The sequence below is a fragment of the Enterococcus sp. HY326 genome (assembly GCF_026157065.1).
Taxonomy (GTDB): Bacteria; Bacillota; Bacilli; order Lactobacillales; family Enterococcaceae; genus HY326.
Map to the genome: position 1 here is coordinate 1 of NZ_JANLGQ010000007.1, position 57,671 is coordinate 57,671.

Annotated in this window: 47 protein-coding genes and 1 pseudogene (1 of these 48 running past the window's edge); 17 read left to right on the plus strand and 31 right to left on the minus strand. The window is 42.1% G+C overall.

The window, feature by feature from the left end:
- Positions 1–154 precede the first annotated feature (154 nt).
- Together ORH16_RS15940 and ORH16_RS15945 are read left to right on the plus strand one after the other, a co-directional pair.
- A complete protein-coding gene (locus ORH16_RS15940) occupies positions 155–724 on the plus strand; it encodes a hypothetical protein (RefSeq protein WP_265459867.1) in 570 nt (189 codons plus the stop codon).
- A gap of 258 nt (positions 725–982) precedes the next feature.
- The gene (locus tag ORH16_RS15945; RefSeq protein ID WP_265459868.1) at positions 983–3,337 is read left to right on the plus strand and encodes an HAD-IC family P-type ATPase; all 2,355 of its coding nucleotides are present in this window, start codon (positions 983–985) and stop codon (positions 3,335–3,337) included.
- Positions 3,338–3,497: 160 nt separating this feature from the next.
- Here ORH16_RS15945 and ORH16_RS15950 read toward each other — a convergent pair whose 3' ends face one another.
- Together ORH16_RS15950 and ORH16_RS15955 are read right to left on the minus strand one after the other, a co-directional pair.
- Complete coding sequence (locus ORH16_RS15950; protein ID WP_265459869.1) at positions 3,498–3,962, minus strand: DUF1307 domain-containing protein; 465 nt, start codon at positions 3,960–3,962, stop codon at positions 3,498–3,500.
- Positions 3,963–4,461: 499 nt separating this feature from the next.
- Positions 4,462–5,400, minus strand: a complete 939-nt coding sequence (locus tag ORH16_RS15955) for an NADP-dependent oxidoreductase (RefSeq protein ID WP_265459870.1) — start codon at positions 5,398–5,400, stop codon at positions 4,462–4,464.
- 150 nt (positions 5,401–5,550) lie between these two features.
- On the opposite strand from ORH16_RS15955, the gene ORH16_RS15960 reads away from it, so the two are divergent.
- The 7 genes from ORH16_RS15960 to ORH16_RS15990 all read left to right on the plus strand — a co-directional run bounded on the left by ORH16_RS15960 (position 5,551) and on the right by ORH16_RS15990 (position 12,963).
- Complete coding sequence (locus tag ORH16_RS15960) at positions 5,551–6,153, plus strand: hypothetical protein (protein ID WP_265459871.1); 603 nt, start codon at positions 5,551–5,553, stop codon at positions 6,151–6,153.
- Positions 6,154–6,600: 447 nt separating this feature from the next.
- On the plus strand, positions 6,601–7,662 hold the full coding sequence (gene vanC, locus ORH16_RS15965) for a D-alanine--D-serine ligase (protein ID WP_265459872.1): 1,062 nt from the start codon (positions 6,601–6,603) through the stop codon (positions 7,660–7,662).
- Positions 7,634–8,209 (plus strand): D,D-carboxypeptidase/D,D-dipeptidase VanXY, encoded by a 576-nt coding sequence (gene vanXY, locus ORH16_RS15970; protein ID WP_265459873.1) that lies wholly within the window; start codon positions 7,634–7,636, stop codon positions 8,207–8,209. The genes vanC and vanXY overlap by 29 nt, the downstream gene beginning before the upstream one ends.
- Complete coding sequence (vanT, locus tag ORH16_RS15975) at positions 8,206–10,308, plus strand: membrane-bound serine racemase VanT (protein WP_265459874.1); 2,103 nt, start codon at positions 8,206–8,208, stop codon at positions 10,306–10,308. The genes vanXY and vanT overlap by 4 nt, the downstream gene beginning before the upstream one ends.
- Positions 10,309–10,369: 61 nt before the next feature.
- On the plus strand, positions 10,370–11,065 hold the full coding sequence (gene vanR, locus ORH16_RS15980) for a VanR-ABDEGLN family response regulator transcription factor (protein ID WP_265459875.1): 696 nt from the start codon (positions 10,370–10,372) through the stop codon (positions 11,063–11,065).
- The gene (vanS, locus tag ORH16_RS15985; protein WP_265459876.1) at positions 11,055–12,140 is read left to right on the plus strand and encodes a vancomycin resistance histidine kinase VanS; all 1,086 of its coding nucleotides are present in this window, start codon (positions 11,055–11,057) and stop codon (positions 12,138–12,140) included. Before vanR ends, vanS begins: the two co-directional genes overlap by 11 nt.
- Positions 12,141–12,399: 259 nt before the next feature.
- Positions 12,400–12,963 (plus strand): sugar O-acetyltransferase, encoded by a 564-nt coding sequence (locus ORH16_RS15990; protein ID WP_265459877.1) that lies wholly within the window; start codon positions 12,400–12,402, stop codon positions 12,961–12,963.
- Between the two features lie 285 nt (positions 12,964–13,248).
- On the opposite strand, the gene ORH16_RS15995 is transcribed toward ORH16_RS15990, so the two are convergent.
- The 3 genes from ORH16_RS15995 to ORH16_RS16005 are packed head-to-tail and all read right to left on the minus strand — an operon-like array spanning position 13,249 to position 15,753.
- On the minus strand, positions 13,249–14,196 hold the full coding sequence (locus ORH16_RS15995) for a metal ABC transporter substrate-binding protein (protein ID WP_265459878.1): 948 nt from the start codon (positions 14,194–14,196) through the stop codon (positions 13,249–13,251).
- A complete protein-coding gene (locus ORH16_RS16000) occupies positions 14,183–15,034 on the minus strand; it encodes a metal ABC transporter permease (RefSeq protein ID WP_265459879.1) in 852 nt (283 codons plus the stop codon). Before ORH16_RS16000 ends, ORH16_RS15995 begins: the two co-directional genes overlap by 14 nt.
- Positions 15,031–15,753 carry a metal ABC transporter ATP-binding protein gene (locus ORH16_RS16005; protein WP_265459880.1) on the minus strand — a complete coding sequence of 241 codons (723 nt, stop codon included), beginning with the start codon at positions 15,751–15,753 and terminating at the stop codon, positions 15,031–15,033. The genes ORH16_RS16000 and ORH16_RS16005 overlap by 4 nt, the downstream gene beginning before the upstream one ends.
- A gap of 241 nt (positions 15,754–15,994) precedes the next feature.
- On the opposite strand from ORH16_RS16005, the gene ORH16_RS16010 reads away from it, so the two are divergent.
- Entirely contained in the window at positions 15,995–16,534 is a 540-nt protein-coding gene (locus ORH16_RS16010; protein WP_265459881.1) for a biotin transporter BioY, read from the plus strand.
- 83 nt (positions 16,535–16,617) lie between these two features.
- Here the strand turns inward: ORH16_RS16010 and ORH16_RS16015 are convergent, their stop codons facing one another.
- Positions 16,618–16,785, minus strand: a complete 168-nt coding sequence (locus ORH16_RS16015) for a hypothetical protein (protein WP_265459882.1) — start codon at positions 16,783–16,785, stop codon at positions 16,618–16,620.
- Between the two features lie 696 nt (positions 16,786–17,481).
- Here ORH16_RS16015 and ORH16_RS16020 point away from each other — a divergent pair.
- Positions 17,482–19,392, plus strand: coding sequence for a collagen-binding domain-containing protein (locus tag ORH16_RS16020; protein ID WP_265459883.1), 1,911 nt, complete (start codon positions 17,482–17,484; stop codon positions 19,390–19,392).
- A gap of 99 nt (positions 19,393–19,491) precedes the next feature.
- Here the strand turns inward: ORH16_RS16020 and ORH16_RS16025 are convergent, their stop codons facing one another.
- The 11 genes from ORH16_RS16025 to ORH16_RS16075 form a co-directional block, all read right to left on the minus strand.
- Positions 19,492–19,893 (minus strand): amino acid decarboxylase, encoded by a 402-nt coding sequence (locus ORH16_RS16025; protein WP_265459884.1) that lies wholly within the window; start codon positions 19,891–19,893, stop codon positions 19,492–19,494.
- 2 nt (positions 19,894–19,895) lie between these two features.
- Complete coding sequence (locus ORH16_RS16030) at positions 19,896–20,456, minus strand: UbiX family flavin prenyltransferase (RefSeq protein ID WP_265459885.1); 561 nt, start codon at positions 20,454–20,456, stop codon at positions 19,896–19,898.
- Positions 20,457–20,495: 39 nt separating this feature from the next.
- The gene (locus tag ORH16_RS16035; protein WP_265459886.1) at positions 20,496–21,968 is read right to left on the minus strand and encodes a UbiD family decarboxylase; all 1,473 of its coding nucleotides are present in this window, start codon (positions 21,966–21,968) and stop codon (positions 20,496–20,498) included.
- A gap of 248 nt (positions 21,969–22,216) precedes the next feature.
- A complete protein-coding gene (locus tag ORH16_RS16040) occupies positions 22,217–22,846 on the minus strand; it encodes a DUF2922 domain-containing protein (protein WP_265459887.1) in 630 nt (209 codons plus the stop codon).
- Positions 22,847–22,995: 149 nt separating this feature from the next.
- Positions 22,996–23,886 (minus strand): LysR family transcriptional regulator, encoded by an 891-nt coding sequence (locus tag ORH16_RS16045; protein WP_265459888.1) that lies wholly within the window; start codon positions 23,884–23,886, stop codon positions 22,996–22,998.
- 79 nt (positions 23,887–23,965) lie between these two features.
- Positions 23,966–24,544 carry a histidine phosphatase family protein gene (locus ORH16_RS16050; protein WP_265459889.1) on the minus strand — a complete coding sequence of 193 codons (579 nt, stop codon included), beginning with the start codon at positions 24,542–24,544 and terminating at the stop codon, positions 23,966–23,968.
- A gap of 305 nt (positions 24,545–24,849) precedes the next feature.
- Positions 24,850–25,236: a YbgA family protein gene (locus tag ORH16_RS16055; RefSeq protein ID WP_265459890.1), complete on the minus strand. Its 387-nt coding sequence runs from the start codon at positions 25,234–25,236 to the stop codon at positions 24,850–24,852.
- Positions 25,229–26,668: a cryptochrome/photolyase family protein gene (locus tag ORH16_RS16060; protein ID WP_265459891.1), complete on the minus strand. Its 1,440-nt coding sequence runs from the start codon at positions 26,666–26,668 to the stop codon at positions 25,229–25,231. Before ORH16_RS16060 ends, ORH16_RS16055 begins: the two co-directional genes overlap by 8 nt.
- Positions 26,669–26,868: 200 nt before the next feature.
- Entirely contained in the window at positions 26,869–27,408 is a 540-nt protein-coding gene (locus ORH16_RS16065; protein WP_265459892.1) for a DUF1697 domain-containing protein, read from the minus strand.
- 95 nt (positions 27,409–27,503) lie between these two features.
- A complete protein-coding gene (locus tag ORH16_RS16070) occupies positions 27,504–28,238 on the minus strand; it encodes an ABC transporter permease (RefSeq protein ID WP_265459894.1) in 735 nt (244 codons plus the stop codon).
- Complete coding sequence (locus ORH16_RS16075; RefSeq protein WP_265459895.1) at positions 28,231–28,953, minus strand: ABC transporter ATP-binding protein; 723 nt, start codon at positions 28,951–28,953, stop codon at positions 28,231–28,233. The genes ORH16_RS16070 and ORH16_RS16075 overlap by 8 nt, the downstream gene beginning before the upstream one ends.
- A gap of 93 nt (positions 28,954–29,046) precedes the next feature.
- Here ORH16_RS16075 and ORH16_RS16080 point away from each other — a divergent pair, with 93 nt between their 5' ends.
- From ORH16_RS16080 to ORH16_RS16090, 3 genes are all read left to right on the plus strand, one after another.
- A complete protein-coding gene (locus ORH16_RS16080; RefSeq protein WP_265459896.1) occupies positions 29,047–29,802 on the plus strand; it encodes a polysaccharide deacetylase family protein in 756 nt (251 codons plus the stop codon).
- A 58-nt stretch (positions 29,803–29,860) separates the two neighbouring features.
- Positions 29,861–30,841: an ABC transporter substrate-binding protein gene (locus tag ORH16_RS16085; RefSeq protein ID WP_265459897.1), complete on the plus strand. Its 981-nt coding sequence runs from the start codon at positions 29,861–29,863 to the stop codon at positions 30,839–30,841.
- Positions 30,842–31,124: 283 nt separating this feature from the next.
- Positions 31,125–33,656, plus strand: a complete 2,532-nt coding sequence (locus tag ORH16_RS16090; protein WP_265459898.1) for a LuxR C-terminal-related transcriptional regulator — start codon at positions 31,125–31,127, stop codon at positions 33,654–33,656.
- Between the two features lie 188 nt (positions 33,657–33,844).
- Here ORH16_RS16090 and ORH16_RS16095 read toward each other — a convergent pair whose 3' ends face one another.
- Both ORH16_RS16095 and ORH16_RS16100 read right to left on the minus strand, forming a co-directional pair.
- Positions 33,845–35,407: a chitinase gene (locus ORH16_RS16095; protein WP_265459899.1), complete on the minus strand. Its 1,563-nt coding sequence runs from the start codon at positions 35,405–35,407 to the stop codon at positions 33,845–33,847.
- Between the two features lie 8 nt (positions 35,408–35,415).
- Positions 35,416–37,695, minus strand: a complete 2,280-nt coding sequence (locus ORH16_RS16100; protein WP_265459900.1) for a glycosyltransferase family 2 protein — start codon at positions 37,693–37,695, stop codon at positions 35,416–35,418.
- 440 nt (positions 37,696–38,135) lie between these two features.
- On the opposite strand from ORH16_RS16100, the gene ORH16_RS16105 reads away from it, so the two are divergent.
- Complete coding sequence (locus ORH16_RS16105) at positions 38,136–40,682, plus strand: helix-turn-helix transcriptional regulator (RefSeq protein ID WP_265459901.1); 2,547 nt, start codon at positions 38,136–38,138, stop codon at positions 40,680–40,682.
- A gap of 181 nt (positions 40,683–40,863) precedes the next feature.
- Here ORH16_RS16105 and buk read toward each other — a convergent pair whose 3' ends face one another.
- The 12 genes and pseudogenes from buk to ORH16_RS16165 all read right to left on the minus strand — a co-directional run bounded on the left by buk (position 40,864) and on the right by ORH16_RS16165 (position 53,732).
- Entirely contained in the window at positions 40,864–41,931 is a 1,068-nt protein-coding gene (gene buk, locus ORH16_RS16110; protein WP_265459902.1) for a butyrate kinase, read from the minus strand.
- A 1-nt stretch (position 41,932) separates the two neighbouring features.
- Positions 41,933–42,757, minus strand: a complete 825-nt coding sequence (locus tag ORH16_RS16115; RefSeq protein ID WP_265459903.1) for a phosphate acyltransferase — start codon at positions 42,755–42,757, stop codon at positions 41,933–41,935.
- Between the two features lie 141 nt (positions 42,758–42,898).
- Complete coding sequence (locus ORH16_RS16120) at positions 42,899–43,732, minus strand: 3-hydroxyacyl-CoA dehydrogenase NAD-binding domain-containing protein (RefSeq protein WP_265459904.1); 834 nt, start codon at positions 43,730–43,732, stop codon at positions 42,899–42,901.
- Positions 43,733–43,836: 104 nt separating this feature from the next.
- On the minus strand, positions 43,837–44,622 hold the full coding sequence (locus ORH16_RS16125) for an enoyl-CoA hydratase/isomerase family protein (RefSeq protein WP_265459905.1): 786 nt from the start codon (positions 44,620–44,622) through the stop codon (positions 43,837–43,839).
- A 3-nt stretch (positions 44,623–44,625) separates the two neighbouring features.
- Complete coding sequence (locus ORH16_RS16130; protein ID WP_265459906.1) at positions 44,626–45,810, minus strand: acetyl-CoA C-acetyltransferase; 1,185 nt, start codon at positions 45,808–45,810, stop codon at positions 44,626–44,628.
- Between the two features lie 119 nt (positions 45,811–45,929).
- Entirely contained in the window at positions 45,930–47,210 is a 1,281-nt protein-coding gene (locus ORH16_RS16135) for an acetyl-CoA hydrolase/transferase family protein (protein WP_265459907.1), read from the minus strand.
- Positions 47,211–47,410: 200 nt separating this feature from the next.
- Complete coding sequence (locus tag ORH16_RS16140) at positions 47,411–48,616, minus strand: FprA family A-type flavoprotein (protein ID WP_265459908.1); 1,206 nt, start codon at positions 48,614–48,616, stop codon at positions 47,411–47,413.
- Positions 48,617–48,663: 47 nt separating this feature from the next.
- Positions 48,664–49,368, minus strand: a complete 705-nt coding sequence (locus ORH16_RS18970; protein WP_265459988.1) for an FAD-binding protein — start codon at positions 49,366–49,368, stop codon at positions 48,664–48,666.
- Positions 49,369–49,437: 69 nt separating this feature from the next.
- Positions 49,438–50,568 (minus strand): annotated as a pseudogene (locus tag ORH16_RS18975) (acyl-CoA dehydrogenase); the annotation flags it as partial.
- A gap of 135 nt (positions 50,569–50,703) precedes the next feature.
- Positions 50,704–51,639 carry a nitronate monooxygenase gene (locus ORH16_RS16155; protein ID WP_265459909.1) on the minus strand — a complete coding sequence of 312 codons (936 nt, stop codon included), beginning with the start codon at positions 51,637–51,639 and terminating at the stop codon, positions 50,704–50,706.
- Positions 51,640–52,794 (minus strand): acyl-CoA dehydrogenase family protein, encoded by a 1,155-nt coding sequence (locus tag ORH16_RS16160; protein ID WP_265459910.1) that lies wholly within the window; start codon positions 52,792–52,794, stop codon positions 51,640–51,642. It abuts the gene before it with no gap.
- A gap of 35 nt (positions 52,795–52,829) precedes the next feature.
- Positions 52,830–53,732, minus strand: a complete 903-nt coding sequence (locus tag ORH16_RS16165; RefSeq protein ID WP_265459911.1) for a LysR family transcriptional regulator — start codon at positions 53,730–53,732, stop codon at positions 52,830–52,832.
- 1,432 nt (positions 53,733–55,164) lie between these two features.
- Here ORH16_RS16165 and ORH16_RS16170 point away from each other — a divergent pair.
- Entirely contained in the window at positions 55,165–56,370 is a 1,206-nt protein-coding gene (locus tag ORH16_RS16170) for an OFA family MFS transporter (protein ID WP_265459912.1), read from the plus strand.
- A 349-nt stretch (positions 56,371–56,719) separates the two neighbouring features.
- A protein-coding gene (locus ORH16_RS16175) for a 2-methylaconitate cis-trans isomerase PrpF family protein (protein ID WP_265459913.1) crosses the window boundary here: on the plus strand, positions 56,720–57,671 show its 5' portion. 182 nt of this gene lie beyond the right edge of the window; 952 of the gene's 1,134 nt are visible here — the first part of the coding sequence; the start codon lies at positions 56,720–56,722; its stop codon lies beyond the right edge, outside the window.

The window sequence follows — 57,671 nt, forward strand, 5'->3', positions numbered from 1 at the left end:
TGAGAATGCGGACGTCGAAGAAATCAGAAAGATGTTGATATCATGCATTAGCAGAATTGAGTTAGACGGTGCGAAAGCGACTGTTTATTTTTATGATTAATTTTGTGAGTATATCACCAATCACTTGCATAATAGCCAAGTCAATAAGGGCTACGTGTTAGATAATGCCGACGAGGTAAAGAAACTTTTTACTGAATACCAAGTTCCCATCGTCTTTTCGGGTCATATCCATGCCCAAGATATTCTCGGCGGAACAACTGGCGATCCTCAAGAAGTTGTCACCAGCTCCTTTGCGATGACAGATCAGGCCTATGGGGTTATTACACTTAACGAGCAGGAAATCACTTACCAGCGGGAAAATTTATCCGTCGATGAGTGGGCGCAGGCGCAAGGCTTGAGCAATCCCGATTTGCTTAACTATCGGGATTATTTGCAGGATTTATTTTTAAAGGATAGTCAAGCGATGACCTATTCCAGCGCCTATCGTACCGGCGATTTTGCCGGTACAGAATTAACCGCAGCCGCTGATTTGGTGGCTGAGTTAAATTGGAATTTTTTCACCGGCCATGATTTATACACGGCTGACGAAAAAGCCGCCATTCAAAATTCAGCAGAATATCAATTTCTCAGCAGCCGTTCTGATTTTCTACCCAGCTATTTAGACAGCTTGATGACCGATACAACTAGCGACTTGGAGATTAGCATTCCCCTCTCTAAAAAATAAAAGAGAGAATAGCTTGATATCCGCTGTTTTCCACTTACAAAAATCTTTTTTCAATAAGTAAAAGCAAAGCATTGTCTTTAACAGAAATTTGAAATTTCTGTTATCCAAGTGCTTTGCTTTTTTATTTTATCAGAGCATAGCCAAGTAAAATTTATTCGTTTAATTTCAGCTAACAAAACTGTTATCCAAAACGCCGTTCTGATATTAGCCAAGAATTTTTTCTTCCTGTAAGATAGAATAAAAAGGAGGCGGTTAACAATGGCAAAAATTCCGGATGTCCTGCCGGCTGAGATTACAGGTCTCATCTTGGAAGAAATCAGTCAGGCTCAAAAAAGCGGCCATGTAAATCAGAGTGCCTCAACGACGTTAAAAAGTACCAAAGATATTCTGCGAGAAAATATTTTCACCTTATTTAATCTGTTAAATGTTGTCTTAGCCGCACTGGTTGTCTGGGTTGGTTCTCCGCAAAATGCTTTATTTTTAATGGTGATGGTTATCAATAGCGGCATCGGTATCTTCCAAGAGCTGCGGTCAAAAAAGACGATTGATTCCTTGGCAATTCTAGCAAAGGTTCCGGTTGTCGCTGTCAGAAATGCTCAGTTTACCAGTCTTTCTGAAGAGGAAATTCTGTTAGGCGACACCTTATTTTTACAAGCGGGGGATCAAATCCCCGCAGACGGTATTGTAATCAGCCAGCCGGCTTTTTTAGTGGATGAATCTTTATTAACCGGTGAGTCTAATAAAATTACTAAAGGCTGCGGCGATCAGCTTTTAAGCGGTAGTTTTGTGACTGCCGGTGACGTGTATTATCAAGTAACGGCCGTTGGTGCCGATAATTATGCAACAAAATTACTGAATGATGCCCGCTTTAAAAAGCGGCCGCAGTCTGAACTTTTGCTGATGCTGCGGAAGCTGACGCGGGTCTTGACGCTGGTGATTATTCCTTTTGGGATTTTGATGATTTATCAGCAGCTGCAAAATGCAGAATCCTTTCAACAGGCCATCTTGGGCAGCGTAGCAGCAGTCGTGAGTATTATCCCCGAAGGCCTAGTCCTGTTAACAGGTGTCGCCTTTGCCGTTGGTGCCGCCAATCTAGCCAAACAAAAAGTTTTAGTCCAATCTTTGCCTAGCATTGAAACTTTGGCCCGGGTCAACACCCTGTGTTTAGATAAAACCGGCACCATCACCGATGGCACCTTAACCGTTGAAAAAATTGTACCGCTGCAGGACTTATCTGAGGTCCAGCTTGGCCAGAAAATTGCGAGTTTATTAGCTTCTTCAGCTGATCAAAACGCAACCGCTCAAGCTCTTAGGGAAAAATTTCCCGCTAATCAGCCGATTGTCCCAGAAGAGGTCATTCCATTTTCCTCCGATTACAAATGGAGCGGCGCCAAATTTGCTGCAGGCTTTTTAGCGATGGGGGCCGCTGAATATATTTTTGCCGAGGTTCCCAATGAGGTTGCTAAACAAAGCCAAGCCTTTATGGCAGAAGGCTATCGCGTGTTGGTCATCGTTTCGGCGGCGCAAGTATCAGCCAATTATCGGCTTGTGGAACCTCAAGCGCTGGGGTTGATTGTCTTGGGTGACAGTCTGCGGGAGAATGCGACAGCAATTTTCCAATTACTGATAAAACAAGGCGTCTCTTTAAAAATTATCTCCGGCGATCATCCGCTGACTGTTTCAAAAATTGCTGAAAAAGCTGGTATTCCTGAGACCAGTCATTTTGTCGATATGTCGAACATTCCTGATGACACTGATTTTGCTCAGCTCGTTGAAAATAATACTGTCTTTGGTCGGGTTTCACCCTATCAAAAGCAAAAGCTCTTGCAGGGCTTGAAACAAAATCACCAGGTCACCGGGATGGTTGGCGACGGTGTCAATGATATTTTAGCTTTGCGAGAGGCAGACATCGGCATTGCGATGGCGCATGGCAGCCAAGCGGCTCGAGCAGTCGCCGATGTGGTCTTACTGACGGGGGATTTTTCAGTTATGGAAAGCATCATCAAAGAAGGCCGCCGCGTAATTAATAATCTGCAGCGAGTCTCCTCCATGTACTTAGTCAAAACTATTTATGCAATTTTACTGGCGCTGATTTTTATTTTATTGGCTACAGCTTATCCCTTTGCACCTTTACAATTAACGCCGATTAATGCCTTAACCGTCGGCATTCCTAGCTTCTTTTTAGCCTTGCAGCCTAGCTATGAACGCCCCCGCGGCAATGTTTTAGACAATGTCTTGCGGATTTCTGTCCCCGCAGCTTTAAACGTTGTCATCAGTGTGCTGGGAATTAAATTTATCGGTGATATCTGGCAGCTTGATTCCGCCGTCACCTCCACCTTAAGCGTCTTTTTAGTCGGCGTGGTGGGCTTAAAAGTTCTACTGCGAGTCTCTTCGCCCCTGAATTCAAAAAAAATCTGGCTTCTCTTGGCGATGACCGCCAGTCTGATTTTCTGCTTTTTATTCTTAGGAAAAATTTTTATGTATGACAATGTCTTCGATGCCGATTTATTGATTTTAATTCCTTTCATCCTCTTTATCCACTTTTTCTTCGACTGGACCTCCCGGTTGATGAACCAAGTGATTTACTGGAAAAACCTGCGCAAAAAAGAATAGCAAAACCGCCGCCAGTCTCTTGAGGAGTGGCGGCGGTTTTTGGCTCATTATCAAGCTAAGAAGAAAAATGCAAATCCTTCAGACATTGAGACATCCTATTGATTTTTCTGAGATTCTAAAGTCATTCACATACTTATAAAGCAATCATTTCTTCTTAAAATTATTCTTCGCTCAATCCTAAATCTTCCAACTGAGCTGCTAATTCATCATAGGCAACCTCACCGGAATCGGCTGTTGTCCCAGTTAAATCGTTGAAAACTGTTGGGTCGACATTTTCCAAATTCAAAGTGATTGTGACGCTGAAAACATTGTCGGTAAAATCATTTTCAATTGTTACACCTTCACTGCCATCATACTCCTCATACTGGGCGGCCAATTCATCCTCAATGGCTGCCTGTTGACTTTCATCTAAATCAGCTGTATCCATACCCAACGTTGTCAAATCAAAGCTCGACACTATTTCAACTTGATTAACGGTTTGATCTTCGTGGGTGACTTTGACCGTCATATCTGCTCCTGAGTAAGAACCGGAAAAAGTATTTTCCTCTGTCTTACTACCTCCACATGCCCCTAAAAAGACTAATCCCACTGCCAACATTCCCAAAATTTTTCCAATACGTTTCATTTTTTACTCCCCTATCCACTTTTTTTTGCTGCCTTTTTTAGCAAAGTGATGAATGTCACAACTTTCTCACTTTAGCGAAAAAACCAATTTGAATTGGTTACGCTTTCTTAATAGTAATATAGGAATTTTGGGAATGCAATCTCATTTTTATTGAACCCGCTACTTTTAAGTCAATCTGTTCCATAAAAATTGATATTTCCTCCAGATTTAGTTAAAAGCAAGCAACCCAGCTAAAGTCAGCGAGCTATAATTTCTATCGGAAACTACAGATGGCTCTCCAAGCTCATTGCAAATAAAACTTTACCTGATATGCGAGTTTTCAAGTCATAGCCTTCAGCTAAAAATTAAATTTTATTGGATAGATAAAGAAAATCAACAATAGTTAAAAATGAATTTTTCAAAAAAATACCGCAAGCAAGGTCTGCAGCAGACGACCTAACTTGCGGTGATGATTTTTTCTTATATCAACAATAGTAGGGCTTGAAAAGGTTTAAACCTTTTACTGATTACTAATCACAATCTTTCCGCTGGCATGATGAGTAGCACTTAAATCATGGGCGGCTTTTATGCCGTCTGCAGTCAAAGGATAGGTGGCACCAATCACGCTTCTAATTTTTCCAGTAGCCATCAAGTCGGCAATTTCTTGCAAATGCTTGCCGCTAGGTTGTAGCCAAATGCTTTTAGCTAATTGAACTTTGGCAGCTTGGTCGGCTGCGGGCTCACCGACAATTGAAATTAAGCGGCCTTCTGGATGCAAAACATCAAAGCTTTTAGCCTGAACTTCGCCCCCCATTGTATCAAATACTAAATCAACCTTGTCGATGACTTCGGTAAAATCAACTTTTCGATAGTCAATGACTTCGTCAGTGCCTAAGCTTTTTAATAATTCGTGGTTTTGCTCGCTAGCGGTGGTAATTACCTTGGCGCCAGCATTTTTAGCTAACTGAATGGCGTAGATACCTACACCACCGGCTCCAGCATGAATCAAAACTGTTTCGCCAGCTGAGAGTTTTCCGTGGGTAAATAAAGCTTGATAAGCCGTTTCACCGGCTAACGGCACTGCCGCAGCTTCAGCAAAACTAATATTTTCTGGCTTTTTAGCCAAGAGATGGTCATCAACAATCGTTAAGTCGGCGTAGGTTCCAAAGCGGGTTGTTTCCGGCCGAGCAAAAACCAAATCTCCTACTTGCCATTGGTTGACCTGACTGCCGATGGCAACAATTTCACCAGCAACATCCCAGCCTAAAATAATCGGAAAATCCCAAGTCATCATTTGCGATAAATAGCCTTCCCGTAATTTCCAATCGATTGGATTGACCGAGGTCGCAGCTACCTTAACCAAAACTTGACGTTCGCCGAGTTCTGGCAGGGTTACTTGAGCCTCTTTTAAACGACTGCTGTCGCCGTATTCTTCAATGACAATTGCTCTTGTGTTCATAATAAAATCTCCTTTAGTGTTGCGCTGAATATGATTCATTATAAATCTTTAGTGAAAAAGTTGATAACCTTCTGCTTAACGGGTGGGCTGCCCCACCAAGTCAATGGCTTATGCTATACTTTATTTAATATTTAGGAGTGGAGGGTTAAAATGGGTTGGTTTTTTAATCGCGAAAAGCAAGAAGAAAAGGATCGGCAAGACGCCAGTCAATTCCGGAAGGTGATGCAGACTTATCAGAAATACGCAGAATTTCCTTATATTAATCCAGACGAGTCGCTGTTAAACGAGCGTATTCAACAGCTAGCTACCGGGGCAATCCCTTTTGTTGAACCGGCTGTGATGGAGCGCAATCAAGATGGTTATTTATTAGGCGAGCTGATTTTATTGGATTGGCTGCAGGGGAAAAGCTCAGAGATTAATGATTTCCCAGATTATTTTGAACTTAAATTGGGGATTAATGCTGCTGAAACTGTTATGCCGCTGTTAGATGATGACTGTCTAGATATCTTAGAGGATGAAGGTGCCTTGTATTTTCGGCCTTTAGAGGAATTGAATGATTTGGCTGAAGAATATGGCTTAGAAAGAAAAGCCACTTATGATGAGCTGATTGCTAGTTTTAAAGCGGACTTCACCTCCGATTTTTTAGCGGATTTGATTGGCCGTGGCGTTTACGTACCGATGGAATATGGTCAGCAACTATTAACTAAATATCAGGCAGACATCGAAGCGTTTCAAATAAAACATCAGCTATAAACAATTGCCCCTTTAGCAAAATTTGTGAATTTTTGCTAAAGGGGCTTTTTTGTTTCTAAAGTTTTGTCGGTTACAAAAGGTAGCTTGTTTGATTTGCAGCGGCTTAACTAAGTGCCGCTGATTTCCTCCTGCGCTGTGAAGAAAACCAGCCGCAAAGATTAACGGCAAAATCGCCAAGCAAAATATTAACAGTTTCAATCCTTGCCAACACTTTTTTTTGCAAAACCAGCCAAGACTCACCACTTTAAAATTTTTCCTTTTAAAAAGGCTAACTACACAAACTCTTCCACGACCTCCATTCTAAAATCCCAAAACCAAATATCAGCAAATGTCATAAATTTGTCAGGATTTCCAGAGAAAAACTGTAGAAACCCAAGACGGAAAGCGCAAATATTAGTTTTGCCTCCCTGTTAGACTGACTTTAAAGAAAAAGTTAGGAGTGGGAAGATGAAAAAAATTGCATTAATTTTTGGCGGAACTTCTTCAGAGTATGAAGTGTCTTTGGCGTCAGCAGCGGGAGTTTTAGCGGCTTTACAGGAGTTGGACTATCAAGTGTTTCCAATTGGCATCACGAGAGGTGGTGACTGGCTTTTAACTGACGCTGATGTTGAGCAGCTGCAGCAGGACACTTGGCAAACCTCCTCATTATGTCAATCAGCTACGCCGCAGTTTAAGGGCCAAGGTTTTTGGCTCAGCAAAGACCAAAAATTTTTAAAGCCGGATGTTTTATTGCCGATTTTACATGGTGGCAATGGCGAAGACGGCAGTTTGCAGGGACTTTTTGAAATGATGGCCCTGCCTTATGCCGGCTGTGGTGTGGCGGCTTCGGCCCTGTGTATGAATAAATTTCTATTGCACCAATTTGCGGACACCCTTGGTATTCAAAGCGCCGCCACTGTTTTGTTGAATACTATCACCGATCAGCAAACGGTTGAACAATTTATAAAAAATGTTGGCTTGCCGATTTTCGTTAAACCTAATGAAGCCGGTTCTTCTAAGGGCATCAGCAAGGTGACTGAACTAGAACAGCTGCCCCAAGCTTTAGCAGAGGCCTTCAGGTACAGCCGGCAGGTGATTTTGCAAAAGGCTGTCAGTGGAATCGAAATCGGTTGTGGTATTTTAGGCAATCATGACCTGCAGATAGGGGCCTGCGATGAAATTTCTTTAGCCGGTCAATTTTTTGACTACGTGGAAAAATATCAGTTGTTAACCGCCAAAATTACCGTGCCAGCCCAAATATCAGCTGAAATCAGCAAAAAAATTCAAGACCAAGCACAGCGTCTCTATCAGCATTTAGGCTGTCGCGGCCTAGCACGAATTGATTTCTTTTTGACGGCTGATGACACTATTTTATTGAATGAAGTCAACACCTTACCGGGCTTCACACCCCACTCCCGCTTTCCGGCGATGATGGCAGCGGCCGGTATCAGCTACAACCAAGTGCTGGAAAAATTGATTGCTTTAGCAGAGGAGGCCCATCATGAAAAACATTTACTTGCAATTAGTTAACCGCCATCATCCCCTCCTTAAAAGTAATGAGCCACAGCATTTGGTTTTAGCTCCCTTTAGCGAAAAAGATATTTATCTGCAGCCGGAAGTTGCCAAGCAGTTGCAAAAATTATTAACCGATTGGCAGCTGGCAGAAGATATCGTTCTGTTAGACGGCTACCGGACTGAACAAGAACAGCGAAAATTATGGGAATTTTCGCTGGCAGAACACGGACCTAAATACACAGCTGAATTTGTCGCCTATCCCGGTTGCAGTGAACATCAAACAGGACTCGCTGTCGATTTAGGTTTACGGGGAGCTGATAATGATTTAATTGCGCCCAGTTTTCAAACTGGGCCAACTGTAACAAAATTTTTAGCTGAGATGGCCAACTACGGCTTTATTCTCCGTTATCCGCCCCATAAACAAGAAATCACTGGCATCGGCTATGAACCGTGGCATTTTCGGTATGTCGGTGTACCCCACAGTCATATTATCAGCGGACAAGATTGGACTTTGGAAGAGTATCTGCAATTTTTACAAGATACTAGCAGGTCAATCGCATGAACAAACAAAATGCCAGTATCAATAATTTTCGTCTGTTCGCTGCTGTCATGGTAGTGGCGATTCACTACTATCCTTTTCAAAGTTTCGCACCAGAGCTGGACACCCTCATCACCTTAACTTTATTTCGAGTGGCCGTCCCGTTTTTCTTAATGGTCACGGGCTATTACTTAATTGGCCCGCTGGCGGAAAAAAAGCAATTCCCGCAACGTTTGAGGGTCAAAAAATTCCTAAAAAAACAGCTTTACCTTTATTTAGCGGCGAATTTACTCTATTTGCCGCTAGCGCTTTACAGCGGCGAAATTTCTTTGCAGATGTCGTTAGCTAAATTTTTACAGGTGTTAATTTTTGAAGGCTTTCTTTATCATCTATGGTATTTTCCGGCGTTGATTTTAGGTGTTTTCCTTGTCAGTCTACTGTTGAAAAAATTCTCCTTGAAACCGGTACTCGCCATTGCCATTGGTCTGTATCTGATTGGTTTAGGCGGCGATAGCTGGTGGGGAATTACCCGTCAGCTGCCGTTTTTAAAAATTTTTTACAATGGTCTCTTTCACTTCTTCGGCCTAACTCGCAACGGCCTCTTTCTAGTGCCGCTATTTTTAGTCTTGGGAGCCCTTATTTATCAAAAACGGAGCTTTCAAGCTCAGCGCAATTCGCTGTTCTTAATCGTTTCAGCAATCGGTCTTTTAGCAGAAAGTTTTGCCCTGCACCACTGGTCTCAGCCCCGCCACGATAGCATGTATCTCCTGTTGCCATTGGTCATGTATTTTCTATTTCAGGAGGTGCTCCATTGGCAGTCGCAAAAGACTTTGGGAAATGCCAGCAGACTTGCATTAGGAATTTATCTTATTCATCCTTATCTGATTGCCGTTTGGCATTTTTTCGCAAACAAAGTGCCGCTTTTAAAAAATAGCTTAATAAATTTTTTAGTCGTTCTACTGTCGACCTTTTTAATCTGTTGGCTGGCCTTCAAGCTACTGGCGAAGCTGACCAAAAAAAATTCAAAAGGACCAGCGAGAGCCTCAAAGCAGCTGTCAACTAAAGCTCTAACGGCTAACTTAGCTGAGATTAACCGCATTATTCCTGAAAAAACCAAAGTGATGGCGGTGGTGAAAGCCAACGCCTACGGGACCGATGCGAATATTTTTGCCAAAACCTTGGCGCAAAACGGTGTCGATTTTTTTGCCGTGGCTACCTTAGAGGAGGGAATCACCCTGCGGGAAGCCGGAATTGCCGAGCAAATTTTAATTCTCGGCTATACTTCTGCCCGCCGCATAAAAGAGATTAAAGCCTATGACTTAGTTCAAACGATTGTCAGCGAAGCCCATGCCACCGCTTTAAATCAACAAGGAATAGCGATTGATTGTCATTTAAAGGTCGATACCGGCATGCATCGCCTGGGCGTAACAGCTGATGATCAAAAAATAAAAGCTCTCTATCAATTGCCCTATTTAAAAATTAAGGGGATATACTCCCATCTAGGTTCTGCTGATGAACAGTCAGCGGCGGCCAAAGAGCGGACCGAAAAACAAATTGCCGTTTTCAATCATTTGTTAGCGCAATTAAAAGCCCAGCAAATTCCCCTTGGCGTGACTCATCTGCAAAGCAGTTACGGTATTTTAAATTATCCAGACTTAACCTATGATTATGTCCGTCTCGGCATTCTTTTATATGGCTTTCTCAGTAGTCAACGGGATGTGCCTAAAAAAAAAATTACCCTCACGCCGGTCGTTGAAGTGCAGGCCCAATTGATTTCTAAAAAATGGGTGGCTGCTCAGGAATATTTGGGCTATAGCCTAGCCACGCAACTATCAGAAAGCCGTTTAATCGGTGTAGTCAGCATTGGCTATGCTGACGGCATCCCCCGCAATTTAAGCCAGACCGACTGGCAGCTGACTTATCAAGATCACCAGCTGCCACAAATTGGTCGAATTTGTATGGACATGCTGCTGATTGATTTAACGGCTTGCCCTGAAATCCCTTTGGAGGCTCAGCTGAATGTGCTGCCGGATATTTTAGCTGCGGCCACAGAAACAGCGACCTTGACCAATGAAATTCTTAGTCGCTTAGGCGGTCGTTTAACCGTCGAGGTCTCCAGTTAAGCAGTAAATTATGCTACACTGAAAAAGAGATGTCTTAAAAATCAGAGCTGGAGTGAAGGAAATGACAGATACAATTGTCGTGGTGGATGATGAAAAGGAAATTGCCAATCTGATGGCAACATTTTTAAAAAATGAAGGCTTTCAAGTGGCAGCCTTTTATAACGGCAGCGAGGCTTTGGCCTTCATTGACCAAAATGCTGTTTCGTTGGCAGTACTGGACGTGATGCTGCCGGATATCGACGGCTTTCAATTATTGCAAAACATTCGGGAAAATTATTTTTTTCCGGTGCTGATGCTAACCGCAAAAGGCGAGGACTTGGATAAAATTACGGGACTGACTTTGGGAGCAGATGATTATATCACCAAGCCCTTTAATCCATTAGAGGTTGTGGCCCGGGTCAAAACACAATTGCGCCGCAGTCAGCGCTATAATCAGCCATCAGCCCCGCAAGCAGATACAGAATTTGCCAAAGACGGGCTGATTCTTCAAAAAAACAGCCACAAAGTCTTACTCTTTGAGCGGGAAATCATGATTACCCCGATTGAATTTAAAATTTTGCTGTATTTATTTGAACATCAAGGGACCGTCGTTTCCTCCGAGGAATTGTTTGAGGCCGTCTGGCAGGAAAAATATTTAGACAATAACAACACGGTGATGGCCCACATCGCACGGCTGCGGGAAAAGCTCAAGGAGCAGCCCCGCAAACCAAAATTTATTAAAACTGTCTGGGGGGTTGGCTATATCATTGAAAAATAACTTGAAAAATCCGTTAATCAGAAGAATTCTTTTCCGCTATGTGGCGACAATCGTGATTGCCTTTGCCATTTTGACGCTGATTCCTTTTACGATTTTAATCGTCATGAATTTTTGGACCTGGTATGGTGATGAGTTTATTTATCGGCTGGTTCATTTTTTCTATAATAATCTGATTGCGACCTTTTTAATCAGCGGCATTGCTCTTTGGCTAGCTATCACCTTTTATTTCTTTAGTAAAATTGCCAGCTATTTGAATGAAACCATTCATGGCACTAGCCAACTGTTGGCAAATCCCGAGCAGCGGATTAAATTATCGCCAGATTTGGTGGCGGTTCAAGACGAAATGAATGAACTACGGGAAAATAATAACCGCACGCAGCGGGCCGCCAAAGAAGCCGAACAGCGGAAAAATGATTTAATCGTTTATTTGGCCCATGATTTGCGGACTCCTTTGACCAGCGTCATCGGCTATTTGACCCTCTTAAAGGAAGAGCCCCAGCTATCTTTAGACATGCGGGCCCGCTACACTGATATTGCCTTAGACAAGGCGGAACGTTTGGAACAACTAATCAATGAATTCTTTGAAATCACCCGTTTTAATTTGACTAGCCTGACATTAAATAAACAAGTGATTGATTTGAGCGTTATGCTAGAACAGATTAGCTATGAGTTTCTGCCAATTTTAGAAGAAAAAAATCTCCAGTGGCAATTGGAGATTGAAAAGGAAGTATTGGCAACCGTCGATGCAGAAAAGATGGAGCGAGTCTTCGATAATCTGATTCGCAATGCGATTAATTACAGCTTTGCTGATTCAGTCATTACCTTGAAACTAGCCAAAAAAGAGCAAATTGAAATTACGTTTAGCAATAGCGGCTACACGATTCCCCCGGAGAAATTGGCCCGAATTTTCGAGCCCTTTTACCGGATGGACAGCTCCCGGGCCAGCGCCACCGGTGGCACCGGATTAGGCCTGCCGATTGCAAAAGATATTGTCGAGGCTTTAGGTGGCAGGGTGACTGCCGCCAGTCATGATAACCAGATTATTTTTACCATCAGCTTGCCCTTGAGTAATTAATTTTTGTAATCGTCATGAGGCTGTGACATTAGTTAGAACAAAGCCGGATTTTACGAAGGACAGCTAGTGAAAACGACTAGCTAGTGTTAATTTGCGATTCGGCCCTACTGGACCGCAGGAGCAAATATCATATAGTTCGGAATCTCAGCTGTTAAAAAACTAATGTCACAGACTCATTTTTTTCTGATTTAAACTGCCCAACGCCTGCAAAATACGGTAAACTAGTGAGTAAATAAATGCAAAAAGGAGATTTATACCCATGTTGCCAAAAAAAATTTTTGATACGTTAAACTCTGGTGAACTCTACTTTGAAACCAAGGAAATGAATCAGCTGCAGGCTCATTATCGGGACTTGTTATTTGAGTTCAATCAGCTGCCCCCCAACGAACCTCAGCGCTTAGCGGCGATTGCAGCTGAATTATTTGGGGATTTTGCTGAGGGGGCTTACATTGAGCGGCCCGTTAAAGCCAATTGGGGCATCAATACTTATTTTGGAAAAAATGTTTATGCCAATTTTGGCTTGACCCTCGTCGATGATGCTAAGATTGATTTAAAAGACGATGTTATGATTGGACCAAACGTGACGATTATCACCGGCACCCATCCTTTAAAGGCTGCCGAACGAAAAGAGCGGGGGCAGTACAATCTACCCGTCACGATTGAAAAAAATGTCTGGCTAGGCGCGGGTGCAATTATTTTTCCCGGCGTGACCATCGGTGAAAATACCGTGATTGGCGCCGGCAGTTTGGTGACCAAATCTATTCCGGCAAATGTTGTCGCTTATGGCCAGCCATGTAAAGTAATCAAAGAGTTAGAAAAATAAAAAGCATGGCTGTAACCTTAGTCTTGTTAACAGATTGAATCCCAAACTATATTATATTTGGCGGTGTTTGTCAGATATTGTTTGGAAAATCAGTTCTGTTTTAACTAAGGCCACAGCCTTACTACCTAAAATCAAAAAATAACCGCAACCTGCAAGAGCACCAAAGCCAGCTAGTGAAACTGGCTTTCGGCGAAATGCTTGGGTTGCGGTTTTTTTGAAGCTACGAACTTTTTGTGTTTACTGCTTTTCACTCAATACTTGATTAAAACCGCACTCTGATATTTTTTACTGGGCCAAGCCTGCAGCAATCTGTTCAAAATTCCAGGCCATCATACTGTAATAGCTGTCGCCTTCCTCGCCGGGCTCAGCTACCGAATCTGTAAATAACTTAGCTTCACTGATGGGAATGCCGGTATCCTTGGCGACTGTCTGCATCGACCGTGCGTCAACACTGCTTTCGACAAACAGTGTTGGAACTGAAGAGGCCCGCAGCTGTTCAATCAAACTTTGAATTTGCTCAGGAGTGCCTTCCTCTTCGGTATTTATTTCCCAAATATAGGCCGCCGGAATTCCGTAAGCCGCTGAAAAATATTTCATACAGCCTTCACTGGTCACCAAAAGCTTTTGCTCATCCGGCAGAGCCGCAAATTTTTCTTTGGCGGAAGCGTCTAATTCCCGCAACTGACCGAGATAACTGTCTAGATTAGCTTCATAATAATCCGCATTTTCCGGATCTTTAAGGCTGAGCTGCTTTGCAATATTTTCTGCGTAAATCATTCCATTTGCCAAATTCAGCCAAGCGTGGGGATCTTCTTTCCCCTGTTCCTCGGTCCCCTCCAGATAAATCACCTCAACACCGTCACTGACCGCAAAATAATCTTGATCTTTGACTTTGCCGGCATTCTCCATCAGCGTCGTAAACCAGCCGTTGCCGCCAGTCTCCAGATTGATGCCGTTATAAAAAATCACGTCCGCTTCAGAGGTCTTTTGGACATCCGCCGGTAAAAACTCATATTCATGGGGATCACGCCCAACTGGGACAATGCTGTACAAATCAATTTTATCCCCGCCGATATTTTTAGCGATATCGGCGATAATCGAATTGGTGGCGACAACCTCCACTAAATCAGCATTTCCCTGCTGATTTTCTCCTTGACCAGCTGTCCCGCTACAACCTGTCAAAACTAACAAACTCCCAAATAAGGTAGCCAAAACTAGATTAATTTTTTTCATTTTCCAGAATCCTCCTTGTAAAAAATTTTTGCTTCGGCGATAAAAAGAAACCGACGACAAAGAATGCGGCGGCGGTTAAGACAATCGTCGAACCCACCGCTAAATTGAAGCTGTAACCGATAAAAAGTCCTAATAGCGAAGCTAAACCACCGAGGCTTGCCGATAGTAAAATCATCGACCGCAAGCGATTGGTAAAGAGATAAGCTGTGGCGGCGGGCGTAATTAAGAGGGCGACGATTAAAATCGTGCCGACGCTTTGCATAGCGGCCACGGCAACTAATGTCAATAAAATCATCAGCAGATAATGGTAAAACTGAACCTTCATGCCCACGGCTTTAGCCAACAGTGGGTCAAAGGAGGTCAGCAGTAGTTCTTTGAAAAACAAGCCAATTATCACGAGCACAAATAGCGACACGCCAATGGTTAAATACATATCGGTAGTCTGCACTGCCAAGACATTGCCAAATAAAATATGGAATAAATCCGTCGAGCTGTTGGCAACGCCGATTAGAATCACCCCTAAAGCTAAAAAGGAGCTGAAGGTGATTCCAATCGCTGTGTCCCCTTTGATTAAGCTATTACTTTTGATAAAAGTAATCAGCAGGGAGGCCAGCATGCCAAAGAAAATCGCGCCGACGAAAAAATTAATTCCTAAAATATAGGAGAGAGCGACCCCCGGTAAAACTGCATGGGAAATCGCATCCCCCATTAGAGACATCCCCCGCAAGATAATAAAACAACCAATCGCACCGGCCACAATACCAATCGTCACCGAAGTAATCAAGGCATTCCTTAAAAATTGAAACTCTGTTAACCCGTAGATGAAATTTTCAATCATGCAACATCCCCTCCAAAATAAAGCTGCCCGTTAAAGGCTTGCCCCAAATAATTTTTATTAAAAACTGTCGCCGTCTCGCCATATGCAATCACTTCTTTATCGAGAATCAAGAGCTGATCAAAATAGTTTTGCACCTTTGCTAAGTCATGGTGCACCACAAAAATAGTTTTTCCGGCCTGTTGCAACTCCCGCAAAATCTCAAAAATAATTTCTTCGCTGACGGCATCAATCCCGACAAATGGTTCATCTAAAAAAATATATTGGGCTTCCTGCACCAAACATCTAGCAATTAAAATCCGTTGGAACTGTCCGCCAGAAAGCTCACTGATTTGGCGGCTGCCCAAAGCCGCCAAGCCGACTTGTTCCAAAGCGGCGGCCACCTGCTGCCAATTTTTTTTCGTCAAGCGCCGCAAAATGCCCACTTCTCGATACAAGCCTAAAGAAACAAACTCAGCCACGGTGATTGGAAAAGTAAAATCCAAATTGCTTTTTTGTTCGACATAAGCCACCTGCTGTCGCTGTTCTTTGATTGGCTTGCCGTCAATGGTGATATTGCCGGCAAAGGAAATAATTCCTAAAATCGCTTTAATCAAGGTCGATTTACCGGCACCATTCGGCCCGATAATGCCAGTGATGGCATGATCTTCTAAACGCAAATTTATATTCTTTAATGCTAGCTGCTGCTGATATGCTACAGACACATTTTGACAGATAATCATTTTTATTCTCCTTTACATTTTTAGGCAAGCCTAACTTTTTTATATTTTTAGGCTAACCTAAAAATTATTCGCTGTCAATAATTTTAAAAAAATTTCATCTACATCGATTTTTTTAAAAAAAGTCTTAAAATCGCTGTATAGTTTTTTTAGTGTTTTTTTCGGTAGCCAGCTTTACTTTTAAAAAAAACTAAGGTAAAATTTCGTTAACCAAAAAAAATAAAGGTTAACGAAAGGAAAATCAATGAAATCTATTAGCTTACGAGAATTAATTTTAGCTGCCATTTTTTCAGCCGTTATCGTGGTCTTATCGCAAATTACAATTCCCGCCGGTTTAGTTCCCTTCACCATGCAAACTTTTGCAGTTGGTTTAGTGGCAACTATTTTAGGCAAAAAAATCGGCACTATTTCCGTCTTCATCTACTTATTGCTAGGCCTTATCGGACTTCCGGTTTTTGCCGGCTTTAGCTCCGGCTTTGCCGTTTTATTTGGCCCAACTGGTGGCTTTTTAGTCGGCTTTCTAGCAAATGCCTTTGTCACAGGCTGGTTGTGTGAATTAAAGGAAAATAATTTAACGATGGCGATCATTGCCAATCTGGTCGGCGCTTTGCTGACTTTAGTCTTTGGTACTTTCTGGCTACAACTTGCTGCCAGCATGAGCTTTGGCGCAGCAGCAGCGGCAGCCTTCACACCGTTTATCATTCCGGGCATTGTCAAAGCTGTAGCAGCAGCCTTCGTCGGAATCTTAGTGACTCGCCGTCTACCAGTAGCGGCCCGCAGCTAAACTTGACTTATTTATTCGAACACAAAAAGCGCCGAATCCTGATTGGATATCGGCGCTTTTTTACATATACAACTTTCCTACACTTAAATAACTTTACGTTGTTTTTCTTTAATCTGCAACTTTTTGTGGCGGTTCTTTAGCATTTTACTAGCTAAAAGAGTTCCGCAAATAATTGTTACTCCAGCTAACACTTGCTGTCCGTCAAATTCCAAGTCATAAGAAAATCCCTCGGCTTTAATACTTAGTTTCATTTTCCAACACCTGCTCTTTCGTCAATTTCATTCAGTCTATTTCAGCTTACCCGAAATAGTGGAAATTACCAACTCCAAAGGAAGCAAATCTTCAAAAAAATCAGGATAAAAACTTTTCTTAGACCGAATCTTTAAGAAATGTTTAAGCACCTTCACAGAAAGGGCATGATTTTAAGATTTTTTAGTTCATTTTTTCGAAATTTTTAACATAATAACAAAAAAATAGTTACTACTTTTTAACAGCCACACAATTAGCTACCTGTTTAGATTTTTCGTAGCCGGCATTTTTTTTCATCATTGATAACATTTTGAAATCCAAGTAAAAATTAGTCTCTGTTTTACTTTTCTATAAAACCGCTTTTAAAATTTTTTTATTAAAATAAAATTTTCTTTATTCAAAGATAATTCTGCCTATTTTTTATAAAAAACGCTTCCTACACTTTTTTTTGGCTAAATTAAAATAACAACATGAAAAAGCTGTTTTCATTTTTATCAGAAGATATAAATAACGTTTACCAAGATTAAGCTTGCTTTTACAAGGATTGCATTTAGCTTGCAAAATTGTTTAGTAAACAGTTATGTTTCCCCATGAAAATAAAAATACATGGTAATGTCTTTTTCCATAAGAAGTGAATACAAATTTTCAATTTATTCTCAAAATTGTTGGTTAAGAGTTACAGAAGGAAGGTTTTATCTATGAAAAAAATAAAAAAAGGGATTGTCTTATTGGTTGTTTTAGTGGCCGTTTTTGTGCCACTTTATCAAGTTTTTGCTGCAACAACCGAAAGTGGTTCAGTGTCTGAGGATTTAATTGATACTAGCGATAATTTACTGGGGATTGCCTCCCAATTTCACATATTTGCAGAAACTGCAACTTTAAATGCCCATACTGAAGGAAATTTAGCCGTTGATGATTTAACCGGCAACTCTAATTTCGGAACTAACGGTATCGCAAACAGCACCCAAAAAGATTTATATTATATTAAAACTATTTCCACCATTAATGGCGGTTCATTTGTGTCTGGAAATAATACAAAAGCTGTGCTTGGTAGTAGCATCACTGTTACTAATAATGCAAATCAAGTCTTTGCAAATGGCGCAATTCTTGGCAATATTCCTTTAGCTGATGTCTATACGGATACAGTAGATACTTACTTAAATATCGATAATACTTTAGCAGACTTGGCGACTACTTCAGCTTCTTTGGCAACTGTCGCTACCTCTGATGGCGTCGTAGAAAACTTTACGGATATGAATAAGCGAACCATTGATTTAAGTAATGCCATTGCAACCAATGGAGTGATTACTATCAACTTGACCGCTGACGAATTGGCTCAGTCAACTCCCATTTATTTCACTGTCATTCGCTCAACTGCTGGCTACACTGTGGTCATTAATGCCACAGATACAACTACTGTCAACAGTCATATTTATATGGAAATTGATGGTCAAAATGTTAGCAATGGCGAGGTCTCTGATTATAGTAATAATGTTGTCCTGTGGAATTTTGGAACAACCTCTAATACTATTAACATTAATGCTGTTTTTGTTGGCAGTTTATTGGCGCCAAATGCCAATCTTTCTATCGGTCAAAACCTAAATGGAAATATCGTAGCTAAAAATGTGGTCATCAATGCTGAGAGTCATCGTTGGGATTTACAACCAACGACTATGCAGATCACGCCGCCAACTGAAAATTCTAGTACCGAAAATAGTTCAACTAGCAGCTCATCGACAAGTGCAAGCAGTTCGACGAGTGACAGTTCTTCGTCTACTTCGGATTCAACGACTAGCAGTTCGACTACCGATAGTTCTTCGTCTACTTCGGATTCAACGATGAGCAGTTCGACTACTGATAGTTCTTCGTCTACTTCGGATTCAACGACTGGCTCTTCGACCAATGATAGTTCTTCGTCCACTTCGGATTCAACGACTAGCAGTTCGACCGCTGACAGTTCGTCTTCTACTTCGGATTCAACGACTAGCAGTTCGACGGCTGACAGTTCGTCTTCTACTACTGACTCGACGACTAGCAGTTCGACTACCGATAGTTCTTCGTCCACTACCGATTCGACGACGAGCAGTTCAACTACCGATAGTTCTTCGTCCACTACCGATTCGACGACGAGCAGTTCAACTACTGATAGTTCGGCTACTACCGATTCAACGACTAGCAGCACAACGCCTAACTCTGGCACATTGGGTAGCTCTTCTACTACTGATAGTACTTCGTCCACTACGGATTCAACGACGAGCAGTTCGACGACTGACAGTTCGTCTTCTACTACTGGTTCAACGACTAGCAGCACAACGCCTAACTCTGGCACATTGGGTAGCTCTTCTACTACTGATGGTTCTTCGTCTACTACTAACTCAACGACGAGTGATTCTTCCACTAGCGGAAGTTCAACGACGGACTCTACGACAAATAGCAGTATGAATTCAACCAACTCAAGCACTTCGACGTCCAACACTCCGACAGAAACGAGTTCTGCAAATACTAGCAGCGGCTTACCACAATTAAGTGATGTCTCAAGCTGGAGTTTAATTGCGTTGGGTGGGGCGTTGATTGGCGCCGCCATCTATCTCTTCAAACTTAAAAAGTAGTTAGTATTTTGTGAATTCAAAGGAAAATTATCCTCCTTTGAAATAGAAAAACGAGTTCCGCAAAAATCATAGCAGAACTCGTTTTTTCGTTTTTAAAGCCTATTGATAATAGATTGGCTCGGGTGTTGTAAAATCAAATTTTGTTATCCAGTTGGCAATCTCTTCTGCCAGCTGCTGCGTTATTTTTGAAGCAGCCACAATCTGGTCTGAGGTAATCTTATTGACATGGACACCAGCTGTAATCACACAGGTGCCAGGCAATAACGGTTGAATTTTTTTCGCGACTATCAACGCTAAGACATCGTCTTTATGCAGGCGACCATCATGGCTGGGAAAACAGCGGGTCTCGATGGCCGCCGTTTTACTTAAGGTGGTGACTGTCCCGATATGAGGCGTGTCACCGCCGCTAATTTTGATTAATAAATCTTTACCGATAATCGTAACTTCAGCCGAAATGGTCAATCCCAATTCACTTGTTGAAAAATTTTTTAGCTCTGTCATCCTTAGCCCTCCCAGCGTTGACTTAATTGATTGCGAATGCCTAAGGCGTCCAAAATCTTCATCGTGTGATGGTCAATTAAATCCTGAATTGTTTGCGGTTGATTGTAAAAACCGGGAATCGGTGGAATAATTTGCACGCCGAGTTTTGCCAGCTTCGTTAGATTTTCCAAATGAATCACACTCAAAGGCGTTTCTCTAGGCACAATAATCAACTTCCGTTGTTCCTTTAAGGTGACATCTGCGGCCCGGCCGATTAAATTATCGCTGAAACCACAGGCGATACCGGCGACTGTCTTCATGCTGGCGGGCAAGATGACCATGCCGTCCACCAAAAAGGAGCCGCTGGCAATTTTTGCGCCAAGGTCACGGTTTTTATAGGTGAAGTCGGCTAATTCCGCCACGTCATGGAAGGAATAGTCGGTTTCAATTTTCAAATTTTCTTTGGCCCAATCGCTGAAAACTGCATGGACCTCGACTTCAGGATTATTTTGTAGCTGTTGCAATAAATTGATAGCATAAATTGTACCTGAAGCTCCTGTGACACCGACGACGATTCGTTTCATTTTCGATTCCTCCATGATTTTTTATTTCACCTGTAAAGGTTATTGCAAATATTTTTGCCAATCCGTGACTTCTTTGAATTGGGCCCGCTGAAATTCTCCCTTCAAATCAAAGGGCACTGTGCCATCCAAAACTAATTTTGACGACATACCTTTAAAGCGGATGATGCCCGGCGAATATTCCGGCCGTTCCGATGGGTCCAGCGGATGATTGCGCATCCCTTCTAAGACCATGATGTCTTGATGAGCTTGAAAACGGGTATTGATAGTCCAGATAACATCGTTCATATCAAAAATATCAACGTCATCATCCACTAAAATGACAGTTTTCAGCTCTTTAAAAGCTGAAAAAGCTAGCAAGGCTGCTTGCCGTTGAATCCCTTCATCAGCGGCATTTTCCTTATGAATCTGCATGATGGTCATAAATTTGCCACCGCCGGCTGACGGATTGTAGACATTGACAACTTTTCCAGGAATGGCCTTGTCCACCAAATTTAAAATGCTGGCTTCAGTCGGAATGCCCGCCATCGAGACATGTTCTTCACTAGGGCCGATGGTCGTTTGCATAATCGGGCGGTCTTTGCGGTGAGTGACCGCCTTGACTTTGATGACATTGACCGCCGGATTAGCCTCGCCGTTATAGCCGGGAAACTCCGGCATCGCATAACCAGTGTTGGTATTCATATCTTCGCGGATTGTTTCGTGGGGTAAAATTTCCCCTTCAATAATAAATTCCGCTCGCGCTAAACCAACTTCGTCGACAGCAACTCCGTCAACTAATTGGACAGGTTCATTTCTCAAGGAACCCGCCACCCATAATTCGTTGTAGCCTAATGGTGTGGTGGGCGGTTCAAAGGTGGTGCCGATGCTAATTGCTGGGTCCAAGCCAATACTAATCGTAATCGGCATTGGTTTGTCGAGGGCTTGATATTCTTCAAGAAAATGCCCGATATGCCGACCGCCGGGCATGATATAAATCCCCAATGTATCTCTATCCTCCAACACCATCCGATGAATCGTGACATCGCTGATTTTTTTATCAGGACTGGAGCCGTAGACGACACCCATCGTGATATACGGTCCTGCATCATATTCTGTATTGGTAGGAGCGGCCACCAGCTTACGAATATCAAAATCCGCATCGCTGGCTAAATGAACAACCTCTTGAGCAGGTGCCTGCTCCCGCGACACTTTAATCGGTTTTACCGGATTACTGACAGCTTGGTTTAATAATTGCCCCAAAGTGCGGTAGTCGTGTTTTAAAATTTGACCGACCCGTTGACGGCTGGCCATAATGCCCGTCAGCACCCGAGTTCCCGGAAAGCCTTTAACATTGTTAAACATCATCGTCGGTCCGATTTGCGTCGGACGCATCACGGTTCCACCAGCACCAATGTAACGATAAACGCCCGCCAATTCGGCATGGGGATCAATTTCGACATCTGTTTCATGATACTGACCAGGCATTTCCTTCAGCTCTGCTAATACTTTTCTTAAATCATATGGTTCTGTCATCGCTCATACTCCCTTTCGTTTCTCCTCCTTTAGTTTAAGGAGAAATCCGAGGAAGAACAATTCAGATTTATTGACAAACTATTCCAAGTTGGAATAGTTTGTAGTTGCTTCTTCTGAGCTGAATTGCTAGGCGAAAAAAATATTAGTTCTTAAAGGAGAATCAGAAAAGCTGCCCGCAGTTTTTTGAGAAAACTATTGTCAATCAAGTGAAATGAGTGCAATACAAAAAGGCTGCCACTTTCTAAGTTTTAAGGACCAGACATTTGAGTTATCCAGATTGAGAAGTGACTGCTTACTATTGGAGTTATCCAACTTGAGAAGCGTCTGCTTATTACAGGAAACTCCCTCTTGAGAAAATTTGGGAACTTGTCGCTAGATTGTCTCAAGAGACGGCTAAGTCTTTTTGAAAAGCATAGCAATGCTTTTCTTGGATGCGAGGTGTTTATAAGAAAATTTTCGGTATCTGCCAGCAATAGCTTTGTTTTTTGATTATTGTCTTTTGTGTCAGGTTTGGCTGCTAATTTTGCTTGTTCTCCAATTTCTGTATTGAGCGCAGCAGATAATTTCCCCTCGCCTTTTTCTGTCACAGGCATTTCCTCTAATTCCGCAGCAATCAACTTTTGTTGAGAAGTCGCCCCGTTCCTTCTTTTCAAAAATTGCAGCCGATCAAAAAGCGGCGTTACTTTTTTCTCGACATACTTTGCTCCGATGATTTCTGTGCAGAGTTGGACGCCGTTACGCTGAAATAATTTCAACGCAATCAACTCCTCCATCATAGTTTTCACAAATTCCGGGGCTAAATCTTGCCGACAAAGGTGAATAATCAGTGTCTTTTTGCTACCGTCGGCATTTTTAAACATTAAATGTAATTTTCGCATCATAGTCCCTCCAAAAAATTTACTTAGTTACTATAAACACAACTTTAGCTAAGGAAAAATCAACACCCTGAGTAAATTTTTTCCAAAAAAAAGCAGATAACTTTTTCCGTCATCTGCTTTGAATTTATTTTTTTTGTTTAAAAATGCTGCTAATCAATATTTTTTGGAAGATGTTCGTGCAAATACTGCCAAAATAAGTCGCTGCTTTTGGAGCCACGATTCTTTTTCCGCATAAAGCCAACTTCGCTGTACTCTTTTGAATCCAGCGGCACAACCGCCACTATATTTTTATCAAAAGATGCCGCTGCTCGCTCCATCATAATCGAAATGCCCATCTCATTGGCCACCACGTTTAAAATAACTTCAACCCGCCGTCCATAATAACCAATTTTCGGCGTGAAGCCCGCCTTTTGACAAAGTGCCATCACCGCTTCATAAATATTCGTGCTCTTACCTAAAAGAAAAAATTCTTCCCCCTTCAACACCTTCAACGAAATCTGCTTTTCCTGAGCCAGCGGATGATTTTTCGGCAGCACCGCCACAAAGTGTTCCTTAGCCAAAGGCACTTCCTCCCAATCCGGCTCCAAAGCCTTAAACCTGCGGGCCACAATCACATCACATTGGTCTGTTTTCAATTGTTCAAACAGCTGATAGCTTTCAGCTTCCGCCAAATGGAGCTGAATCTCAGGCTCCTGCTTATGAAACTGACCAATGATTTCCATCGCATGATAGGTCGCCATCGTGGGAATCCCATGAATCGCCAACTTGCTGCCGGCAGCTTCTTTAAAAGCGGCGGCCGAATCAAGAAAAGTCCGATAATTTTGCAAAATCAAGTCGGCCTGAGGCAATAATTCTTTGCCAGCTGCCGTCAATGCAACTTGCCGGTGCTCTCGTTTAAACAGTGCCAGCTCCAATTCCTTTTCCAAAGCCATGATTTGTTTGGAGACATTGCCTTGAGTGGTAAAAAGGCGTTCGGCGGCTTCGCTATAATTTAGCGTCTGGGCCAGCATCACAAAATATTCCAATTTTTGAATTGTCATCCTTTGAACTCCTCATAGTTTTTGGAAAAAAACGAGTGACTAGCCAAACTGAACTCTCTTCGAAAACATCTCAACACTTCTACATTTCAGAAGGGTCGATAATTTCTACAACCGTAAATTTTCCGTCCGCAAAGGTCAATTGGATAATCCCAGCATTAGGAATGCTGGTGGTTCTTGACACAGCATAATCTCCAGAAATATAGCTTAAAAAGCTGTAGATGGCACCACTGTGGGAAACCGCCAACACTGATTGATGATCCGCCATTTCCATCAAAGATGTCAATGTTTCGCTGACCCTAGTTCGCAATTCTTGAATCGTTTCGCCGCCAAATTGCTGATAATAATCGCTATATTTTTCATGGGGCATCGGCTGTAAAAGCTGGCGCTCGCCTTCATAGGCGCCAAAACTCATTTCTTTGATGCCCTTCAACCGTTGATAACTTTGATCTGTGACAATTTCCAAGGTGTCAGAAGCCCGCTCCTGCGTCGAACAATAGGCGTGATCAAAAACAATTCCCTGCTGAGAAAAATAACGAGCCGCTGCTTGAGCTTGACTGATTCCTTTTTCAGTCAGCGGAGAATCACAGCTCCCTTGAATCTTATTTAGTACATTGAACAACGTTTCCCCGTGGTGCATCAAATAAAGTGTTTTCGTCAAAAATTTCTCCTCCTAATTCTGTTACTTCCGTTAACTAAAGAGTAATATACTTTGCCGTTGCAAACAATCTAAAAAAGCAAAAACTGATTATTCATCGGCGAAAACCAACGGAAAACAAAAAAATCAGCCAGTAATGACTGATTTTTTGAGATGATTTATATGTCTTACATGATTTTTTGTGAAAAGGTAGTGGTCTTTAAAAGCTTGATTGTAGACACATAGCTTTTTGTTGAGCAATAACTCTATAAGCTTATTCTTATGAACCAGCGAAGAAATTCAACTTCTTTTGCGGGGAAACTAGCCCACTACTCCCCCGGCCACCGCATCTCCAGCAAATACTCAACCTGATACTTCTCAGCCAAGCTTTTCAAAAAGCTTGGCAATTGGTCGTCAGCGGGGTCACTCGCCAAGAGCGCCATCAATTGCTGATAAGTTTCCCGCTCTGCTTGATTGGCTGACTTTTTGAAATAGCCCCAAATATGCTGATATGCGACTGTCAACGTCTTGACAGTCGGCTCTTTTCCCTCTAATTCCGCAAGAATTTCTTTGTAGCGGGCATCTTTAGCCAGACTCCATTCATTATTTTTGGCTAATAAACGAATTTCATTATAAGCCTGCTGACTGCGGGACATGACCCAGTATTTATTTTGGCTCCAAGAGTGCTGGAAATTTTTTAATAAAGCTTTAGTCATCTTTTTGTTTTCCTTCGCTGGTCTCTCTGGCAAATTCTTTACTGGCTTCATACATGGAAATCGCTTGTTTCCGGCGCTCTTTGTGGTCAACGATCGGCTTGGGGTAGTCCTCGCCTAAAATTACTCCGTACTCCTCCTGTTCTTCTTTACTTAAGGATTCCGGTTGATGAATAAATTTATTCGGCACGTTGGCCAGCTCTGTGACATATTCTCTAATAAATTCGCCTTTTTGATCAAAGCGTTCTGATTGTGTCGTCGGATTAAAAATTCGGAAATACGGCACCGCATCTGTTCCGGTGGAGGCGGCCCACTGCCAGCCGCCGATATTGCTGGCGGGGTCGTAATCAATCAGCATTTTCTGAAAATACTGCTCGCCCCAGCGCCAGTCAATGAGTAAATCCTTGGTCAAAAAAGAAGCCACAATCATCCGCAGACGGTTGTGCATCCAGCCGGTCGTTTGCAATTGGCGCATCGCTGCATCGACAATCGGAAAACCGGTCTGCCCCTCTTTCCAGCAGTCAAACAAAGCGACATCGTTCTCCCACTTAATATGCTGAAATTGGTCCTGTAGTGGCTGATTTTTCTGCTTAGGGGCAAAGCTGTAAATCATATTATAAAAATCCCGCCAGCAAAGCTCCTGTTGGAAAACTTTGCGGCCTTCGGAAGAAGTGGCCGCCTCCACTAGTTGCCAAACAGTCCGAATCGAAATTTCGCCAGTGCGCAAAAACCGCGACAAATGGCTTGTCTGATCGAGGCTCGGAATATCTCGAGATTTCTGATAATCTTTGACTGAATTTTTAATAAATTTCTCCAAGCGCTTTTTAGCGGCAGCTTCCCCTAAAGGTCGCTGGTTTTCCGGTAATTTTTCAAGCAATTTTTTAAACTGCTCTTCATCTTTAGGAAATAAGACCTTTTGCTGAACTGCTTGCGGCTGAAAATCCACCTTCAACGGCGTCTCCTTCGTCTGCTCGGCCCATTTTTTATGGTACGGGGTGAACACTTTATAATGCTCCCCCTGCTGATTTTTGATTTCATCAGCGCCGTGAAGATAAGCATCTTGATAGGCGTGGCTCGTAATCTCATTTTCCTTGAAAAATTCCTCGGCAGCCTGATCCCGCTCAGCTCCAAAGCCGCTAGTATCCTCATTATAATAAATCCGTTGCCAGTCGGGCAGTTGCTTCTTTAATTTCTTAAACAGCTCCACAGGCTCGCCCACCATCACCTGCAGTTGAGCCTGCTCGTCAATTTTTTCTTTAAAATAACCAACACTGGCAAAAAAAGCCTGATGATTGGGACTGTCTTCAATAAACTGCTCAGGATTAGCCTGAAACAGTAGAATCAGCTCGTCTTGACCCAAATCACGGCAGGCGTGGTATAAAGCCTTATTATCTTGAATTCTTAAATCACGGCGAAACCATACAACTGTCTGCATTTTACTACACCTCAAAATTTTTCGATTTAACGTTCCTGTTACTTTTCAACGTAGCATAAATGGCTTGAAAGTGCATTTGATACGCTAAATAGTCTGCTGGATTTAATCTAGCAGCAACTCGAAAATTTTTAATAATGCCTCCGGTATGCACCAATGCTCATGATATTCTCCTAGGAAAATTTTAAACTATTTGCCCATAGCTATTCTGCCAGCTCCAACATCTTTAACACAGTGCGGGAATTTCGAATAGTCACCCGCCGATTCACGGCTGAGCTGGCAATTTTCGACCAACGTGATTTATTGAAGGTCTTCAAGGGCGTTGACCAAAAGATAACATTTTGATAAACCGAAAGCTGTTCATACTGCGGGTCAATCTCGCCGACAGCTGCCACCACTTCCGCCACATTTAATGGCGGCAGCAGAAAAATGGCGTAGGTCACGATTTCTTTATCTGTGGTCCACCAGTCAGGCGCATGAGCGACCACTTCCTGTAATTCCTCCACAGAAATAATGGCAACGGGAATCGCCAAGTCAAATTCTACCAAAATAATTTGCTGGCACAGCTCAACTAAAACGGCCGGCTCTTGTTGTGGGGTGCTGAACAAAATATTTCCGCTATTGATATAAGTTTTAACGTTCTCAAAGCCGGCTGCCGCAAAAGCCTCCCGCAAAATCGGCATACTAATTTTATTTTTCCCACTGACGTTGATGCCTCGTAAAAAGGCGATATATTGTTTCATACTGGCTCCTTGTCCTCTATTATTTTAAATCAAGTGATCATTGCTTACTCCAACTTTTTAATATTACTAAAGTCAAAATTATTACTCGGTTTTCCTCATCGATAACGGCAAGTGCGTCGCTCGATAGCATCTAAGCCGCTGAAAATCAAAAAGCCCAGCAGACCGATAGCTAAAATACCGGCAAACATTTCCGGATAATCCATTTTGGTCCAGGCGCTCAAAATCAAATAACCTAAGCCGTAGCGGGTATTATAATTCTCCGCAAAAAACAGTGAAGCTAATGAAATGCCCACACTGACCCGCAGACTTGCTAATAAATTAGGCAGCAGCGCTGGTAAAATCAGTAGGCGGATTTTTTGCCAGTGGCTGCTGTTGTAGTTGTCCATCACTTGATTGTAGCCTGCGGGAATATTTTTAACGCTGTCCCGCACAGAAACAATCACTTGGATGGAAACAATCGCAAAAATTAGCAAAATTTTCGATAGATTTCCTAGACCAAAGAAAATCATAAAGACTGGCAAAAAAGCAACTTTCGGCAATGGATAAAGAAAATAAATAAGCGGGCCTAAAAAACGATCCACCAGCCGATTACGCCCCATAAAAATGCCAAAGGGCAGTCCGATGGCTACCGCTATTGTTAAAGCGGCTAGAATTCGTAGGAGACTGGCGCCGGCATGAAGTAGGAGCGGGCCCTTTATTTCCCAAGCTTTCACAATGGTGGTCAGGGGACTTGGCAGCGACTGATTATTGGTCAGCAGACATAAAAGCTGCCATAAAAGCAGCGTTGATAATACGCCAAACACCAAGACGTTTATTTTTGATTTATTCATGGCGGGCCCCCTTCAGCAAAGCTCTTAAGTGAATGCAAAATTCATAAAAAGCCAAATCTTCCCGACGATTTTCCAGTTGGAAGACTGGACTTTCAACAACTTGCAGCTGACCAGCCGCCATAATTAAAATGATTTCTCCTAGATAAGCAGCCTCTTCAATATCATGGGTCACCGTAATTAGGGTATTTTTCCGTTTTTGCTGCTCCCGCAAAATTAATTCTTGAGCCATTTCCTTCGTCTCCTGATCTAAGGAAGAAGTCGGTTCATCTAAAAGCAGATAATCGGGATTGGTCACCAATCCACGAGCCATCGCAACTCTTTGTTTTTGACCGCCGCTCAAAGCTGCCGGATACTGCTCCTTGAACTCAGCTAAGCCTAATTCTGCCAGCAGGCTGTTCACCTTTTCACGTCTTTTATCCTTAGGCAGCCGCTGAATTTTCAACGGCAGCTCGACCCCTTGAAAAACTGTCTGCCAAGGAAATAAAAATAATTCTTGAAAGACAATTTCTACCGCTTCAGGCGTTGTCTTCTGATAAATAATTTCACCGGTTGCCGGCTTTTCAAAGCCCTTCAGCAAAGACAGTAAAGTACTTTTGCCAATCCCTGAGCGCCCTAAAAGAACATAGCTCCGTCCTTCTTCAAAATTGAAGGACAGCTCCTTTAAAATATTTTTTTCGCCATATTGAAAGGAAACCTTGTTTAATTCTATTGCCATTTTCAAACTCCTCGTGAATAAAACTACAAAAATCAGCTTGATTCTATGCTATACTGTTATCCGAAATGAATCTAAGAAAGTCAGGTGAAATGCGTGTTTAGAACTCTAGTCTTCCACGAAATTCGGCCGCAAAATGAACTGAACGGCCAGCAGCGCCCCATCATTGTCCACGATGGCTACCAAGATGCGCTGCCGCTGCCTCTTTTTGATAGTTTACCGCTTTTTGAAGAACGAATAAACTATCTCGTGGAAAAAAACTATCATCTCTTAACTCTTGCTGAGCTGAAAGCTTTTTATCAACAACAGACTCCACTGCCGGAAAAATCGGTCCTGTTAACCTTTGATGATTGCTTCCAATCTTTAAAGGAATATGCTTATCCGGTTTTGAAAGCCGCCGGAGTCAAAGCCAGCGTCTTTGTAGCCACTGGCTGGCTTTTTCCAAAGCCAGCTGCTTATCAAGCGGATGTCTTAAAAGTCTTGAGCTCCGAAGACTTAACAGCGATGGCGGATGTCTTTGAATACGCCAATCACACGGCCCATTTCCATCAGCGTCGAGGAACGACAGCGGCCAAATCAATGTGGGAAACACCGACGGATTTTAAAGCGGATGTTGCTTTGGCTAATCAAGCTGAGATTATTCAGCATAAAGATGTTTTCGCCTATCCCTTTGGCCTATACGATCAGCAAACCGTCACTTCTTTAAAAGAAATGTCCTTTAAATTAGCCTTTACCACTAAGCCCGGCTTTAACACAGCGGCAACAAATCCATTAGAGCTGCGGCGGGATGTTATTCCGGCAGCGATGTCGTTAGCAGCCTTCAAGGAATTAATGACAGCTACAGCCGACTGATTGCAAAAAAAATTCTAAATAAACGACCTAGACATGGGAAAGGAATGAATCAAGAAAAATGAAAAAATTTTGGGGTACTTTGGGGATTATGTTATTGGGAATCGGTGTGTTAAGCGCCTGTGGTTCCGACACTGCCGATAGCACCGACACAACTGACAGCAGTACGGTTACCAGTGAAGCGGCGGTCACCGACCAAACTTTAAATGTCGGAATTTTGCCATCTGAATCAGCAATTCCGATTATCTTGGCCAAGGAGGAAGGCTATTTTTCTGACTTAGGTTTAGATGTAGAAATCAAATCCTTCTCTTCGCCAAATGACCGCAATGTTGCCATTCAAGCGCAGGAAATTGATGGCACGATCAGCGATGTTATGACAGAAGCTACCTTTAAAAAGAATGGCATCGATTTAACAATTACCTCTGATATTTTAGAAGATTTCAAAGTCTTGGCTTCACCAGACTCTGGCATCACGGAGATGAGCGGCTTAGCGAATAAAACGGTTACCTTAGTGCCGAATTTTATTTTGGAATACATCATGGATGAATTTGCAGCGGAAAATGATTTCACCTATGAAATTGTTGACATCCCTTCTTTTTCTGCCCGTTCGGAAGCCCTCTTAAATAACCAAGTTGACGGCGCCGTTTACACCGAACCGCAGGCCAGCATGCTAGCCGCTCAAGGAGCCATTGTCTTAGGCAGCTCCAAAGAACAAGGCATCAAAGGTGGCACGATTCAATTTATGGACGCTGTCTTAGATGAACGTCCACAGGATATTCAGGCCTTTTACACTGCATATAATCAAGCAATTGATTATATGAATGAACACGTAGCCTCAGAGTATGCGGATATTTTGGCCAATTATCAATTTCCTGACGCCATGAGCCAATACTTGGACAGCCAAGAGGAGGACTATCCTTATGCCCAAGCTGTGCCCCAGGACCAATTTGAAAAAATTATCACCTGGACCAAGGATAAAGGTCAGATTGACGAAGAGTATACCTATGAGCAATTAACCGATTTTAGTTATTTAAGTGAATAAAAAATAAGAAAACGAGACTGTGACATTAGTCTTTTTAACAGATGAAATCCAAACTAGATTGTATTTGTCCATGTGGTCCAATAGGTCCTCGCTCCACATTGACAATTTTTAGTACTTCCCGCTAGTTTAGTTCGTGAAATTCGAATCTGTTTCAACTAATGTCTCAGCCTCTTTTTTTATTCAAGATGGCTGCTTTTTTGTCATGAATCTCTCGAATATACTCTTTTCTAATCAAAAAATCGTGGTATAGTAAAAGTGAGAAACTGAGCAAGGAGACAACCAAATGGCTGAATTTACTTATAAACATCAATTCCCTTCGCTGCCGAAAATTTGGGTGCCCCGTACCACATTGTACAATCGGCTGACAAAAGTTCAACAGCAGATCCTTGTGCTAGAAGCGCCTGTCGGCTATGGCAAACAAACAACTGCTTATCACTGGCTTAAAGAAACTGGCCATAAGCATGCTTGGTTACACCTGACGGAAGCAGACAATCAGGTGGCAGACTTTTTCAATTTAATGGCCACAGCGTTGATTAATTTGCAACCGACAAACGTCACGCTAAAAGCCTGCTTAGACACAGCTGACTTCCACAAAAATCCAATTGAAACCACTATTGAAATGTTGACCCTCTTTAAACCAGAGGAACAAGCATCTGCTTTGGTGCTAAGCCATTTGGAAAAAATTACCCAACCAGAAATTCTTCGAAGCCTCCAATTTATTTTCAAACGGCTCCCAGCAAATCTGTCACTGATACTTTTAACGACAAACAACCGGCGCATGGCCGACCTGTTGCCTACTTATATTGAAGCTGCCCAAAATTTATTTACCGCAGAGGACCTCGCTTTTTCTAAAGCGGAGCTGCAGCTTTTTTTCAACCTGATGCAACGACCAATCACCGAAGAGTTAGCCACCACTATCTGTCAAATGAGTGACGCTGTCCCAGCCGCCGCCATCACTGCAATTGCCGCAGAAAATGACAAAATTACGTTGACCGATGAGGAGCTTTTAGGTTGTTATTTCGCCAAGCAAGTCTGGCCAAGTTTAACCAAAAATTCTCAAAATTTACTACTTCAAACAAGCCTATTGTCAACGCTAACTGTGCCTGCTGTGACTGAAATCACCCAAAGTGCTTGCAGCAGTGAAATGCTGCGGCAGTTAAGCCAAGAAGTATTTGGAGTCACTCAGGTAGCAGATGATACCTACTGTTATCAAGAATTTTTGACTGGCTTTTTACAAGAACAGCTGAGACTCTTCCCAAATGAAGAGACGCTGGCACTCTTTAGACGGACCGTTGACTATTATTTGCAGCAACACAATATTTTTTTGGCCCGCAGTGTGTCTTTAAAAAGCGGCAACAGTCAATTAATCAGATATGCCAACCAACAGATTCATCAAGCAAGTGACAAAACCTTCAATGATCTATCGATGACGGAATTTTTAGATAACTTTGCGGCTTTCCCCAATCTCAACAGCTTAAATTTATCAAAATTCCCTTATCCATTTCTTTTATCCCAGTATGCCGGTTTTTATTATGTCACGGGCCGAGCTAAAATGGTGCGGCGGATTATTGATGATATCAATCAAAAGTTACCGGAAATCGCCCAACACTATCCTGATTTCTATGCTGATTCAGTGTTAATCAGCTTTGTTGATCCCCGCAAAAACTGCCTGCAGGTGCTAAATGATTTTCGCCGTCATAATATCCTCAAGCTGATGCGAGGTCGTTTAGAGTGGAGCAGTGTGACGATGCAGCTACCTTTTTTTCACCGGTCTGGTCGCAACTACTCCGAATTTGCCAATTTAGCCCGTTTAAAATGGCCTAACACAATTGCTAAGTCCCTTCTAGGAGCTGAAGCGCAAACTATTTTATCTTTGCTGCAGGCTGGTCTTCTCTACGAAAAAAACCAGCTGCCAGCTGCAAAAAAAATTCTCACTCAGCTCACGCTACCAGCAAATGGCAAAAATGAATTCACTTTTTGCTACTACATGCAAAAGTTAGTGCTCCATGAGGACTTAACTGACGCCGATTTCAGACAGACTCTCGACCAGCTGACAAAATTAACGGAAAGCTGGCAGGACTCGACTTATCAGATTAATTTAGCGGCCCTTTTGACTAATCTGAGCAATCAGAAGGCCAGCCGCAAAGCTGCTAAAAGCTGGTTAGATACTTATGCTATCACTAGCCCTTCTCAAATTGAACTGTATAATCTTTATCGCTATTTCACCACGGTACGAGCACTCATCACGATAAATGATGCAAAAACGGCCCTTGATTTACTCGATAAAATGGAGCAGGTGACGACGGCTTTTAATCGGAAAATCGATACAGCAGAGGTCCATCTACTTCAAGGAATGATGGCGTGGAAATTGAAAAATAAGGACCAAGCCATCGACTTACTTGCTACCGTCCTATTAGATTTTCAAAAACTGGGCTTTTCTCGAATGATTGCTGATGAAGGGGCGGCTGTGCTGCCGATTTTAAAGGAATTGGCTTGGCGCTTAAAGGAACAAAATCTGCCTTACGCCATTCAGCCGAAGTTTTTAGAAAAGGTGCTACAGGAAACTGAGAAGCAGGCTGCACGGGGTCATAATCTCACCAAAAATTTACGGCAGGAGTCTAACCGCCTAACGCGCCAGCAAAAAAATATGCTGCGCTACCTGCGGCTGGGCTATTCCAATCAGGAACTCTCTGAAATTACCGGACTGAGTATTCACACAATTAAATTTCATCTAAGCGGCGCCTATAAAAAACTAGGCGTTAAAAATAAACAAGAAGCCTTGCAGCAATGTCAGCAACTTGGTTTACTCGATTAGCATCACGTAAAAAAAGAGCTCTACTATCAGCAGTTTACAAATAAATTTTTGAAATTCCCAGCTAATTTCTTCAAGTGCCAGTCTGATAAGACGGCTGAAGGAGCAACGCTAGGTTTTCAGATTTTATCTGTTCATTTCTAATAGTAGGACTCTTTTTATGCAACCAACACCCTGTCAGGCCACAGTAGCTACTTATCTAAAATTTCTTGAATCTCTTCTTGTGTCAAAAGCTTCCACGGAGAATCATCCGGTGAGGTTGTCGCCTTTTCCGGAGTGTCCGCTTGATTCCACCATTTGGCAACATAAGCATTGTCATCTAGCATCACATAATCGCCAGCAGTGTATACTGCTTCACTATCCCATTCAGGATAAGTACCGCTTGGTAATTTAATTTCCTCAACAGGTGTTTCTCCGTCTAAAACGGGGCCAATCAGCTGCCATGGATTGGAGCTGTTATTATCCAGAGGAACTGCTGGTTCATCCCCTTGTGTCCACCACTGAGCTTGATAAACGCTGTGCTGCCAAACAACTTTTGTGCCGACTAGATAAGTGGTGTCCTCCGACCAAATTTGATATGGCGAAGTTTCCGGATCATCCGTCTTTAAGGCTTCACTTTCTTCAGCCGTCATCTCAGAGCTGGTTTTAGTTTGAGCGCTGGTGGAAATTGTGCCTTCAAGACCTGCTTTTAAACTATTTGAAAAAGCTTGGGCTGTTTGCTCCACACCACTGTAATGGTTAGACACGACTCCTGTATTAATGGAACTTTGCGTCGATTCACGATCTCGATTTGCCGACCACATGGACAAGCGGCCGAGACCTTTTTCTTGAGCAAATTGATTGAGTTCAGCAGCATCATCTAAGGTAAAAACTTCATCAGACACATCATTTTGGCCAATCATTGGCGTTGCACCTAATTTTGACCATAGCGTAGCATCACTTAAATATGTTCCTTGACCTTGATAAATTTGTGACAGCTGATTGTGGGTAGCCACCAATGCGTCAATGCAATTTTGTCCCATCGATTCATCGTCATCGTAAGTTTCACCGAAGTTCATGGTCATAAGATTAACGCCGGCCAAGTCAACTCCAGCTTCTAACATTGTTTCAATTGCTTGAACGCCATCTTCAGTTAAGCCGGTAGTAATCACTGGCAGTGTCAACCAAACTGCTAAATCCTCACCGGACTGACTGCGTTCTTCCTGCAGCTTGGCAATCGCTTTTGCCCGCAGCTGACCTTGATCAGAGTCTGTCAGCCCTTCATTTTCCAAATCCAAATCAATTGTCGACAGCTCATACCGTTCCACAACAGAGAGATAGGCAGCCATTAAATCATCGGCATCTTCTGCATTTAAGGCTAGCTCATCATTTGCTAATCCCCCAAAAGAAACAATCACATCATAGCCATTTTGTCTTACGCGAGCAATCCGCCGGTCTAATTCTAGTGAGCTGGCAGCTTCTTCTAAAGAATATGCCGCACCCCAGCTCGGCTCACCATTCTCAGAGTCTGCTACAATAAACGAAAGAACAACATTTTGGCTTAATTGTTCAAAATCAAGCTGTGGTGTCAAAGTGGCATCCACATAGGCGGCAAACCAAGTCGCATTTTTCTTTTCGCTATGGGATTCAGCAGTTGCTTTATGAATCACCTCTGGGCCATTTAAATAGCAAAAGGCAACGATGCCCGCTATAGCTAAGCTTAGTAAGAGGAGCCTTGGTATCGACAATCTTTTTTTATTTTTTTTATTCTCCATTACGCCCCTTACCTTCCTTTTCTCACGTTGGTCCTTTGATCTTCAGCAGCCATTGTATTTAAGGTTAATCCTAATGGAACTTTTTCATCGGTACTGCCAAAATACAGTACGGATTGCCAATCGATGCCAGCTTGACTTTCTTCTTCCTTTTGACATTTGGATTTTTTCTCAACAAACAACCAACTAATTAAATTATGTGCCAAGTCAACGAGCATATTACCAATCCCAATGTAGGAAATAGTCGCCCAAGTCGCTGTGATTGCATTAAATCCAGCAAACAAGGCATTTGGATAATTTCCAGCCTGATAGGACTGATAGCAGGTGAAAATCGAAAAGCCGATTATTGCTAACGGTGCGATAATATAGAGACTTGGCGATGCGGTACGATCATTAACCTTCGGCGTCCGGGCAAAAGGAATTTTTTCACTAGTTAACGCCTGTTGAACCGATTTGATAACTCCAGCTAAATTGACTGCCAACAACAATAAATTAAACCCGTAAACTCTAAAAATATCCGTCCGTTTGTAACGCAACAGTTTTAAGTCACTAGACATGGCAACAAAATATGAAATTGCAGAAAAGAAAATAAAGACACTAAGCAACGCCGAATCAAAGGGATAAACCAATAGAAAAATCAAACCAAAGCTTGCCCAACACACTGAAGCCATATAATTCATCCGAATGCATAACTCCATCAGCTTCATCGGATTGCCATCTTGTTTACGCTGTTTCTTTGCGGCAAACAGCTTTGGCAAAATCAGCAGACCGCCATTTGCCCAGCGTCGCCTTTGAATAATTAACGAACCGAAATCAGGAGGTGTCGCACTATAACTTAAGCGTTCAGGATAATTAATCAGCGACCAGCCTTTTCGTCCCAAGTCCACACTGGATTCGGTATCTTCAATAACTGTGCGGTCTTGAATAAAGCGGCGCACAGTAAAGCCGTGGACCATCTCTGTCTCTGCAATATCCTCTAGAGCCCGCTTGCGAATCACTGCATTGGCTCCCACCCAAAATGTCGCATTGTAATAGGTACTGCCCTGATGCAAAATATGCTGAATATCTGTCGTTGCGCCAGCAATTCGCTCAATGCGCGTCGGAGTCCCTCTAAAGGAAGAATACGGCGTTTGAGCAACAGCAATCCGTTCATTGCCTGGTTGATTTAACAAATAGACCAGACGCAGACAATATTCCCTTAATAAAATCGAATCCGCATCTAAGGTCAATAAATACTCACTATCTGGTATAATCAAATCAGCAGCTTTGCGATTTTCCGTTGGCTTCAGCACCTCGCCAATCGGTGTTTGAATAATCTGATAATTTCCGCCCATCAAATCGATATAAGAATTCAAATTCATGGCCTTATTGGCTTCGTGGGATAAAGAAACATATTTTTTTCGTTGGAAATAGCTGATATTAACAGTAAAAATCCACGCCAGCCGTTTGAATAATTGCTGACCTCTTTTATAGGTAATCGCCGCTTCCTGCTCAACAGCGGTACTGATTGCTTCACTGGTCATCATCAATTCTTTAGCCAAGTCTCTTAGTACCTGATCTGCAAAAAAGACATCCACATGATCCTCAATCGCTTCGCTGTCAGCCAACTGATTCAACCAGTTGGCGGCCCACTCATATTGCTCGCCTAATTTTTTTAAGACGTGACACTTCACTACCTTAGACTTTTTATGTTCTTTTTCAAACTCTTTAACGGCCTGCTTAAAGCGCTTAGCCGGTTCGCTCAATAACTTATTTAAATCAGCAGCGATTGCCTTTGTGGCCTCCAATTTTTCAATCGCTTCAGGTGAATCAGGGTGAACTTTATCATCAATTAGTAGGACAACATCAATTTCCGGATACTCCTGCAGGGCTGCAGATAGGATGGTTTTTTTTATCACAGAGACTTCTTCATCGTATGAGGGGACTAAAACGGTAATTTTGGATTGGTTATCAGAAAAGTAATCATCCAGCTTTTCCCTTGGCGTTCGGGTGTGCTCATTAAATCGTTTTAATGCGCCTTCCCTTGAAAAGAGATAAATCACAGCCGAAAAATTCAATAGTGTGACAATCACCATGTACAAGATGGCTTCCAACACTGACTGTAAACTTCGCAAGTCGTTGTAGATAAATTGATTGAAAATAGTTGAGGTGATATAAATAATCCAAAAAAGAATAGTAATAATTATGTAAATTCGATTCATGGTTAATTTTGCTGTGGATGCATGTTTATGTTTGCACGAGAGAGGGGTCATATCTCGTTCTGTACCTATTTGTCGTTTCATTTTTTTCATATTTCTTCACTCCTATTTTCTTCTTGCTCCTTATTACTCACAGCAAAACAGTTGCCTAGCTACCAATTACGCTGCAAAATTCCCGCTAAAGCTCCCTCCCGATTATTTTCTCTACCAAAATTTATCAATATTACTTTATTAATGGTGAAAAGCTGTTATTATGATGAATGAATAGCGTTTTCTTGCCACAATTAACATAAAAAAACAATTGTATTTTGGTAATTTGTAATTTAACATATTTTTATGGGTAAAGCTTCACAAAGTATAGTTTTATTTTCGCTATCTTTATTTTCTCAAATAAAAAAGTATAGCTTTTCTGTAATATTAAGAAAAATAACCATAAAAAAAACAGCTGGAAATCAACACATTAGTCTTTTCATCACTAGATTCATCCCTCCTAGCAAAAAATAACATTTATTCTCACAATAAGGAGTCTTCTTATGGCAACACAGAAAAATAATCAGTCTGCAAATCAATCCAATCAGGAACTCTTGCGACCGCAATTAATGTATCTTTTTGATCAAGCAGTAAAAAAACAGGTGATTTTCGTTTCAGCACCTGCTGGTTTTGGGAAGACCACAGCTTGTAAACAATGGATTCAGCAAAAAGCTGTCAAGGTCAGCTGGATTGAGCTGGACCAATATGACAATAATCCCGCTATCTTTTTCCGCCAATTTTGTCTAAGTCTTTTGTCTTCACAAGCTTCCGACACTCTTTCCAATTCAATTTTATTTTCAGAAGCCTTCAACGACACTCCAGCTGCCCATACTATCCAACTGTTGACCGCTCTTGCACGCACCCAAGAGCAACACTTTATTATCCTTGACAACTTGGATTTAATTGCCAATGAAATTATCCGTGATGGTCTGCTGGCTATTCAAGAACAGCTCCCTAAAAATTTTTCATCCATCCTAATTACTCGGAAAAACCTGGACCAGACCTGTTTTTCCAGACTGAGCAGTCTTGGTCTCTGCTCCGCCATCACTGAAAAAGATTTAGCTTTTTCCACAGAAGAAATCAAGCAATATTTTGCAGACAAGGGGCACTGCATTTCTACAACAGAAGCCACTGCCATTAAAAATATCACAGAAGGCTGGCCCAGCGGCATCCTTCCGTTAGCCGAATATGATTGTTTGGATTTACTGACTGCGGATGATCCTAAAAATGAAATTTTCATTCACTACATCCAGTCGCAAATTTGGAGCCACTTGACACCTGTCGAAAAAAAAATCCTATTGGATACCTCCATCGTCCTTAAATTAACCGAAGAATTGGCACTGCGGTTAACTCAAGAGGAGCAAGCTGTCACAATTTTGACCGCCTTAGCTGCTCGCTTTGACTTTGTTCAAAAGGATGAGAAAAATTGCTTTTCCTACTATCCAGCTTTTAGAACCTTTTTACAGAGGGAGCAACGTAAAACTGAATCTGCCAGACTGAATTACCTGCATAAAACCGCCGCTCATTACTTTTTAGAATCTGGCGATGTCCTTTTATCCAGAGGGCATGCTTTAAAAAGCAATGATACTGACTTGATTAACATTACTAATATCGCCATTAATAATTTGCAGATAACTGCGGTATCTACGAGGGACTACATCAAGGATTTTGCCACTTTTCAAAAAATTGAGATGGATAAACTAGCAGAATTTCCTTACCCTTATCTGCTTTCTCAGTATGTCTGTTTTTACTATTACACAGGCGATGTGAAAGCTACTAAATTTTATTTAGATTATCTCTATGAAAATCTGCCGCTGATTGCTGAAAAGTATCCTACCTTTTTGTCAGACTCCGTTTTAATCAGCTTTCTCGACTTTCGCAAAAACCTGTTTCAGCTGTTGACCGAAATTAAAAACTACCCCAGCCTTGATATTTTGAAAGAACGGCTGAATTGGATTACAATCACCTTCCAGCTGCCCTTTTTTCATCGTTCTGGACGAAATTATTGTGAGCTAGCTACACAGCCAGCTCACCTGTGGCCGACAGACCTTTTGGCGAACCTTTTTGAAAATGAATGCGATGTTTTAGTCGCTTTAACTCATGCTGGCCTGCTCTATGAACAAAACCAGCTGCTACAGGCGGAACAGCTGCTGACAAAATTATTTTCGACTATCAATTCATCCGTGCGGAGTGATTTTATCTTTTGTGCCCACATGCAGCTCAGCGCTATCTACCGGGCCTTAGAGCAAAAAGAAGCCTTTGAGCAATCTTTGTTAGCTACTCAAAAATTTTTAAAGCAGGGGAATCATTCGATTTATTCCCTCAATTTTACAGCGTATCTGACACAGGTTCGTTTGTCTGAGAATAAAAATTTAACTGCTAAATCTTGGCTAAAAAATCATCCCCACGAAACTATTGAGCAGGTGGAACTTTATAAAATATTCCAGCATTTTACAACAGCCCGCTGTTTAATTGCTTCCAATCAAACGGATGAGGCTGAAATATTACTAAAAAAAATCCGCAGTGTCGCCAGCGATTTTCAACGCTGTTTAGATTTTGCGGAGGCACAAGTTTTGCTGGCAGCCTTAGATTGGGCCTTAAATCGACAAGGAAAAGCACTTCAAGAAATTGAATCTGCCATACTCTCTGTTCAAGAATCTGGCTTTCTTCGGGTTTTTGCCGATGAAGGGGCGGCCATTTTGCCGGTCCTAAACCGCCTAAAGGACGTCTTAAAAAGACGAAAGGATACTGTGATTCGTCTGGATTATCTCAACCAAGTCATCCAAGCAACCAAAGTCACCGCCAAAAACCATCCTAGCCTGACACAAAAACTAAGGCGGCCTAGTGGCAAACTCTCCAGTCAGCAGCTGAAAATTTTATCTCTGCTGGCTCAAGGCAATAAAAATAGTGAAATTGCCCAACAGACTGGCCTAACTGTTTCGACTGTAAAGTATCATCTCGGTCAGGCCTATAAAAAGTTACAGGTCAATAATGCCTTTGATGCCATTTTAAAATGCGAAGAACAGGACCTGTTCAATGAAAAATCATAAGCACTCGCTTCTCTTTGTAATCATGGAAAAACGTATCTGTTCAAAAATTTTCTACTAGCTATTTCTCCCTGCTAGCTCATTTTGATACGTCGCCACAACTCAAAAAGTTATACCAAAAATCAACTCATCAAAAAAAAGCGAAAGTTCGCCTCTGAACTTTCGCTTTTTCTACTCCTAAATTTTAATAAACCTGAGCCGCTTCGCTACCATCTAGGACTCGCTGGGCACCGGCATATAAGGCTTCCATTTCCATTTCACCTGGCGCAACTGCGACTGGGGCAATCCACGAAATGCCTTCAGTTATTTTGGCGACAATATTTTTTGAATAGCTGACGCCACCGGTTAATATAATACGGTCAACTTTCCCATGGAGCACGGCTGCCATGGCACCAATTTCCTTTTGAATTTGATAGCACATGCCGTCGATATAATACTGGGCTTCTTCATCGCCAGCTTGAATCCGTTTTTCAATCACCCGAATATCAATTTCGTCTAAATATGAGCTTAACCCGCCATTGCCGGCAATTATTTTTTTGACTTCAGGTAAAGTTAATCCCTCCTGCAAAACTTTGGCCACAAAAGGAGTTACCGGTAGAGCGCCGGTTCTTTCTGGCGTATATGGACCCTCGCCATCTAGGCCGTTGCTCAAATCAATAATACGGCCATTTTGATGGGCGCCGACACTGATGCCGCCACCGAGATGCGCCACCACCACTGAGCTAGACTCATAGCTTTTGCCAATTTCTGCTAAAATTTTTCTAGCAACGGCTTTTTGATTCAGCGGATGTCCGACTGACCGCCGCTCAATCCCCTTTAATCCTGAAATGCGGGCGACTGGAGTAAACTCATCCACCACCACTGGATCGACAATATACGCCTTCACGCCAAATTTCTCAGCAAAATCATTGGCCAAAATCGCTCCTAAATTTGAAGCGTGACTGCCATTTTTTTCTGAGAGAATATCTGAAAGCATTTTTTCATCCACCAAGAAAGTTCCACCGGGCACCGGATCCACTAAGCCACCTCGGCCCACAACGGCGGCAATATCTTGTTGATTAATGGTTTGTTGATCTAAAAAGCGCTGGATTTCTGCCTCCCGAAAACTCCTTTGTTGAATCACACCCTTATATTGTGCCAATTCTTTTTTTGAATGGCTGATGCTTTCTTCAGCGAGGCGCTGGCCCTCGGAAAAGAGGGCCACCTTTGTTGAGGTGGAACCAGGATTAATCACCAGTACGATTGTTTTCATTTTACCCTCCTAATTGTTTTAAGGCTAAGTCCAAAGCGGCTATTTTACTGGCGGTTGAGTCACTGCGGGAGGTTACGACAATCGGTATTTTGGTGCCGACGATGGTGCCGCCCATCGTTGCGTTAGTAAACAACAACAAAGATTTATAAAAAACATTGCCGGCATCAATATTCGGTACCACCAAAATATCAGCATCCCCAGCAATCGGTCCGCTAAAACGTTTGTGGGCCACAGCTTCTTGCGAAAGCGCTAAGTCTAATGATAAAGGGCCATAAATTGTTGCATCCTCTAACACTAAGGATTGGGTCACCTCAGTTGCCAAAACCGAGGACGGCATTTTTGGATTATAGGTTTCCGCCGAACTTAACAGGGCAACTTTCGGATGAGAAATGCCAATTTGATGAGCCACTTTGACAGCATTTTTGACAATCATTTTCAGCTGCTCTGCATCGGGTTCGATATTCATTCCCGAGTCAGTCATTAAAATTGGTCGATCCAACTGCTCCAAATGCATAATTGCTACATGGGAAAGTAATTTTTGATCCCGCAGATTGTATTCTTTTTGCAGAACCTCTTTTAAAATATCATGGGTTGAGACAATCCCCTTCATTAGGATGTCTGCGTGACCCGCCGCTACAAATTTAACGGCTTCAGGAATTCGTTCCGCTTTACTCGTTTGATGATAATCCCACGGTGCGCTCGGGTCGAGATTTTCCCCCTCATCAAAAATTACAAACTGCACTGCCTCGCCGTATAAATCTTTAGTAGCTTTAACAACCTGTAAAATTTCAGAGTTGCCGCCACCGGGAATTGCAATTGTCGTCATATCTTCACCTCTATCTTTCAAAATTTAATCCAAAAAAATGAGTTGAATCCATGAGGGAACCACCCGCCATTGATTCAACTCAAATCAAGCATTGTTACTTTTTATTATGCAGAACCCTTTTACAATTCGAAACTCCTTAAATTAATACTCAAAAAAGCCTTTGCCGGTTTTACGTCCTAATTGATTTGCACGAACCATTTTCCGCAATAACGGATGCGGCCGATACTTAGGATCGCCGGTTTCACTGGTTAGCACTTCCATAATCGCCAAGCAAACATCCAATCCCACTAAATCCCCTAAAGCTAGTGGTCCCATTGGATGATTGGCTCCCAGTTTCATCGCTGTATCAATATCCGCAGCATCTGCGACACCTTCAGCGTAAATACCGATTGCTTCATTAATCATTGGAACTAAAATCCGATTGACCACAAAGCCAGCTGAGTCTTCTACAACTACTGGAATTTTGCCGATGGATTCAGAAATCGCAACGATTTTGTCCACGACTTCAGTTGGCGTTGTTAACCCCTTAACAACCTCAACTAATTTCATCACCGGTGCAGGATTGAAGAAATGCATGCCGACAACTGGTCTAGATAATCCATTGGTTAATTCCGTTACAGATAATGAAGATGTGTTGGTGGCAAAAACTGTTTCAGGCTTACAAAGTTCATCTAACTCCTTGAAGATGTTCTTTTTCAGTTCCATTTTTTCCACAGCTGCTTCCACTACTAAATCACAATCTGCGACATCTTTAGACGTTCCAATGCTAATCCGCTGCATCACAGCAGCTACATCCGCTTCCGTCATTTTTTCTTTTTTAACTAAACGATTTAACCCTTTTTCAATTTTCCCTTTGCCCGCTTCGGCCCATTCTAATTTTACGTCGCAGAGCATCACTTCATACTCTGGTTTCACCGCAAACGTTTGAGCAATACCAGAACCCATAGCACCGGCACCGATTACCGCAATTTTCATAAGCTTCCTCCTCACAAACTGCTCTTAAAGAACAGTTAATTGAATGTCGATATCATACAGCTGTGACACTATGTCTGTAAGAACTTATGCCACAGCTACGCTCATTACCCTTTACTTTTGCCTGTGTATGGCTCATGCTTTCTTTTTTCTAAGAAAGCCGCCATGCCTTCCGCTTGGTCCTCCGTTGAGAAGCATTGGCCGAATAGTTCACTTTCAATCCGATAGCCATCTTCGACAGATAAACCAATCGTCTTGTTGGCAACTTCCTTCACCGCTCTAACGCCAAATGGTGCATTGCCAGCAATTCTTTGGGCCATCTTCATCACGCTGTCCATCAGCTCTTCTGCTGGCACAACTTGATTGACTAAGCCAATCGCCAAAGCCTCTTCCGCTTTGACATTTCTGGTAGTGAAGGCCATTTCCTTCGCTTTGGCCGCCCCAACTGTTCGAACTAGGCGCTGCACGCCACCATAACCCGGCATAATACCTAAGCCAACTTCTGGTAAGCCAAAAACACCCCGGTCGCTGGAAATGCGAATATCACAGCTCAAAGCAATTTCACAGCCACCACCTAAGGCAAAGCCGTTGACTGCCGCAATCACCGGCATCGGCAGATTTTCAATTAATTCCATCATCCGATTCCCAGTTTCGGAAAAGACTTGTGCTTCTTTTGAAGGTAAATCCTTCATTTCAGCAATATCTGCTCCCGCAACAAAAGCTTTTTCGCCGGCTCCGGTAATCACCAAGCAGCGAATATCCGATTCCGCAATTTTTTCCAACAAGCTGCTGGCTTCTGCCACCACCTGACTATTTAAAGCGTTCATCGCTTTCGGGCGATTGTAAGTCAACAGGCCGATTTGATTTTGCTCTTCATACGTTACAAATTCCATCGCCTACATCCTCTCTACAATTGTGCTGACACCCATTCCTCCACCAACACAAAGCGTTGCTAAACCATAATCAGATTTGCGTTTTTCCATTTCATGCAATAATGTCACCAAGATTCTGGCACCAGATGCCCCAACTGGATGACCTAACGCAATCGCTCCGCCATTCACGTTAACTTTACTTGGATCCCATTCTAAGCCTTTACCAACTGCAAGAGCTTGCGCTGCGAAAGCTTCATTCGCTTCCACTAAATCCATTTGATTGATATTCATGCCAGTCTTCGCAAAAACTTTCTTCGTGCTTTCGATTGGTCCAACACCCATGATGGCTGGGTCAACACCAGCAGTTGCTCCGCCAACAAAGCGGGCCATTGGCTTCACGCCTAATTCTTTGGCTTTTTTAGCACTCATGATGACAACTGCAGCTGCACCATCATTAATTCCTGATGCATTAGCAGCTGTAACCGTGCCGCCTTCTGGCTTGAAGGCTGGGCGCATTTTCGCCAATCCTTCAGCTGTAATGCCATCCCGTGGAAATTCGTCTTGTTCAAACATGACAGTTTCCCGTTTAACTTTGATTGGAATCGGCACAATTTCATCTTTAAATTTGCCTTCTGCAATCGCTTTGACTGCTTTTTGCTGGCTTGCAGCAGCAAATTCATCTTGTTCTTCTCTAGTGATGCCATATTTTTCAGCCACATTTTCGGCAGTAATCCCCATGTGATAATGGTGGAAGGCATCTGTTAAGCCATCCTCGATTAAACTATCGAAAATTTCATTGTGGCCCATGCGATAACCAAAGCGGGCTTTCTTTAAAACATATGGCGATGCGGACATATTTTCCATTCCGCCGGCCACGATAATATCAGCTTCGCCAGCTGCAATCATCGTTGCTGCCATATTAACACTCTTCAAACCGCTACCACATAAAATATTTAAAGTTTGCGCTGGTACTTCCACTGGAATACCGGCCTTCACGGCTGCTTGGCGGGCAACGTTTTGTCCCCAGCCAGCTTGTAACACACAGCCCATCGTTACTTCGTCCACCATGTCCGGCGCAACGCCAGCCCGGTTCAAGGCTTCTTTAATAACGGCTGCACCAAGGTCCACCACTGAAGTATTAGTTAGAGAACCCCCGAATTTACCAATTGCAGTTCTGACTGCACCTGCTAATACAATTTCTGTTTCCAAATGTTGATCCTCCTAATTCTTTTTTAGGTATTAAATTTCTTGAGAGAAATTTAGTTTGATTTGCGAGTTCGACTTATCCAGATACATCCAAATAGTTGAATCGCAAACATGTCTTTTTCTTACCACTTCATGCCGTAACGTTTTTCCCATTCAGCTTCTAGCTCTTCCCGGAAATTAGGGTGAGCAATTTCAATCAGAGCCCGGCTGCGTTCACGGATAGATTTGCCTCGTAAATCAGCGATACCATATTCTGTAACAATCACAGCAACATCGTTACGACCAGTTGTTACAACAGAACCAAGGTCTAAGAACGGCACGATTTTACTGATGGTATTATTTTTGGTTGTCGAAGGCATGGCAATAATTGAAATGCCGCCTTTAGACATGTTAGCGCCACGAACAAAGTCCAACTGTCCGCCGACTGAAGAAATTTGTAAAGGTCCAATTGTTTCGGAAGCAACTTGACCAGTTAAGTCTACCTGAACACAACTATTGATTGAAATTAAATTATCATTTTGGGCAATCACATATGGGTCGTTGGTATAATCAACCGGCGCCATCATAACGCTTGGATTATCATCAACAAAATCATAAAATTCCCGTGTGCCCATCAAGAAAGTTGCGATCATTTTGCCAGGATTTAAGTTTTTCTTGCTGTTATTGATAACGCCCATTTTAACCAGTTGCATGACACCATCACTGAACATTTCACTGTGGATACCTAAATCTTTTTTATCATGTAGCTGATCTAATACTGCATCTGGCAAGCTGCCGATACCTAATTGTAACGTATCGCCATCTTTAATCATGCTGGCACAGTATTTACCGATTTGGACTTCTTCTGGTGTTGGTGCAGCTTTTGGCAATTCTAGAATTGGAGTATCTTCCTCCACGATATAATCAAACTCATCCACATGCATAAAGCAGTTGCCGTGAGTCCGTGGTAGATTATTATTGACTTGGGCAATAACAATCTTGGCATTTTTTGCGGCTGTCATCGTATAATCAACAGAAATACCTAAACTAGCATAGCCGTGCTGATCCACCCGGCTAACTTCAATCAAGGCCACGTCTGCATTAATACTGCCATCGGTAAATAAGGCCGGCATTCTTGAGAAGAAACGTGGTGTATAATCTGCATAGCCTTCAGCAACAGCTTTACGGTCTTTGCCGCCGACGTACAAACTATTATGACGTACGTGACCAATCGCCTCTGGCTGCGAATAAGGCGATGTTCCTAATGGCAGCATTTGCGAGGTCACAACATTTTTTAATTCTGGTATTCTTTTACCAAATTCACGAATTACGGCACTCGGCTCGCCACATCCCAAACCAATAACAACGCTATCTCCATCTTTAATTACTTTGACAGCTTCTTCTGCTGTTACATATTTACTCATAAACACTCTCCTCTTTTCAATTCAAGCTAATAAGTACACAGCAGGCCTTTCCAGTAAAATATCCAGCAAATCTCCTTAGATAACCCCTAGAAAAAGCCTGCTAACCCAAGTTTCCAACAACTATGTTTTGACCTAACCCGTTGATAAGCAGTCACATTTTGGTCTGGATAAGATAAGGACCAAAATGCGACTGAGCTTCATTATTCTTTTGTAGCTTCGATTAAAGCGTCTACGAGACTATTTAAATCTGGTACATCCAAATCAGTAATAGCGGAGTTGATGCTCAGAGTTTCATCCATGATATTCATCATCTTCAACTCTTCATCCAAGTATTCGCTCATTAACGTACCTGATTGTGGTGCCCACGAACCATTTTCGATTAACGCAAAGGTACGATTTTGCACATTCAGCGCCTTCATATCGTTCAGATAATTCTTCATCGGCGGATAAATGCCTAAGTTGAAGGTTGGACAGGCCAGTACGATATGGCTGTATTTAAAGGTTTCGGCAATCAAGTAGGACACATCGGTACTAGATACGTCGTAAACCCGCACATTGTGCATACCTTTGTCGTGTAACAGAGATGCCAATGATTCTGCAGCATATTCTGTGTTCCCATACATGGATCCGTAAATGATCAGCACGCCTTTTTCTTCTGGTTCATAACGGCTCCATTTGTCATATTTATCTAACAGATAGCCGAAGTCATTGCGCCAAACTGGACCATGCAATGGGCAAATCATTTTGATATCGATAGTCGCAGCTTTTTTCAAAGCAGACTGTACGAAAGGTCCATATTTCCCTACGATATTTGTGTAGTAACGACGAGCATCATCGATCCAATCACGATCAAAGTTCATTTCATCGTTGAACAATGCGCCATGCAATGCTCCAAAGGAACCGAAGGCATCGGCAGAGAATAATGTTCCTGTAGTAATATCATAAGTCATCATTACTTCAGGCCAGTGAACCATTGGTGCTGCAACGAAGGTCACTGTATGCTTACCAAAGTTACGAGTGTCGCCTTCTTCCACTTGGTCTTCATGACCATCCACATGATAGTTGAATTGGTGCATCAGCATAAATGATTTTTCTGAGCTGATAATTTTTAATTTTGGATAGCGCAGAATTAATTCTTCGATTGAACCGCAATGATCTGGTTCCATATGGTTCACGACTAAATAATCTAATTCCCGATCGCCTAAAACCATTTCTACGTTGCGGATAAAGTCTTGGGTGATTGCCCAGTCTACCGCATCGAATAAAACAGTTTTTTCATCTATGAGCAGATATGAGTTATAGGATACGCCCCGAGGAATTGGATGCATATTTTCAAACAATGCCAAGCGGACATCGTTGCCTCCAACCCAGTATAAATCTTCTGCTACCTTTCTAACTGTATACATATATTAAATCCCCCTATTTGGTCTGACATTTAGTAAAAGCACAGCTGTTAATATCCTTCGATGAAGGCTGTTTTTTCTTCGCCACAAGAAGGACAAGTCCATTCTTCAGGCAGATCTTTAAACAGTGTTCCTGGTGCTACTTCACCCTCTGGATCACCTTTAGCAGCATCATACTCGTAGCCGCAGCCGCCACATACATAGAATTTATATGAAGGAGCAGATTTTTTAGGTTTAGAGCGTTTAATTTTAACCATTGGCGGAGCCTCTTTCTTAGCTGCTCCGGTATCTAATGCTTGTGATAGCAATGGTAGAACCTCTTCGATATCACCGACAATACCGTAGTCAGCATTTTTAAATATTTTCGCATTTGGATTTACGTTAATTGCCACGATTGTTGAAGCGTCTTTAATTCCCTTCAAATGCTGGCCGGCACCGGAAATACCACAAGCAATGTATAAGTTGCCTTTGAATTTTTGACCGGACATACCGACATAGCGGCTTAATGGCAGATAATGAAGCGTTTCTGCAACTGGACGAGAACAGCCGATAGCTGAACCAGATTGTTTCGCTAATTCTTCAATTAGCTTCATATTTGATTCTGGTCCTACGCCGCGACCGGCACTGACCACCCGCTCTGCTTGGGCAATTGGTGTATCAATCGGGATTCCCACCGAGAAATCGTAGCCATCCTTCTTTAAGCTTTCGACTAAGGCCGCAACGTTTTTCTTTTGATCCGCGTCCTTGAAGATCATCTTCTTGCGGTCCCCTGTCGTTGGTCCCTTTTTTGCTGGTACCCCAGTCGCTTTCGGTTCTTTACCAACCAAGTAAGAAGAAATAACCACCCGTTGAATTTCATTGGTTCCTTCGTAGATTGTTGTAATCTTAGCATCACGGTAGAAGCGTTCCACGTCGCTGCCTTTAATGTAGCCGGCACCGCCATAGATTTGTAAGGCGTCATTAACAATTTTCAACGTGTTATCTGAAGCAAATTGTTTCGCCATTGCAGATTCCATCGCAAATGGTTTGCCTGTATCTTTCAATTCAGCTGCGCTGTACACCATCAAACGGCTCGCCCGTAATTCAGTTGCCATATCAGCTAATTTGAAGGAGATAACTTGTTGGTGAGCAATTGCTTTACCAAACTGCTCCCGTTCTTTAGCATACTCTAGAGCACTTTCAAAGGCCCCTTGACCAATTCCTAACGCTTGGGCTGCAATCCCAATCCGACCGCCGTCTAGCGTATTCATAGCGATGTTAAAGCCTTTGCCTTCAGGTCCTAATAAGTTTTCTTTCGGTACTTTCACATTGTTAAAGATTAATTCAGCAGTTGAAGAAGAACGAATTCCTAATTTGTCATAGTGTTCGCCAAATTCAAAGCCTTCCCAGCCTTTTTCAACGATGAAGGCGCTGATGCCTTTAATACCGATACCTGGTGTCGTTACCGCAAAGATGATGTACACATCAGCTTTAGGTGCATTGGTGATGAAAATTTTATTACCATTTAAAATATAGTTTTCGCCATCAAATTCAGCAGTTGTTTCCGTTCCGCCGGCATCACTACCTGCTTCACTTTCAGTTAAACCGAAGGCTCCTAATTTTTCACCTTTTGCCATTGGCACCAAATATTTTTTCTTCTGTGCTTCTGTACCATAATTGTAAATTGGATAACAGCCTAACGAGACATGCGCCGATAAGATAACCCCAACGCCGGCATCCACTCGAGATAACTCTTCAACACCGATAGCATAACTCGTTGTATCCATGCCACCGCCGCCATACTTCTCTGGAAAAGGAATGCCGAGAATACCCAGTTCACCCATTTTTTTGACAATTTCATCAGGAAATTGGTTTTCAAGATCTAAAGTCGTTGCAATTGGCTTAATATCTGTTTCTGCAAACTCTCTGACTTTAGCGCGAAAAGCTTCGTGTTGCTCAGTTGTGTTTAACTGCATGTGATTGACCTCCAATATAATTTTTATCTACAATTTGCTATCAAAAATGATCAGCAAATTAGTATTCAAATAAGTTTCGCTTAGTAAGCGTTTTCAACGACTTTTGCTACAATGACCTGTCTAATCCCTTTTGGTTTAATAAAAGATTTTAGGCATCTCTTTCATGACCTCTTCTGCTTCAGCAAACATATCATCAATAATCGATTTAACAGGTCGGATACTGTGGATGGCTCCGGATATCTGTCCGGCCATAATAGAACCATTCACCATATCGCCGTTGACAACCGCTTTTCTTAATGAGCCCATAGTCAATTCCTCTAGCTCGCTACGGGGTACTTTCAGATATTCCATCTCTAAATATTTCTTAGACATCGGATTTTTAATCACCCGCACTGGTGCTCGGGATGTACGACCGGTAACCACCGTTGAATCATCCTTAGCCGCCAAGACTGCTAATTTATAACTCTCAGGAATTGGCACTTCCTCAGAAGCCAAGAATCTAGTTCCTACTTGAACACCTTGAGCTCCCAAAGCAAAACTTGCGACAATGCCGCGGCCGTTGACAATTCCACCGGCAGCGATTACCGGAATGGAAACGGCTTCACTTACTTGCAAAACTAAAGACATCGTGCTGCTTTCACCAATGTGTCCACCTGCTTCCGTTCCTTCAGCCACTACTCCATGGACCCCTAAAGCCTCCATCTTTTGAGCTTGATCAACCGTAGCAATTACGGGAAACACCTTAATGCCGGCTGCCAATAATTTCGGAACGTGATCTTTTGGAGTGCCGGCACCGGTTGTGACAATCGGGACGCCCTCTTCAATCACAATGTCGACTAATTCTTCAATATTATCCATCATCAGCATTAGGTTAACTGCAAAAGGTTTGTCGGTTAACTCTTTACATGCCTGAATTTGATAGCGTAAAGTTGCGCCATCCATAGCGCCTGAAGCGATAATTCCCAAGCCACCAGCATTGGAAACTGCTGAAACTAATTCATAACGGGAAATTTGTGCCATCGCTCCTTGAAATAAAGGGTATTTAATACCTAATAATTTTGTTAACGACATTCATTCTTCACCCATTTCATCATTTTTTTCAATCGTTGTGTCGTTAGATTGCAACCAAATTTTTGAAATAATTCTTTTCTGTGCATCTGTTGAACCGCCGTATAAGCCGGTCACTTGAGCGTCTCTGGAAAAACGCTCAATCACATTATTACGGGTATAACCATAGCCTCCAGTCATGGCAACCAAGGCTTCTGTCGCTTTTATTGAGGTTTTGGTACAAAAAAGTTTCACTTTTGCGATTTGAACAGTCGCCGTGTAATCCAACATATCAGTATTCTTTAAAAAGGATTCCGCCGCTTCAATATCGGTCACTACATCGGATAAAACCTTTTGGCATTCAATCAAATTGATTAACCGCAGTCCAAATTTGCGTTCCTTGGTCACATATTTTAGACCGTAACCAAAGGCCCCTTTGGCAATGCCAATGGACTGAGCTGCGATGGCTAAGCGAATTCGATTGAAAATCATGCCCACCTGTTCTTCGTTGACTAAATTGCCACTGAGAATATTTTCTTTAGGAATCTTCACCTCGCGGAACTCAAGATCCGCCACCGGCAACGCATGGAGGCCGACTTCGGTTGTTTCCGGTCCAATTTTTAAGCCCGGTGTCTTCGTATCAAGAATAAAAATACCGTAGCCCTCCTGCCCATCCAGCCTTTTAGCTTTAGAGGCCACCATGAACAGGCCAGCAATTGGTGCATTGGTGATTGTCGCCTTAGCCCCATTCAATAGCCAATGATCGGAATGCTCCACAGAAGTTGTGCGGACTTCTGAGAGCTGACTGCCTGAACCAACTTCGTTTAAAGCAAATGCCCCCCAGATTTCCCCCTCCAACAACGGCTGCAAATAAGTCGCTTTTTGCTCCTCAGTCCCAAAATGATAAATCGGCCAAACCGCAAAGCTCGACTGAGTCAAAAAAATACTTGAAAGGGTGGGAAAGCTGGTGGATAACTCTTGAATGACATCCAAGTGATCTTTAAAGCTGGTCCCGTCCCCACCGATTTCTTTTGGAAAACCGCAACGAATAAACCCCTGTCTGCTGAGATCTTTCATCAATTCTAAAGGGAATTCATTAGTTCGATCAAAGACAGTTGCTTGTTCATCTAAGCCGTTTTTCTTTAACTCCTGTAGATATTGCATCAATGAGTTTTCCAAAAGTGGGTCTCCTTTTTAGCAAATTAAACCTTGTGTTACTCGACTGGCTGATAAAAGAATTCCAAAATCGATTCGTATAAAAACTTTTCCTCCGGCGAGTAAAAATTTTTAACTGGCCGGCACAGCAACAAAACAAATTGCAAGGGATCTTTAATTTCCCGCTTTGTAACGACGGATTGGTCCGCCAAGCGATACATCGCATTTTGCAGGATGACAATAATATCCGAATGACCGGTGAGATCCATTAAATACTCCAAGGAATCTCCAGTAAACTGCAGTCGTGGCTGCTTCAAGTGTTCCTTCAAGCGCTTGCTGACCAAGTCAAAGGTTGTATAACTTTCATTAAAGGTACCCAATGGGTAATCCTTTAAATCTTCCCAAACAAGACTCTTTTGCTCGCTGAGAGGATGGCCGTAACGCATATAAGCGACAAATTCGTCAATTTGGATGACTTGCTGTTCAAAACTCTTTAAATCTAAATCGGCTGGATCAACCAGAACGGCTAAATCCAAATCATTTTCGACAAGTTTCTTTGCCAGGTCCTTAGCGCCGCCTTCGACAATTTCAATTTGAAGCTCCTTGTGATCTAAGATGAACTTTGGCAGAAAGGAGAGAAAATACATTCTCAACACTGCTGATGGGATACCAATTCGGATTGTTCCCTTTTGCTTCAAAGATTCCCGACGAATCATCGCCTTCATCTCTTCATACTTGGCTACAATCTCTACTGCGTACTCATACAAGAGCTTGCCACTAGGAGTCAACTCCTCAAAGCGACCATTGCGCCGTTCAAACAACAGCAGCTCTTCTTCTGTTTCAAAGTTCGTAATCATCTGACTCAATGCAGGCTGGGTAATGTGAATTTTCCGCGCTGCTAAAGAAAGATTACAGCCGCTTTCAACGACCTTGATGAAATAGCTTAATTGGGTAATATCCATTAATAGCCCCCTCTCAAATCACTTTGCAGTCACTAGCCTCACAGACATTCAAAACCGCAACCGTAATCCTCGTGCAAAAACACACTAGCAATACGGCACTTGCTCTAGTGAATGCCTGAATTAGTCGCCGACCAAAGACATCTTGTCCCACTAGCAAAAAAAGATTTTCTAAAAAGAAACAACTATTTCTAATAAAAAAAACACGTTTTAAAACAGCATAACCGACAATTTTTGATGGAAATAAAATTGCCATAGCATAACCAAAACAGAGAAAGATTTTTTGTAAGCACTTTCAAGTACAATTTTAATACTTTGTGATAAATTTGAAAAATTATGTAATTTTATCCCACCTATAAGTAAAACTTATAGGCATTCGGTTTGTAATTATTTATTTTAGCCTAAGAACTACTGACAGTAGTTGTTTCTAGCTTTATGGACGTTTTTTTATTTTCGAAAAAAAGTATAATATTTCCACTTTTTAAAAAGATATTTTTTTATCTTATCCAATGTTTTACCTGTTGCCATTAAGAAACAGATGTGATTGTTAATAAATTGAAGAAAGGCAGCATTTTGTGCAGCAGCAATGTTCAACACCCGCCATTATTTTCACATATCCTTTTTGGTCTTACTAAAATTCTAGCAAAAAAGGCGGCAAAAATCTATTTTAACTTTAAAATCATTCACTTTTCTACATAATATAGGTTTTTTTATTTTTGCGAAGTTTTTTTGGCATCACATAATGTTTCCCGCATAAAACAACGAAATAAACTTTTTCAGAAAAAACTTTACAGGAAAATTTGTTTTTCTTTATTGAGGAAGCCTCCTCAATAAAGAACCCAAAGGACAAAAATAAAGCATAAAAATTTACTTATAATCAATCTTTTCTTATTGAGATGCTTTGTCAGCTAAAATTAATTACATTTATAGGCCCTATAACTAATGCTAATAGAATTATTTTTCACAAGGCAAAAAAACTTAGTCCTTTTCAGCTTAGCTCTGATAAAGCCCTCCTAAGAATGATTGTCTTTTGACAATTAAAACAATCACAATCTCCTCGAATAATAATAAAATTTCTATATTTAACAAGAATCTTAACTAAAAACACCTCATTCTTCTAGTGAAATTCTTAATTAAAAACATTTACCAGCAGCTTAAAATAATCTGGTGCAAAAAAGAATTATTTTTGGCAAATAATTCTTTGGTTATTCATTTTATTGTGAAGAGTTATTCAAGCCCTTTTTGCTAATAGATATCTTTTGAAAAACCTACCAACACTTGATAAACAGTAGACTTTTTAGCTGTTTAAAATAATTATTTTCTCAAGCTATAAGTCAAGCTTATGGGAATGCTAAATAGAAGTTTTTGGACTTTAAAGCAAATCCTTTTTAAAATTATTTTGTAAGCGCTTTATAAAAAGATCGGGGGAAACATAATGGAGAAAACGAAGAACAGATGGGCCGTCCTGGTTGCCGCTATCGTCATTAACATGTCTTTAGGAGCCGGCTATGCTTGGTCAGTTTTCCAGTCTGCGCTTTTGGAGGTCAACAGTGATTGGGCTTTAAGTCAAACGTCTTTAGCTTTCAGTATTTCCTTTGCAATGGTGCCGATTGCGATGATTATCTGCGGACCAATCATTGATAAACAAGGCGGTAAGAAAGTGGTCTTATTATCCGGGTTATTATTTGGTATCGGGATGTTTGCGACAGGTTTTGTTACCAGCATTCCAATGCTATATCTTACTTACGGCTTGATTTTAGGTCTAGGAATTGGTGCCGGTTACGGTACGGCAACTTCCTTAACTGTAAAATGGTTTCCTGACAAAAAAGGGTTGGCCGGTGGCTTAACTGCAGCTGGGTTTGGTTCCGGGGCAATCATTTTAGCACCGATTGCGACAAACATGATTAATTCTTTTGGTATCTATAATACCTTTAAGATTTTGGGCATCGTGTTATTAGTAGTAGTGTGTGTCGCTTCGTTTTGGATGGAAAAAGCACCTGTTTCATCAACCTCTAATGCGGCAGTTCAAGTAAACGAGAATGATAAAAACTACAAACAAATGTTAAGAGAACCAAATTTCTGGTTATTATGGGTGGTTTACACCTTTGCTGCTACAAGTGGCATGATGATTATCGGCCACGCTGCCAGTCTGGCTGACTACTATTCTTTAGGTACCGGCACAGTCATCGTAATGATTGTGGGTCTATCCAATACCTTGGGCCGGATTATCTGGGGGGCTATTTCAGACCGTTTAGGAAGATATATCACAGTCTTGCTGATGTTCATCTTCTCAGCGGCTGGTTTATTGTTGCTAAACTTTAATGAAAGCATTGGTACCTTTGCCGGTATTCTTGGCTTAATTTTAATTCCTTCCTCCTTTGGTGGTTTCCTTGGCTCATTCCCAGGTATCACAGCTGAAAACTGGGGGGCATCGAAAGCCGCAGCTAACTATGGCTGGATGTTTACCGCTTATGGAATTGCCTCTATCATGGGACCATCTCTGGCTTCGCAAATTCGTGAAGCAAGCGGCTCCTACTCCATGGCCTTCATCATCGCAATGGTGATGGCTGTCATTGGGATCATCTTAATCTTATGGTACATGGCACAAAAGAAAAAAGCTGAAGTAGGCGAAAAAGCGTAAGTCATAACTCACAAAAAAAGCAAAAAACCATCTCGATTGCCTTTGATCGAGATGGTTTTTTTGTTTGAAATCTTTTCAGCTGAATTATTTTCTAAGATCGAGCATCGAGATTTACTACGTACCTCAATTTTAACTTCTTCATTCCTCATCTACTCTCAAATGAAACTTTTCGACTAAAAGAAATTCGCTTGTTTTTATGATTATAATTCCAATTAATTTACTCCAAAACTGACTGTTTTTATTGACTTTAGCTATGATAATAGTTATCACTAATCTTTATTATTAAAAACATTGATTGTACTTTTGCAATCTTTTCACAATATAATGGCATCAGATAGGAGTGATCCACTTGGAAAAATTAGCATGTAGCATTTATCGCGGGGGCACCAGTAAAGGTGTTTTCTTATTAAAAAAAGACCTTGAAGCACTAGCTGAAAATCAAGATCAGGTATTATTAGAAGTTATGGGCAGTCCAGATGTCAGACAAATTGACGGTCTTGGAGGTGCGGTCTCAACAACGAGTAAAGTAGCCATTATTTCTCCAGAAGATCAACAGGATTGGGATGTAAATTATACATTTGCACAAGTTTCCATCGACAAACCATTTGTTTCTTATTCAGGAAATTGCGGAAATATCTCCTCTGCAGTTGGCGTGTTCGCAATTGAAAACGGTTTTATAGAACCACAACATCCTGTGACCACGGTCAAAGTTTTTAATACAAATACCAACAAATTGATTTACGAACACATTCCAACTCCTGATGGGAAGCTTTCATACGAAGGAGATTTTAAAATTTCTGGCGTTCCCGGTACAGGCTTGAAGATTGAATTGGAATTTATCAATCCGGCTGGTTCCATGACAGGTAAACTCTTACCTACTGGCAAGCCTGTTGATCTGTTGAGCATCCCAGGCTTTGGTCAAATTGAAGTCTCAATCGTTGATGCAGCCAATCCGTTAGTTTTTGTAGCTGCTGAAAAGGTCAACTTAAAAGGTAACGAGTCTGCTCAAGAAATTGACAGTGATGCTGCTTTGCTAGACTTATTAGAAAAAATCCGTGGGGCGGCAGCAGAAAAATTGGGCTTCGTAAAAAAAGCCGAACTGAGTGCAAAAGAATCTCCGGGAGTTCCAAAATTGACGATTGTTAGCAAACCTGCGGATTATACAACCGTCAGTGGCGAAGAAATCAAAAAAGATAGCTTTGATTTGGCAGTCCGCATGATGAGCATGCAAAAAGCTCACAAGACAATTGCCTTGACTGGTGCCCTTTGTACCACGGCTGCTTGTGTCATCCCGAATACAA

Excerpts from the sequence above, each read along its gene's own strand:
- ORH16_RS16115 (WP_265459903.1), bottom strand. The coding sequence starts at position 42,757 with ATGACGACAATTGCAATTCCCGGTGGCGGCAACTCTGAAATTTTACAG.
- ORH16_RS16100 (WP_265459900.1), bottom strand. The coding sequence starts at position 37,695 with ATGAAAAAAATGAAACGACAAATAGGTACAGAACGAGATATGACCCCT.
- ORH16_RS16065 (WP_265459892.1), bottom strand. The coding sequence starts at position 27,408 with ATGAAACAATATATCGCCTTTTTACGAGGCATCAACGTCAGTGGGAAA.
- ORH16_RS16010 (WP_265459881.1), top strand. The coding sequence starts at position 15,995 with ATGAAATCTATTAGCTTACGAGAATTAATTTTAGCTGCCATTTTTTCA.
- ORH16_RS16045 (WP_265459888.1), bottom strand. The coding sequence starts at position 23,886 with ATGACAATTCAAAAATTGGAATATTTTGTGATGCTGGCCCAGACGCTA.
- ORH16_RS16040 (WP_265459887.1), bottom strand. The coding sequence starts at position 22,846 with ATGCGAAAATTACATTTAATGTTTAAAAATGCCGACGGTAGCAAAAAG.
- ORH16_RS16125 (WP_265459905.1), bottom strand. The coding sequence starts at position 44,622 with ATGGAATTTGTAACGTATGAAGAGCAAAATCAAATCGGCCTGTTGACT.
- ORH16_RS16085 (WP_265459897.1), top strand. The coding sequence starts at position 29,861 with ATGAAAAAATTTTGGGGTACTTTGGGGATTATGTTATTGGGAATCGGT.
- ORH16_RS16070 (WP_265459894.1), bottom strand. The coding sequence starts at position 28,238 with ATGAATAAATCAAAAATAAACGTCTTGGTGTTTGGCGTATTATCAACG.
- ORH16_RS16015 (WP_265459882.1), bottom strand. The coding sequence starts at position 16,785 with ATGAAACTAAGTATTAAAGCCGAGGGATTTTCTTATGACTTGGAATTT.
- vanXY (WP_265459873.1), top strand. The coding sequence starts at position 7,634 with ATGAAAAACATTTACTTGCAATTAGTTAACCGCCATCATCCCCTCCTT.
- ORH16_RS15950 (WP_265459869.1), bottom strand. The coding sequence starts at position 3,962 with ATGAAACGTATTGGAAAAATTTTGGGAATGTTGGCAGTGGGATTAGTC.
- ORH16_RS15960 (WP_265459871.1), top strand. The coding sequence starts at position 5,551 with ATGGGTTGGTTTTTTAATCGCGAAAAGCAAGAAGAAAAGGATCGGCAA.
- ORH16_RS16090 (WP_265459898.1), top strand. The coding sequence starts at position 31,125 with ATGGCTGAATTTACTTATAAACATCAATTCCCTTCGCTGCCGAAAATT.
- vanT (WP_265459874.1), top strand. The coding sequence starts at position 8,206 with ATGAACAAACAAAATGCCAGTATCAATAATTTTCGTCTGTTCGCTGCT.
- buk (WP_265459902.1), bottom strand. The coding sequence starts at position 41,931 with ATGAAAACAATCGTACTGGTGATTAATCCTGGTTCCACCTCAACAAAG.
- ORH16_RS16140 (WP_265459908.1), bottom strand. The coding sequence starts at position 48,616 with ATGTATACAGTTAGAAAGGTAGCAGAAGATTTATACTGGGTTGGAGGC.
- ORH16_RS16155 (WP_265459909.1), bottom strand. The coding sequence starts at position 51,639 with ATGTCGTTAACAAAATTATTAGGTATTAAATACCCTTTATTTCAAGGA.
- ORH16_RS16020 (WP_265459883.1), top strand. The coding sequence starts at position 17,482 with ATGAAAAAAATAAAAAAAGGGATTGTCTTATTGGTTGTTTTAGTGGCC.
- ORH16_RS16165 (WP_265459911.1), bottom strand. The coding sequence starts at position 53,732 with ATGGATATTACCCAATTAAGCTATTTCATCAAGGTCGTTGAAAGCGGC.
- ORH16_RS16075 (WP_265459895.1), bottom strand. The coding sequence starts at position 28,953 with ATGGCAATAGAATTAAACAAGGTTTCCTTTCAATATGGCGAAAAAAAT.
- ORH16_RS16055 (WP_265459890.1), bottom strand. The coding sequence starts at position 25,236 with ATGACTAAAGCTTTATTAAAAAATTTCCAGCACTCTTGGAGCCAAAAT.
- ORH16_RS16035 (WP_265459886.1), bottom strand. The coding sequence starts at position 21,968 with ATGACAGAACCATATGATTTAAGAAAAGTATTAGCAGAGCTGAAGGAA.
- vanC (WP_265459872.1), top strand. The coding sequence starts at position 6,601 with ATGAAAAAAATTGCATTAATTTTTGGCGGAACTTCTTCAGAGTATGAA.
- ORH16_RS16025 (WP_265459884.1), bottom strand. The coding sequence starts at position 19,893 with ATGACAGAGCTAAAAAATTTTTCAACAAGTGAATTGGGATTGACCATT.
- ORH16_RS16105 (WP_265459901.1), top strand. The coding sequence starts at position 38,136 with ATGGCAACACAGAAAAATAATCAGTCTGCAAATCAATCCAATCAGGAA.
- ORH16_RS15955 (WP_265459870.1), bottom strand. The coding sequence starts at position 5,400 with ATGAACACAAGAGCAATTGTCATTGAAGAATACGGCGACAGCAGTCGT.
- ORH16_RS15995 (WP_265459878.1), bottom strand. The coding sequence starts at position 14,196 with ATGAAAAAAATTAATCTAGTTTTGGCTACCTTATTTGGGAGTTTGTTA.
- ORH16_RS16120 (WP_265459904.1), bottom strand. The coding sequence starts at position 43,732 with ATGAAAATTGCGGTAATCGGTGCCGGTGCTATGGGTTCTGGTATTGCT.
- ORH16_RS15990 (WP_265459877.1), top strand. The coding sequence starts at position 12,400 with ATGTTGCCAAAAAAAATTTTTGATACGTTAAACTCTGGTGAACTCTAC.
- ORH16_RS16000 (WP_265459879.1), bottom strand. The coding sequence starts at position 15,034 with ATGATTGAAAATTTCATCTACGGGTTAACAGAGTTTCAATTTTTAAGG.
- ORH16_RS16005 (WP_265459880.1), bottom strand. The coding sequence starts at position 15,753 with ATGATTATCTGTCAAAATGTGTCTGTAGCATATCAGCAGCAGCTAGCA.
- ORH16_RS15945 (WP_265459868.1), top strand. The coding sequence starts at position 983 with ATGGCAAAAATTCCGGATGTCCTGCCGGCTGAGATTACAGGTCTCATC.
- vanR (WP_265459875.1), top strand. The coding sequence starts at position 10,370 with ATGACAGATACAATTGTCGTGGTGGATGATGAAAAGGAAATTGCCAAT.
- ORH16_RS18970 (WP_265459988.1), bottom strand. The coding sequence starts at position 49,368 with ATGATCTTCAAGGACGCGGATCAAAAGAAAAACGTTGCGGCCTTAGTC.
- ORH16_RS16030 (WP_265459885.1), bottom strand. The coding sequence starts at position 20,456 with ATGAAACGAATCGTCGTCGGTGTCACAGGAGCTTCAGGTACAATTTAT.
- ORH16_RS16095 (WP_265459899.1), bottom strand. The coding sequence starts at position 35,407 with ATGGAGAATAAAAAAAATAAAAAAAGATTGTCGATACCAAGGCTCCTC.
- ORH16_RS16170 (WP_265459912.1), top strand. The coding sequence starts at position 55,165 with ATGGAGAAAACGAAGAACAGATGGGCCGTCCTGGTTGCCGCTATCGTC.
- ORH16_RS16060 (WP_265459891.1), bottom strand. The coding sequence starts at position 26,668 with ATGCAGACAGTTGTATGGTTTCGCCGTGATTTAAGAATTCAAGATAAT.
- ORH16_RS16135 (WP_265459907.1), bottom strand. The coding sequence starts at position 47,210 with ATGAGTAAATATGTAACAGCAGAAGAAGCTGTCAAAGTAATTAAAGAT.